We start from the raw sequence: 41,740 nt of genomic DNA, 5'->3' as shown, positions 1-41,740 counted from the left end.
GGGCATGGGGGTCTGGGGCGTGTTCACGCCACAACGATGCCCGGGCCCGATGTGAGTAGAGCTACAGAAATCCTGCGGATTTCCTGGCAAGCTCCACGCCGCGTCTCAGGTGTTTCTGACCTACGTGCAACGGATTTCCCGAGACGCGTCTCCACACAAAAAAACGTTGTCGAACGAATGCGCCTCCACGGTATAGTGATCCGCCGATCACCGGCACCAACGTAACTCGCGCGGGCAGGGACATTTTCATCGACTACGCAACCGCCGCGGATCTCGACGATGCGGCCCGCGCTCTCGCGGCGGCTTTCGACGCCTATCCCTGGACACGATGGTCCATCCCGGCCGACGGTTATGCGGATCGGCTGCAACGTCTTCAACGGATGTATCTGGGATTCGCCGTCGATCACGGAATCGTGCTGGTCACCCAGGATCTGTCCGGTGTGGTCGCGCTGCTGCCCCCGGATACGCCGGAGCCGGACGAACAGTTCCAGACAGAGGTGGCCGACCTGCACGGCGACCGATTGATCGCGGTAGCCCGGGCTCACACTCCCGCGCCTCCCGAGGGCGCCTGGAATCTTGCGACACTCGGCGTCCACCCGGACAACCAGGGTCGAGGTCTGGGGAGCGCGCTGGTGCGAGCCGGGTTGGCCGTCGTCGACGAGATGAATCCGCCGGGGGTGAGAGTTGCGCTCGAGACCTCCGACTCTCGCAACGTGATGATCTACGAACGGTCCGGATTCGTCGTCACCGCAACAACTCCGGTCGATGATGGGCTCGTCGTACATTCGATGCTCCGCGACCCCGGTGGTGGCGGGGTGCCCACGACCGGGTGAGGACGCTGCTACCGTTCGCCCGATGGCCGCGGACTTCGAGTTGACCGACGACGACCTGCGCGTCGTCGTGCGTTACGCCACCCAGTGGGCCACGGAAGTGCTGCCGGTCTTCGAGCGAGCGCAGCCCGGCGACGAGCGCCCGCGTGCGGCGATCGAGGCGGCGCGTCAATTCGTCGGCGGCGCTCCCAGGTCCGCCCGGCAGCGGACCGCGGCCTTCGAGGCGCACCGTGCCGCCAAGGCCGCGCCGTCGGAGGCCGCGCGACTGGCCGCACAATCCGCTGGTGACGCCGCTGCGGCCGCCTATCTGCATCCGATCGCGAAAGCGCATCAGGTCGGGCACATCCTTCGGGCCGCGGCGAACCGGGCCCTTGTCGCCGAACTCGAGAGCGGCGGCGACCCGGTTGTCGGAAGCGAGATGATCGAGGTCGTCTGCCGACGGACACCGCCCGAGCTCGTCGACGTGCTGTGCCGGTACCCCGAATCACGCGGCGGCGCGTCGCGGGGTTCGCGTTTGATGGCCGATCTCGACAGGCGATTGCGGGCGTCGAGACTACGACCCGACTTGGACGTCTGACTCAGACGAATGGCCGCTCGGTTTGCTCAAATACTCTGTGCGCGAGCGGATCTTGTCGCTCATTTGCGTGACAAACGAATCGCGGCATGGGATGGTGTTGCCTGGCCGGTGAGCGCAGTCGGGTTCACCGGTCGTCGGAGTTGTCTCATGTCGAAAGGTATCCAGTGTCCTCGTCTGAACTCGGTCTCACCGCATTGCTCGCCTTCATCGGTCCGCTCCTGGCGCTCTACGCCAACGGAAGCTAGCTCGACGAGGGCCTTTCGGGTCTGAATCATCGCTGACGGCCGCACGGCGCCCACCTGGCCCGTGCGGCCGTCGCGTCCGCGGCGTCACGTGTTCGCCGCAAAGTCGCCCATCGCCGGCGATCGTCCCCGATACTGCTGCGGTGAACGTTTCCCAGCGGACCGCGGTCTCGGCCCTCGTGCTGCTGTTCGCCATGGCGGGACTGCTCGTCCCGACGCCGGGCGGCAGCGATGCCGCCCCCACGGGCTGGCGGTACACGATGGTGGCCTTCAGCAACTCGAGCGCACGCGACATGGATGTGTACGAATCGACCGACGGGCTCGAGTACCGGATGGTGCGCAAGTCCGCCTACCGCCCGCCGACGGGGTACGTCCGCGATGCGAGCATCTTCCGGCACACCGACGGCTGGTACTACGTGACGTACACGACCGCCGACGGTGCGAACATCGGTTTCGCGCGCAGCCGCGACCGCATCACCTGGAACTTCCTCTACAACTGGCCGGTGCCGCTGTGCTGTGCGTTCCTGCCGGGCACGGGTGACGGCAGGGGATTCGGTTCGTCGAGCGGGCCCGGGTCCTCCGGGTCGGCGGGTTCGAGTGACGGTCCGTCGTTGTCGCCGTTCACGACCAAGGCCTGGGCCCCCGAATGGTTCGTCGAAGGCGGTCGGGTCAACGTCATCCTGTCGATGTCGACCGGTGGTGGCTTCGTTCCCTATGTGATGACGGCCCTCGATCCCGGGTTGCGGATGTGGAGCCCGCCCGTCCCGCTGCTGAGCATCGGCGCGGACCACATCGACACCACGGTCATCAAGGTGGGCCCGACCTACCACGCGTTCACCAAAAACGAGACGAAGAAGTTCATCCAGCACGCGGTCGCGGCGTCGTTGCTGGGGCCGTACCGGTTCGTGCCGCCGGGCAACTGGGGTCTGCTCGTGGAAGGTCCGGCCGTCGTCCAGCTTCCGAACGGCGCCTGGCGGATGTATCTCGATGCCTACCGGAACGGCCGATACCTGTACTCCGACAGCACCGACGGCATGCGCACCTGGACGCCGGTCAAACAGATCCCCGGCATCTCCGGAACGGTCCGCCACATCGGGGTCATGCGCGAAGCGGCCTGATCGACGCGCCCGAGCTCACCCGACGGTGATCGCGTCCAGGCGTTGTCTGATGAAGTCCCCAGAGACCACCGGGGGCAGTCCCGACCGTCGCCCGATCGGCGGGGACACCGGGACGACCGTGGCGTCGTGGTCGAGTTCGTAGAAGTAGATCAGCGACACCAGGTCCTCCGCGGGTGCGTCGGGCTGCGGGGGCAGCACGCGGTGTCGTCCCGCCGGCCATCGTCCTGCCGACCAGTACTCGAGGATGTCGCCGATGTTCACCGTCAGCGCCTCGGGGTCCCAGGGCGCGTCGGCCCAACCGCCGTCGTCGCTGTACACCTGCAGCCCACCAGCCCCCGGCTCGCGGTCGAGAATGGTGACGGTGCCGAAGTCGGTGTGCGGACCGATGCGGAACTGGCCCGGCTCGGGTGCGCCGACGTCGTGCAGGGGCGGGTAGTGATTGATGTTGGACGTCCACGTCGGGTTCGATGCCAAGCCGCGAAAAGGGTTGGCGTCGACCGCATCAGCGGAACCGCCGAGCCCCAGTGCCGCGGCCATCAGCTCCAGCAGGTCGTCGGAGAGCCGCTTCATCTGACTCGTCCACGCGGTGAACAACTCGCGGAGTTCGGGAACCTCCGTAGGCCAGACATCGGGAGCGAACCAGAAATCGTCGACCTCCGGGATCCCGACCGGCGTCTGCGCGCCCGAACTGAATGTCTCCTTCAGGTCGGGCGGGGTCTCGGTGCCCTCGGAGAAGCCGTTGGCCTCCTTGCCGGGCCCGATCCAACCGCGACCACCGACGCCGACGGAATACCGTTCCTTGACGTCGTACGGCAGGGCGAAGAACCGGCGGGCGGCGGCACGGAGGGCGCCGGGAAGGTCGGGATCGAGTCCATGCCCCGTGACGAGCAGGAAGCCGGCCTTCTGCAGGGACTCGTCGACCGCGGCGCACACGGATTCCGCTGCGGCCCCTCCCGAACGCCACGCGGTCAGATCGACCGTGTGTATCGGACTGCCGGTCATGACCGTCCCTCCGCGGCGTCCTCGTCGACGGTCCGACCGATGTCCTCGTTCCACACCGCCGGGTTGGCCTCGATGTAGGTCGACATCATGTCGATGCAGCGCTGGTCGTCGAGCACGATGACGTCAACTGCGTTGTCGCGCAACCAGTCCTCGCCGCCGTAGAACGAGGTGTGTTCGCCGATGACCACCGTGCCGATGCCGAACTGCTTGATCAGACCCGAGCAGTACCAGCACGGCGACAGCGTGGTCACCATGATCGTCGAACCGTAATCGCGCTGACGTCCGGCGGCCCGGAACGCATCCGTCTCGCCGTGGGCCGACGGGTCGTCGTCCTGCACCCGTCGGTTGTGTCCACGGCCGAGGAGAGTGCCGTCCGCGGCGAACAGGGCCGCGCCGATCGGGATGCCGCCTTCGGCGAGACCGGTGAGTGCCTCCTCGACGGCGACGTCGAGCAGTGCGGGGAGGTCGAGGTCGGCATGATCGTGGAGCGTGCGCGTCATGGTGTCGAGCGTGCCGTGCGCACCGCGTCGAGACAACTGACAAAACGTCGTGCTGCACCCGGTAGACGCCTTGCATAGTGTCGACCCATGATTTCCAGTCCCGAGCGCGGCGGCACGGTGTCGACGCCGACCCTGCGGCAGATCCTGCGAGACCAGCTCGCACCCGCGGATCCCAGAATCCTGTGCGGCCACGACCGGCTCGACGTTCCCGTGCGCTGGGTCCATTCCAGCGAGATCTATGAGATCGGGCCGCTGCTGACCGGCGGAGAGTTGCTGCTCACGACGGGGCTCGGCCTGCGCGGGCTCGACGGCGGTACTCGCAAGCACTACGTGCACGACCTGGCCGAGCGCGGGGTGGCCGCCGTCGCCTTCGAGGTCGGGCGGACCTTCGACGAGGTCCCGGACGAGATGGTGCGGGCGGGGTCGGCCGCGCGGCTGCCGATCATCGAACTCCGGTCGGTCGTCCCGTTCATCGACGTGTGCCGAGCCGTCAACACCTCGATCGCGGCACGTGAGGTCGACGAGCTACGGATGCGCGCACTTCTCGACGACGCCCTGCACGACGACCTCGCCGCCGGTGCCGGGGTCGCTCCCATGCTGGGGCATCTCGCCGACCTGCTCGACGCGCCGGTCGTTCTCGTGACCGCGGCCGGCGCGCTCGTGTCCGCTCACGGGGTCGACGACGACTCGGCCGCGTGGCGCGTCGTCGACCGTGCGGTGGCGGAGGTGCCCGTCCGCAGCAGGGGGCGGTCGCTGGCGCGTCTGGTCGTCGGTGAACGTGCCGGTGCACCGACGGTTCCGTATGCCGAGGCGCTCCTGAGAGCGGCCGCCGGACCGGTGTCGGTGGGGTTGACGCGCGCCGGCGTGCGTGGTTCGGCGCTGGCGGCGAGGCTCGTCGAGGACCTTGTCGACGGGCGTCCGCTGCGTCGGGCCGACCTCGAAACTCGGCTTGCCGGTGCGGGTGTCACCGTCGGCGGCCCGTCGGTGCTGGTGCCGCTCGCCGCGGAGGCGCCCGACCCGCGGATGGCCGATGCCGCGGTGGCGGCCGCCGCCTTCGATTCGATGGCCCGCAGCATTGTCGACGCGACGGTGTACGCGCTCGTCTCGGTACCGGTCGGCGGTCCCGGCGACGTCGATCCGGTCGAGCGGGTGGCGTCCGGCCTGGCCCGATCCACCGGGCTGGGACGCACGACGATCGTGGTCGGCGACCCCGTGGGCATCGACCGTTCGCGCCCGGGTGCGGACGCCTCGAGAACCCTGACCGACTCCCTGCGGAGGTGCGCGCGGCAGCTGGGTCTTGCCGCGTCCGCGGTGTCACCGGCCGGCGCAGGACGCCGGGTGCACACTGCGCGCGAGATGCTCGTCGACGAGGCGATCGGCACGTTGGAGCCCTCGGTACGCGCGGAGCTCAGCGCGCTGGCGGCGCCGCTGGCGGCTCACGACGAGCGTGCCTCGACCGAACTCGTGCGCACCTTGGCGGTGCATCTCGCGCACGGATGCAGTGCGACACGGTCGGCCGAGGTGCTGCACATCGGCAGGCAGAGTCTCTATCAGCGTCTGGAACGCATCAGGGTGGTGCTCGGGTTCGATCCGACCGAACCGTCGGTCTACGCCTCCATGATGGTGGCGCTGCGGTCTCTGGCCGCGGGGGCCTGACGTCGGGGGCGGGGCGTCACCAGTTGTAGTCGAGGAACTTGCCGTCGAACGTCACGACGACGCGGTCGCCGTTCGGATCGGCGCGGCGCTCGAACCCGATCTTGAAGTTGATCGCGCTCATGATCCCGTCGCCGAACTCCTCGTGGATGAGTTCTTTCAGCGCCGGTCCGTATACGTCGAGAGCCTCGTAGAGGCGGTAGATGGTGGGGTCGCTGGTGGCCGCCTCGTCAGGTGTCCGGGTGGGCTGCAACCGCAGGCTTTCCGCGACACCCTCCCCGAGGCCGAGGAGTTCGACCACCGTGGCGGCCTTCGCCGGGGGAACCGGGTGCTTGCCCAGCAGGGCCGCCACCGTCCACACGAGCGGCGCGTCGATCGTGTCGGCGATGCTCGCCCAGGTGAGCCCCTGGCGGATGCGCGCCGAGTTGATCAGTTCCGCGGCTTCGGATTTCGGCATGATCGGGGTGGTCATCGTGTTCTCCTCGCGGTGGTGGGACGTGAAACGGTGCCGGCTGGCGGTGACGTGCCGGGCGCGGAACGTCGTGCGGGCGCGGCGCCATCGGTCAGTATTCCCACGAATGGTGCTGCGGGCCACCGCTGGTGTGTGCCGGGCACACTTCACATGTCACGGTTCGGGAAGTGAGGCCGGTGTAACACGATGACTCGCCGATGACACCGTGCGGACATGTGGCCCCGCTTCCATGGGGCGACTACTGAGGAGTTCGAGGAGAACCACATGTCCTATGTGAAGCCGTCTGAATTCGCGGTGAAGATGATCGACGCCGGCGAGGCGAAGGTGTTCCTGTCGACCCGCGACACCCTGATCCGGGCGTTCATGGCGGGAGCGATCCTGGCCCTCGCCGCTGCGTTCGCCGTGACGGTGACCGTCCGGACGGGGGAGCCGCTGCTCGGCGCGCTACTGTTCCCCGTCGGATTCGTGTTGCTCTACCTGATGGGTTTCGACCTGCTGACCGGAGTGTTCACCCTCGTCCCGCTGGCGCTGATCGACAGACGCCGGGGCGTCACCGTCAAGTCCATGCTCCGCAACTTCGGTCTGGTGTTCATCGGCAACCTCCTCGGGGCGATCCTGGTCGCGGTGATGATGGCGGTGATCCTCACCTACGGGTTCAGCGTCGGTCCCGATGAGGTGGGACGCCAGCTCGGGGAGATCGGGCACAGCCGCACCGTCGGCTACGCCGAGCACGGAGCGGCCGGAATGCTGACGCTGTTCATCCGCGGGGTGCTGTGCAACTGGATGGTGTCGACCGGTGTGGTCGGGGCGATGATGTCGACGTCGTTGCCGGGCAAGGTGATCGCGATGTGGATGCCCGTCATGCTGTTCTTCTACATGGGCTTTGAGCATTCCATCGTCAACATGTTCCTCTTCCCGTCAGGACTCATGCTGGGTGGTGACTTCTCGATCGCCGACTATCTGGTGTGGAACGAGATCCCCACTGTGATCGGCAATCTCGTCGGCGGTCTGACGTTCGTCGGTCTGACGCTGTACCTGACGCACGCACGGACCGCACCCGATCGTCGCCCCGCCTCGCACGACGAGACGACCGAGGTCGACGTGGCGGTGCCGGTCCGCACGACCACGTAGCTCATCGACTCCGTATGACCCTGTGCCCGCAGCGCCGCGGATACAGGGTCATACGGATCGGCGAGTTCAGACTGTGGGTGCCGAACCCGTCTCCGGCGGATCGTCCTGCAGGGCGCGGGCATACCAGGCGCCGAGGCCGAGGAGGATGAGCCCGGTCACGATGAACACGACGACGCGGAAGATGCCGTCGAGGGTGGCCAGGTCGAAGAGGAACAGCTTGGCGATCGCCGCGGCGACGAGGACCAGCCCACCGGTGACAGCGGCGGTGCGGGCAGCGCCGCTGCGCCGCCGGGCATGGGCGAGCGCCGCGCCGGCAAGGGCCATCCAGCAGGTGGTCGCCACGACGTGCCCGGCCAGGAATCCGTCGGGGCCACCGATCAGGACGCCGGCGGTCACGCTGATCACGGTGAGCGAGAACACGACGACCATCCCGGCCGCGATGTGAGCTGCGCGCGAGAGGTTCTGGTCGGTGATCCGGGCCCAGCCCGCAGCCAGGACGAGCGCTCCGGAAGCCGCGAACACGCTGGCGACGACGATTCCGAGGTCGGCATCGCGTTGGATCAGATCGGCGTCGGCGAGAACGTACGGTGGCGCAGCGTCGAGAAGGGCCGCGACACCGATCGCCCAGATGACCGAGCTGCCGACGAGAAGCACCCGTGACATCGTCGACGACGTCCGGGCGACAAGACCGGTCACTGTGGCCAGCCCCAGCAGCACCGCCATCGCCACCGTCCCGTCGAAGCTCACGAGCACCGCGACGAACAGCAGGAGAAGTGCGGTGGCAGACCAGATCTGGGCGACCGAGTCGGGAACCCGTCGAGTGCCCCTGCGTGAGAGCGCCGCACCGATCAGCACGGTGCCGATGAACGCGAGGGCGACCGAGACCTGCAGGATGACCGCGCCCGGCAGGTGCATCGCCGACCCGGCGAACAGTGCGGGGACGGTCGTCGCACTCGCGAGCCCCGCTAGTACTTCGCGGAACCTGGTGGTGGGCATGGAGAGCAGCGCACCGCCGACACCGAGGACGACGACCACGGCGACCGCGGTTGCGAAGACCGGGTCGGAGCTCCCGGGCGCATTCCACCCGACCAGGCCGAGGAGGCCGACGAGGGTGAGCGGGATCGTGGGCGCGGCCAGGCGCACGGCGTGCAGCCAGATCCAGTCACGGCCCAGCTGGGCCCAGGCCGATGCGGCGCTGAGCACCACCATGAACGCGATGAGGGTCGTGTCCAGCCCGCCGGTGAGTACCGGGGCCAGGACGATCAGCGGGACCACCACCAGCAGCCCGAGATGTTCGCTGCGCCAACGGTGGGCGAGGACGAGGCCGCCGGCGGCGACGAGCCCGGCGGCACCGAGACCGGGGACGATCGGTAGCCATTCGTAGATCTTGGTCGCCGCCAGGACATCGAGGTACCCGGCGGCGATGCCGGTGGCGGTCAGGGCGATGGCGCCGATTCGGCCGTCGGTCCGCCCGCGCAGCCACATCCCGCCGGCGACGAGTCCGGCCGCGAGGACGGCCCCGCCGGCGACGCGGAACTCCGGGCGCAGGATTCCGGCCTGAGCGGCCAGCACAAGGAGCAAGGCGACACCGATGAGGGTCACACCGACGCCCGCGGTCGCGAGGATCTTGCCGATCAGCCCGCGTTCGGCCGCTGCGCCGATCCGCTCGGACATCGACGGTCCGGCCGGCCGCGGCGGCGGGATCACCGGCGACACCGGTGGTCGGTATGACGTGTTCGGCGGGCCGGGCATGGGCGCCGGACCGGCCATCGGGGGCACGACGGCGCCCGGCGGCAGCGGGGGAGCGGCCGGTGGTCGGTGGGGTGGTGAGAACGGTGGCGCCGACGGTGCCCATGGTCGGGATGGCGCCCCGTGCGGGTGGTTCGACGCGGGGGGAGGCGACGCCACCGTCGGCGGGGTGAAGCCGGGAGCCGCTGTCTGTGGCGTCGGTCGGGGCGGCTCGGCGGCGGTGTCGCGAGCCGGCCCGTCCGGTGAGGCGGCGAGGCGTCGAAGTTCCGCGAATTCGGCTGACACAGTGGACATCTGACGAGCGATGGCATCGAACTCGGTGGAGATCCGGGCAAGCGTGGCAGTACTCGGGTCGCCGCCGAACATGCTGCTGGGAGAGGTCATGGTCCGACGATGACCGACCGCGGCCCGAAGGGGATGAGTAGTCGTACGCAGACGGGGTGAGGATTTCGTGTGAGCGGGGTGTGCGGCTCGTGGACCGGCGACCGCCGACGGCTACTGTTGGGCCATGCCTGCGCAACGGGTGCGAATCGACAAGACCACACCGCAGGTCTACCGGAAGCTGATCGCGGTGTCGACCGAGGTCGCCGCGGCCGCCGAGTCGATCGGGTTGAGCCGGTCCCTCATCGAGTTGGTGAACCTGCGGTGCTCGCAGATCAACCGCTGCGCCTTCTGCATGGATCTTCATGCAGAACTCGGACGTTCCGCGGGCCTGACGACACAGCAGATCGACGTCATCGCCGGATGGCGCGATGCGCCGGACCTGTTCGACGACGTCGAACAGGCGGCCCTGGAGATCGCCGAGCTGGTCACCGAGCTGCCCGCGCACGACGCCGCCGACATGGCGTACGACCGGGCGACCGACATCCTCGACACCGAACAGACGGCGGTCCTGATCTGGGCTGCGGTGACCATCAACGCGTTCAACCGGATGTCCATCGTGAGCGGATACCGCCCCCGGCCCGGCGCATCGCCCCGGAAGTCGGCGGCTCCGTTCACGCGACGCGCGAACGGCTGACCGGTCGCCTTCCTCGACTCACCGTCCTTTTCGGGAGAAGGCACAAGCGGCCGCGGCCAGTGATGCCAAGGTGATCGCCGCGCACCAGGCGAGTCCGGTTACAGACTGCGACCCCAGGTCGTGCACAGGTGACCCGCCGGTGCCCACACCGACGAGCAGGGCCCGTATCGATTCGATGATCGGGGTGATCGGTTGCGTCTCGGCGAAGCCGCGCAGCCACGCCGGCATCGTCTCTGGTGGCACGAATGCGCTCGATACATAGGGCAGGAAGAGCATGACGAAGCCGAGACCGCCTGCCGCGGCGGGTGTTCGTACCGACACCCCGATGAATGCGGCGAGGCAGGTGACCGCCAGAACGTAGGCGAGGACGATCCCGGCAGCAGCGAGCCAGTCGGCAAGCGATGCCGAGGGCCGAAAGCCGATGGCCACCGCGACGATCAGGACGACCGCGGTGGACACGGAGTTCTTCACCACACTGGCCGCGACATGTCCGAACACCACGGTCGCTCCGACGATCGGCATCGACCGGAAGCGGTCGATGATTCCGCCGTTCATGTCGGTGGCCACGGCCAGGGCGGTGTTGGACGCGCCGTAACCCGCGCACAGCAGGATGACTCCCGGGGTTGCATAGGTGATGTAATCCGTGCCCACGGACATGGCGCCGCCGAACACGTAGACGAACATCAGCATGATGGCGATCGGCAGGATGAGGGCGAGGAGCAACTCGTCGGGATCGCGACTCATCATGCGCAACGACCGCGAGAACATCGTGGTCGCGTCGATACGGAGGTACCGAAGCCGTCTCGACGACGCGTCGTGGACTGCGGGGGCGTCGGCGCTCATGCCGCGACCTCCTCGCCGGTCGCCGGAACCGCCGGCCGGCCGGTCGACGCCAGGAACACGTCGTCCAGTGTGGGAGAACGTAATTCCCAGGTGTCGACGGTGACCGTGGAATGTTCTACGGCGTCGAGGACCGCCCGCGTGTGGGACAACGAACGGTCGGTCGGCACGCGAACGGTGGTCGCCTGGACCGAGGGCCCCAAGCCGTTGAGGTGGCGGGCCAGTGCCGTCGCATCGGCTGCGGTCGGCACGACGAACTCGAGTGCGGCCTCGCCGACCTGGTGTTTCAGGTCTTCCGGCGTGCCGGTGGTCCCGATCCGCCCGCCGCTGATCAGGGCCACGCGGTCGGCCAGGCGGTCTGCTTCCTCGAGGTACTGCGTGGTCAGCAACACTGCGGTTCCCTGGGCAACCACATCGTCGATGACCTGCCACAGCATCTGACGACTCCGCGGGTCCAGGCCGGTGGTCGGCTCGTCGAGGAAGAGCACCACCGGCCGATTGAGCAGTCCGGCAGCGAGATCGAGACGCCGGCGCATGCCCCCGGAGTAGGTCGTCACCAGCCGGTCGGCGGCGTCGCTGAGATCGAACGCTATCAGGAGTTCGTCGACCCGGTCATCGACGGTCCGCCGGCGATGGTGGGCCAGACGCCCCATCATTGTGAGGTTCTCGCGAGCGGTGAGCTTGTCGTCAACGGCAGCATACTGCCCTGTGAGACTTATGATCTCGCGCACACGCCGGCGCTGGGTGGCGACATCGAAGCCGCCGACGCGCGCGGTCCCGCCATCGGGTCGGGTGAGTGTGGACAGGATGCGGACCGTGGTGGTCTTGCCTGCCCCGTTGGGGCCGAGGAGGGCGACGACCTCGCCGGCGCCGACTTCGAGGTCGAGTCCACAGAGAACGGGCACTCGGCTGTCCCCGCTCCCCAGCGATTTGACAAGGCCGACGGCTTCGACGGAAGGAGCGGCGGTGCGGGCGCTGATGGGCATGGGAGATCCAATCTGTGTACTGGAAAAACTGTTTAGGCAAGTAACTGCGTACACTAAACGCAGTTCTGTGCTTAGGCAAGGTTCGGGAAAGGAGATGATGGTGCCGTGAGTTCCGAGGACACGCTGAAACGACTGTGGACGGGTGCACGGGAAGGCCGTCGTGGACCAAAGCCGGCGCTCAGTCTCGACCGCATCGTCGACGCCGCCATCGGGATCGCCGACGCCGAGGGCCTCGACGCGGTCTCGATGGCTCGCATCGGCGAGGCGCTCGGATGTTCGTCGATGGCGTTGTATCGCCATGTGTCGGGCAAGAATCAGTTGCTACTCCTGATGCTCGACACCGCGACCGGTGCCCTGATCCTCCCGCCGCGCACCGGCAGGTGGCGAGACGACCTGGTGGCGTGGACTCGTGCGCAGATCGACGGCATCGTGGAGCGCCCCTGGTACCTGGACCTTCCCCTCACCAGTGCGGTTCCCGGACCGAATCGGATGGCCTGGATCGAGGCGGCTTTCGAGATCCTCGATGAATTCAACCTGCCCGGCGACGACCGGTTCGAGATCGTCGGACTGCTTGCGCAGTACGCATTGTCGGCTAGCCGGGTGGAGATCGAGCATCGTCGCAGCGTCGAACTCCGAGACGATGGTGATGACCATGACGGTGAGAATGAGAACGGTGACGACCACACCGCGGCGTCGTACTTCGAGCAGATATTGACGAACCTCGCCGATCCCGCCCGGTTCCCTTGCACGGTCGCGGCTCTGGGCTCCCCTCGTTCTCAACCGGTCGACGAGGACTTCGGACTGCGGCTCATCCTGGACGGCATCGCCGCACACGTCGCCCGGTCCTCTTGAAGGCTTCTGGCTCCGAGCGCGAACGGATCTGGGCCGGCTCACCGGCACCGCGTCCGGCATGATGGCACCCATGTCGAGTCCGCCGTCGATATCGACTCCGCGCCCCGGCCGGCTCGTTGTCGGCACCCTGGTGCTGTTGACCGTCTTGTACTTCGCGCAGGGTCTGCCCTACGGGTTCTTCAGTCAGGCGATACCCGTCATCCTCCGCGAGGAGGGTTACTCGCTGACCCAGATCAGTGTCTACGGACTGCTGTTCGCGCCCTGGGGCCTGAAGTTCCTGTGGGCGCCCTACGTCGATGCCTACGGCACCCGACGCCGCTGGTTGCTCACGCTCCAGTTGTCGTCGGCAGCGGTGGCTCTCGTCCTGGCGTGCCTCGACCTGTCCGGGACCCTGGTCTGGTTGCTGGTGGGCATCGCGGTCATCAATCTGCTCTCGGCGACGCAGGACATCGCGACCGACGGGCTCGCCGTGTCGATGCTCGAGCCGCGGCAGCGTGGCCTGGGCAACGGAATCCAGGTCGGCGCGTACCGAATCGGCATTATCGCCGGGGGTGGCGGGCTTCTCTGGCTGTTCTCCCTCGCCGGGTGGCGTGCCCTGTTCGTCGTGATGTCGGTGTTGTTGTTCGCGGTCACCGCCGGGGTGTGGTTCCTCGCGCGGGAGGCGCGGCCGGCGCCGGCCGACGTGTCGTCGAAGCCGGTGGCGCCCGGGCTACTGCTCACCGGATGGGTCGCACGCCTGCGCCGGCCCGGCGTGCTGGTCTTCATCCTCGTCGTCGGTGCGTTCAAGTTCGGGAACTCGATGGCGTCGGCGCTGGTCGGCCCGTTCATGTCCGATATCGGGCTCACGCTGGGGCAGATCGCGCTCATCGAGGGCGCACTGTCATCGGTGGGGGCCCTCGGCGGGGCGGCCCTCGGCGGGTGGCTCGCCTACACCTACGGTCGTCGGCACGCGCTGCTCGTCGGCGGCGTCACCCAGACCCTGAGCCTCGGACTGTATCTGGTCGCATCGCTGGGCGTGGGCGGCTTCTGGCTGGTGGTCACCGCCAGCCTGGCCGAACACATCCTGGGCGGGGCGGCGACGGTGGCCGTGTTCACGCTGATGATGGATGCGTGCCAGAAGGATCATGAGGGCAGCGATTACACGTTGTTCGCGTGCGCGGTGGTCGGCGTGCAAGGTGCAGCCGGGTTTGCCGCGGGAGTCGTCGGCGATCTGTTCGGTTTTCCCGCGGTCTTCGCCACCGGGTTGGTTCTGTCGGGCCTCGGGTGCCTCGTGATGATCCGCGCCCTCGACCGGGGGATGGGTCCCGAACCGATCCGCGCGCTACGCAGGGTCGGCGCCCGGAATCCGTAGCAGCAGTGCGCATGTGGCGCACATTATCGCTACGAGATCCCGGCGGGGAGGAGGGTCGCGAGAGCCTCGTCGATGACGCGTTCGAGATCGTCGCCGAGGTCACCGGCGAGGTACTGGCGAGCCAGTTCGGCCATCGCCCCGGTGAAGATCGCGGCGCGGACCCGCCCGGTCAGCGGGTCGGCGTCGCGTGTGTCCGCCTCGGCGAAGGCCAGCTCGCGGAGCATGTCCTGGGTCGTTGCGCGGCGTTGTGCGAGAACGGGATTTGTGACGGCAGCGGTGAAGAGAATCCGTCCACGGCGAGGGTCTGCCGAGGCGTGGCCGAGCACCGCGCGGATGCCTGCTCTGGTACGTGCCCGCACCGAGGGGCCTGCGTCGATCAGGGCCGACTCGACCACGGAACCGAGGTCGGCTGCGGTGGCGTCGTAGAGCGCGCCGAGCAGCTCGTCGATGTCGGCGAAACTCTCGTAGAAGTACCGCGTGTTGAACCCGCAGTGCCGGCAGACCGACCGGACCGACAGGTCGGCCTCGGTGCCCTCGCCGCCGAAGATGTCGAAGGCCGCCGCGATCAGGTCGGCGCGTCGTTCGGCGCGGCGTACGGCGAGCGGGACGCCGGCCCATCGGGTCGGTACAGACATCGCTCCACCATAGTGCGGCCCGCCCCTCGACTCCAGGTCTGGTCACGCCCGTGTCCAGAGGTCTATTCTGGGTACGACCGTGACCACACGCCCGCTTCTCGGAAGGACCGTCGATGACCGTGTCCCTGGCCCCCGTACGACTCCCGTCCACCGAATGGGTTCCGCTGACCCTGCCGCATGAGTTCGTGGGTTCGTGGCTCAACGGCAAGTTCGACGAGAACGTCCGGGCGAAGTTCTTCCGCGGAATGGAATTCGAGAACCCGGAAGGCGACCCCGGTTGGTTCGGGCCGGACAGCGCCACCTGGTACGTTCATTCACACACTCCCGCTTTGATCTTCGGACTGCAGTGCGCGTCATACCTGGAGCGCCTGGATCCCAGCATCTTCTGGATGGGGGTCCAGCACTCTCGTCTGGTCCGGCGCCGCGAGGACGGCACCCCGACACTGTCCATCGACCCCGACGGGGCCATGACCCGCCTCGGCCACTCGCTCGCGTTCTTCATGGGCACTGCGTACGGCTCCACGGAGACGGCCGAGCGGCTCGCGCGCACCGTGCGCGTGATGCATCACACCATCAAGGGGGTACGGCCCGACGGCGCCGCCTACGACGCCGACGACCCGGCCTGGCTGCGGTGGAACTACGCGACAGTGGTCTGGGGTATCGCCACGGCTCACGAGATCTACCACCCGAGGCCACTGCGCGGTGCGGAACTCGACGGCTACTACGCGGAATTCGTCCGCGTCGGGCATGCACTCGGCGGCACCGACCTGCCGACGACCAAAGCGGATACCCTCGCCTGCCTAGAGGAGTACCTCCCGAAACTCGCTCTGACACATGGCAACGCGATGGCCACCGGTGGCAACGTGCAGAATCCGGCGCAGGGGGCGGTGGACTGGGCGATCCGAGACACCATGCCGCGCTGGGCGAAACAACTGATCATGTATCGGGCCCCGAACCCGGTCGAGCGTCGTGTCCGCCGGAGCATGGTGTGGAGCATCATCAACTCCGCGCATCTGACGATGGGGGAGGCGCCGGAGTTCGCGGCCGCGCGCCGCCGAGTGGCGCAGGGAACGGATGTGCCGCACACCCTTCCGCGATACGAGCTCGGTTCCGACCCCGAGCGGACGCGGGCCGAGATCGAGGCCTCGTTCGCCCACTAGCCCACCTCGGGCGGAGGTGTCAAGCGCACGTGTCTCAAACGTCAATGACGGCAACGGTATTCGTCCATGCGCCGGGGCTGAGAGTCTCCTGAAAGCGGAAACACCGATTTCATCTCTCGTCATGCCGGCGTAACAAAGTCACAATACGTTTACCCCCCATACGCAAGATCGCAAACATGTTGCGACGCGTATCTCATCGGGGGGTCGCGCGGCGTCGTGCCGCGTGCTCGTCGTGGCCCCACCAGAGTCGACCTGAGACGTAGTGAGAAAGGCTTCCGATGCCGTCTGTTTCGTTGCCGTCCGCCCCGCCCCCGGGGGACACAACTCCGCCTGCACCCTCGACCTCGCGCCGTAGGCGGTACGGCATCCTCATCCCCGCGGCGCTTTCCGCGGTCGCCCTGGTCATGACCGCGTGCGGCAGCTCGGCCGGCGACGAGTCGGCGTCGACCGCACAATCCTGTGTCGACACCTCGGGCAACACCGTGAAAGTCGGTTCGCTGAACTCCTTGTCGGGCACGATGGCCATCTCGGAGGTCACGGTGCGCGACTCCATCAAGCTCGCCGTGGACCAGATCAACGACGACGGCGGCGTGCTGGGCAAACAGATCACCCTCGTCGGTGAGGACGGTGCTTCCGAGCCGACGATCTTCGCCGAGAAGGCAGAGAAGCTCATCTCGAGCGACTGCGTCGCGGCCGTGTTCGGCGGCTGGACGTCCTCGAGCCGCAAGGCCATGCTGCCGGTCTTCGAGGACAACAATTCGTTGCTCTACTACCCGGTGCAGTACGAGGGTCTCGAATCCTCGCCGAACATCTTCTACACCGGCGCCACCACCAATCAGCAGATCGTCCCGGCCCTGGAGTACCTGAAGGAAAAGGGCGTCAAGTCCCTGTATCTCGTGGGCAGCGACTATGTGTTCCCGCAGACCGCGAACCGGGTGATCAAGGCGTACGCCGAGGCCAACGGCATCGAGATCAAGGGCGAGGATTACACCCCGCTCGGCTCGACCGACTTCTCGACCATCGTCAACAAGGTCCGGGCCGCTGACGCCGATGCCGTGTTCAGCACTCTCAACGGCGATTCCAACGTCGCATTCTTCCGCGAGTACAAGAACGTCGGCCTGACCCCGCAGGCGATGCCGGTGGTGTCGGTGTCGATCGCGGAGGAAGAGGTCGGTGGTATCGGCGTGGACAACATCGAGGGCCAGCTGGTCGCGTGGGACTACTACCAGACCATCGACAACCCGGCGAACGTGTCGTTCGTCCGTGACTACAAGGCCGCCTACGGCGCCAACAAGCCGACCTCCGACCCGATGGAGGCCGCCTACGTGTCGGTGTATCTGTGGAAGAACTCGGTCGAGAAGGCCAACTCGTTCGCCGTGGCCGACATCCAGAAGGCCGCCGGCGGAGTCACTTTCGACGCCCCCGAGGGTCTCGTGACCATCGATGGCGAGAACAACCACATCACCAAGACCGCCCGCATCGGTGAGATCCGCGGCGACGGACTCATCTACACGGTGTGGGATTCGGGTCAGCCGATCGAGCCGGACCCCTTCCTGAAGTCCTACCCGTGGGCCGAGGGTCTCAGCAGCTGACCCTGCGCACCTGATCCCGCGTGACGACCCGTCCCGCGTCCACGACGCGGGGCGGGTCGTACACGGACCACCCCCTGGCGAACGCGGCACCCGCCGCCGACGAACGGATAGTCACGTGGAAACCGTCATCGGACAGCTCTTCACCGGGCTCAGTCTCGGTTCGATTCTGCTGCTGGCAGCTCTCGGCCTGTCGTTGACCTTCGGTCAGATGGGCGTCATCAACATGGCCCACGGGTCGTTCATCATGGCCGGCTCATACACCGCCTACTCGGTGCAGGAGTACCTGGTCTCCAATGCTGGTGTGTCGCTGATCGTCTCGTTGGTGATCGGATTCCTCGTCGGCGGCCTGATGGGCGTGCTCCTCGAGGTGACACTGATCAAACGGATGTACGACCGGCCGTTGGACACCTTGCTGGTGACCTTCGGTGTCGGACTGATCCTGCAACAGCTCGCCCGTGACATCTTCGGTGCACCCGCAGTCGACGTGGTCGCGCCGTCATGGTTGTCCGGGGGCGTCGACATCCTCGGTGCGGTGGTCCCCAAGACACGACTGTTCATCATGCTGCTCGCGGTGGTCGCCGTCACCGCCATCGCGGTCATCATGAAGTACACGTCGATGGGCCGGCGCATCCGTGCGGTCGTCCAGCATCGAGATCTGGCCGAGACGAGCGGAATCTCCAGCCGCAGCACCGACATCACGACGTTCTTCATCGGTTCGGGCCTCGCCGGCGTGGCCGGGGTGGCTCTGACGCTGATCGGCTCGACCAGCTCCAACACCGGGATGACGTATCTGATCGATGCGTTCCTCGTGGTGGTCATCGGCGGTCTCGGCCAGATCAAGGGCGCGGTCATCGCGGCCATCGCCCTGGGCGTCCTGAACTCGTTCATCGAATACAACACGACGGCATCGGTGGCCAAGGTCGCCGTGTTCGTCATCATCGTGATCTTCCTGCAGATCCGGCCGCAGGGTCTGTTCACGGTCCAGTCGAGGAGTCTCGTGTGAAGGACTATTTCAGCGGTTCGTGGAGGGTCTGGGCGGGTTTCGCGGTTGCCGCGATCCTGCTGTTCGGGGTCGCCCCCGCGGTCCTCTCGGATTTCCGTCTCAATCTGCTCGGCAAGTTCCTCTGCTTCGGCATCGTGGCGGTCGGCATCGGCCTGGCGTGGGGTCGCGGCGGGATGCTCACCCTCGGGCAGGGCGTCTACTTCGGTCTCGGCGCCTACATCATGGCGATGCATCTGAAGATCTCCGACGCCGAGCTGCGCGGCGACGATGTGCCCGATTTCATGCAGATCGCCGGTATCCGGGAGTTGCCGGGATACTGGCAGCCATTCGCGTCGCCGCTGGTGACGATCCTCGGCATCGTTCTGGTGCCGACGCTGCTGGCGATCCTGCTCGGTCTCGGTGTGTTCAAGCGGCGGGTCAAGGGCGCGTACTTCGCGATCCTGTCGCAGGCGCTCGCCGCGGCCTTCGCCATTCTGCTGATCGGTCAGCAGACGACCGGAGGCAGCAACGGGCTCAACCGTTTCCGGAGCTTCTTCGGGCTGGCGCTCAACGATCCGGTGAACCGTCAGCTGCTGTTCTTCATCACCGCGGCCATCCTCCTCGCCGTCGTCGCGATCACCCGGCAATTGATGTACAGCCGGTACGGCGAGCTCCTCGTCGCCGTTCGCGATCAAGAGGAGCGGGTGCGCTTCCTCGGTTACGACCCGGCCAACGTCAAGGTCGTCGCGTATGCGATCGCCGCGCTCTTCGCGAGCATCGCGGGCGCGATGTTCGTCCCCATCGTCGGCATCATCTCTCCCGCCGATGTCGGGATCGTGCCCTCGATCGCCTTCCTCATCGGGGTGGCGATCGGCGGTCGCACGACCCTGCTCGGACCGGTTCTGGGTGCCATCGCGGTGGCGTGGGCGCAGACGAGCCTGTCCGAGAACTTCCCGTCCGGGTGGACGTATGCGCAGGGCATCCTGTTCATCGTCGTCGTCGGCTTCTTCCCGGCGGGACTGGCCGGCATCGGCGCGATCATCAAGTGGCGCAAGAAGAAACCCGCCGATCTGTCGCCGACCGGAGACATCGACGAGCACGCAGCGAGCAAGGTAGGGGTCTCATCATGAGCGAACACGGGTCGTCGACGATCATCGACCACTCACCGATCGCCGGCGGCAACGCCGGCATGGGCAGCGACTACCTCCAGGTGCGTGGACTCAGCGTCGAATTCGATGGCTTCAAGGCGGTGTCCGATGTCGATCTGACTCTGCTGCAGGGTGATCTGCGCTTCCTGATCGGACCCAACGGTGCCGGCAAGACCACCATCATCGACGCCATCACCGGTCTGGTGAAACCGACCGGTTCCATCCAGAAGTCGGGTGTGGAACTCGTCGGCAAGAAAGTGCACCAGATCGCGCGTCTGGGCGTCGGCCGAACCTTCCAGACCGCGAGCGTCTTCGAGGAACTGAGTGTCCTGCAGAACCTCGACATCGCGGCGGGTGCCGGGCGTTCGGTGTGGACGATGCTGCGGCGACGTCCCACCCAGGTGCCGGACTCGATCGCCGAGGCGCTCGAGACCATCGGCCTGCAGGATCTGCGGGACACGCCTGCCGGCGTGCTGGCCCACGGTCAGAAGCAGTGGCTGGAGATCGGGATGCTGCTGGTGCAGAACGCCTCCGTGCTGCTGCTCGACGAACCGGTCGCGGGTATGAGCCACGAGGAGCGGGAGGAGACCGGGAACCTGTTGCGGCGCATCGGCGGTGAGCGCACGGTGGTCGTCGTCGAACACGACATGGACTTCATGCGCTCGTTCGCGACCTCGGTGACGGTGCTCGCGCGCGGGCGGGTGCTGGCCGAGGGGACGGTCGCCGAGGTGCAGGCCAATCCAAAGGTTCAAGAGGTGTATCTGGGGACCGCCGCCGGTGGCGAGGAACTCGAGGAGATCGCGGGAGAGGCCGACGGTCCGCTCGACGGCGCGCCGGCGCCCACGACGCAGGAGAGGGGCCAGACATGCTGAAACTGTCCGGGATTCATGCCGGTTACGGGCGCACCGAAGTGATCCACGGCGTCGACATCGAGGTGCCCACCGACGGTGTCGTCGCCGTGATGGGGCACAACGGCGCGGGCAAGACCACGCTCCTGCGCGCGGCCGTCGGTCTGGTGAAGACCACCAACGGAACGATCACCTTCGACGACGTCGACATCACCCGGGCCCGGCCGAGTGCGCGCGTCGCCCACGGCATCGCCTATGTGCCGCAGGGCCAGCAGAGCTTCGGCCACCTGACCACCGCCGAGAACCTGCAGGTCGTCGCCGACGGCCGCAAACGCGGCAAGGAACTCATCGCCGAGATGCTGGACATGTTCCCGGCGCTGAAGGAACTGCTCGGGCGTCGGGCCGGGTTGTTGTCGGGTGGCCAGCGGCAGCAACTCGCCATCGCGCGGGCACTGATCACCGAGCCGCGGATGCTGATCCTCGACGAACCGACCGAAGGAATCCAGCCGTCGGTGGTCGCCGAGATCGAACAGACGATCACCACACTCACCCGGCGCGGCGGTCTGGGCGTCCTCCTCGTCGAACAGCACATCGGTTTCGCCCTCGAGGCCGCACAGCAGTACTACGTGCTCGAGAGTGGACGCGTCACGTCGTCGGGTGAGGGTGGGGCGGCCGCGGAAACGGCTGTGCGCGAGGCGATGACGATCTAGTTCCGGAATGCCCCGAAGCTCTCAGCCGGGAGCCATCCGGCTGAGGTGTTCCCACGTCCGGTAGTAGTCCTCACGTGCTCGGTTCATCTCGTGGACCTGGTCGAAGGACTGACTCCCGAGAATCAGGCGGCGCGGAGGGTCGGGGAGCGAGGCGAGCTCGAGCATCGCGGGTGCGGCGGTGGACGCCGCGGGCGATGTGGCGTCGCCCCACATCGCTGTCATCTCGGTGCGCAGGTCCTGATACTGCGGAAGCGGATCGGTCATCGTCGTCCCGGTCGTGAACAGGCTCGTGTCGTAGCCACCCATCTGAACAACGGTGACCTTGATGCCGAACTGTTCCACCTCCATGGCCAGGGCTTCGCTGACCGAATCGAGCGCGGCCTTGCCCGCTCCGTAGAAGCCGACCGTGGCCATACCCCCTCCGCTGCCCATCGACGTCACCTGCAGGAGGCGTCCGCCGCCGCCGGCGCGGAGGTGGGGGACCACCGCCTGCGCAACCCAGACCGCGCCGAAGAAGTTGAGGTCGAGGTGTGCCCGGACCTGTGATTCGGTGGCTTCCTCGACCATGCCGTACAGCATTCCGCCGGCATTGTTGACGACCACGTCCAGCCGGCCGAACTCCGACACCGCCCGGTCGACTGCGGCGAACACGGCGGCGCGGTCGGTGACGTCCAGCGCCAGAGGCACCAGCCGTCCCGGGTGCTGCTCCGCCAGTGGTCCGAGTGACTCGACGTCGCGCGCTGCGGCGATCACGCGCTCGCCCGTATCGAGGACTGCCTCGGTGAATGCGCGTCCCAGACCGCGCGTCGCTCCGGTGATGAACCAAGCTCGTGGGGTTGTCATCGTCATCCACCCTTCATAAACGGAACGTATCGTCTCGGTAGCAGGCTAGACGGGCATCGGCGGTCCGTCAATACGAACCGTCTCGTTTCGGGTAGTCTGTGGCGGTGTCAGACAACAGGGGGCCGGACCACTCGCGACGCAGGGCGCGATCCAGGGAGGCGATCCTCGAGGCCACCCGGGCACTCGTCGCCGACGAGCCCTACGGCAAGGTCACCATGGAGGCGATCGCCGCGCGTGCCGGCGTCGGCAAGCAGACGATCTATCGGCGCTGGTCGTCGAAGAGCGCCGTCGTGTTCGCTGCCGTGCTCGATCTGAGCGAGGGCGTCGACGGGCAGGCGGTCGAGCTGCCGGACACCGGGGACCTCGAGGCCGATCTCAAAACGGTTCTGCGGGCCACCGTGGACGAGTTCGCCGATCCGTCCTTCGACCGTCTCATCCGTGCGGTGAACGCCGAGGTCGTCAACGACGCCGAACTCGCGGCCGAGTATCGGGACAAACTCGCCCAGCCGCTGGACGAGGCGAAGAAGGCGCGGCTACGTAGTGCGCAGCGAGACGGCCAACTGGATCCGGACGCCGACCTGGACGTCGTCCTCGAATTCCTGTACGCCCCGCTCTTCCAGCGATGGTTGCACCGCAGTGGCCCGTTGACCGTCGATTACGCCGACCAGCTCGTGGATGCGACGCTGCGGGCATTCGGTCCGGGGCGGCGGTCTGGCTGACGCTGCCCACCGATCAGTCCAGGTGAACGGGGATCTCGGTGGTGAGGTCGTGCGGGGCCCGCAACGGGAGGCGGTCGCCGCTCCAGAATCGGCCCGGGTCGAACCAGTTGGAGTCCTTGGACGCATCGAGAATGCCCATGTCGCGGTACGTGATCGCGACGACCTCGGCGCAGTAGGCGGCTTCGAGTCCGACGGCTCCCTCGCTGTCCGATGTGCGGCGTTCGTGTCGTCGATCGCGGCGCTCTCGCACCTTGCGATCCACGTAGGGGATGCCGCGCACCAGGTCGGTGGAGTTGGGAACCCGGCCGCGGAACCAGCGGCCGGCGAGTCGCGCCGTGGTGGGGAACGGTGTTCCGTCGAGTCTGGCGACGACGCGGAGCAGCTCGTCTTCCTGGGCCTGGGTGACCTCGGGTGTCAGCTGCCGGAACCAGCAGGCCTGCTTGTAGCGAACCATCCACTGCTCGACGGCTTCTCGAGCATCGTGCAATTGGACGCCACGGTGGTTCGAGCCCGTCCAGACATCGGTCAGGCGGTCCCCGAGCTCGGCGTGCCAGAGCAGCGGCGGCAGATCGTCGATGCACACGGCCATCGCGACGTGGTTGACCGGTGCGTTGGTCAGGGTGCGGATCGCCCGGTCGGGACCGGAATGGCCACGGAAGAGCCAGATGTCGCCGGTACGCGTGGCGTCGAGCGCCGCGGACAACGGAATCCCGGTATCGGCCTGATCTCCGCGGATGAGGTTCCTGCTGGTGGGCACGGACAAAGGCTAGTGCGTTCCGGGCGACATATCCTGCCCGCATGAGGAATGTGTGGAAGTGGCTGGGTCTTGCCGGTGCCGTGGGGGTGGCCACGGGTGGGGTGATGGTCGCCCGCGATCAGCGGCAGCGACAGTCCTACTCGGCCGACGACGTGCGCGCCCGGTTGCACCAACGTCATCAGCAGTCGCAGGTGGGGAGTGGCGGCGCCGACGATTCCTGAGGACACTGGTGACGAGGTCGCCCGCCAGGGTTCGGCCAGAGAGGTGTCACCATGACCGACAACAACGGATTCGGCGGAGGGCCGTTCAACTTCGGGCCCGAGGACTTCGACCGCTTCGCACGCGAGGCCGGGGACGGGCTGCGGGACGTCTTCGGCAAGCTCTTCGAGGGACAGGCCGGACCCGCGGCCTTCTCGATGTTCTTCGACGAGGCGTCGCGTGGACGGACTCGGACGAAGCCTCGCGAGGAGACCACCGGCGAGGCCGGGTCGGGTGTCTGGGCGGTCTTCGTCGTCGATGACGACGGCGGTGCACGCGTCGAGCAGGTCTACGCCACCGAACTCGACGCGCTGCGCGCGAACAAGAACAACACCGATCCGCGTCGTAACGTGCGCTTCCTGCCGTATGGCATCGCGGTGAGCGCACTGGACACCGCGGTCACCGAGGCCGGGCCGGACGACTCGGCGTCGTAGCGAGCTCATGACGCACAAGGCCGGCGAGTCCATGAGGACCCGCCGGCCTTGTTCTGTCTCAGCCGTCACGGCACACGGGGTGCCGTCATCGGTGTCAGAGGTTCGCGCCGCAGACCGGCCACGCGCCGGGGCCCTGCGAGGCGAGGACGTTCTCGGCGACCCGGATCTGCTCCTCGCGAGAGGCGTCCGCCGGGTTGCCGGTACCGCCGTTGGCCTGCCAGGTGCTCATCGTGAACTGGAGCCCGCCGTAGTAGCCGTTTCCGGTGTTGATCGCCCAGTTGCCGCCGCTCTCGCACTGTGCGACGGCGTCCCAGTTGCCGCTGTCCGCGCTCGCGGTCGACGCCAGCATCCCGAACGGGGCGGCGGTCAGTGCGCCGACAACCGCGGCACGGGCGACGAGCTTGGTCATGTGGGTCTTGGTCATTCGCATGGTCTTCGTTCCTCCTCACCACCCCGGGGTTGGCAGGGCGGTTGATCTCGGACCGTGGGCGACCATACGTGCTTGGTAACGGGTAGGTCACGTCGTGTTCGTGACCTGCGGGTACCCGGTAACGCTCGGATAACGGTGTTAGCTTGCGGGCGAATGCCCAGCGCATCGCAGCTATTTGGGGGCGTCGGAGCGGCACCGGTGTTCGGACCTTTCGATGAGGAAGGTCACAGCAGAAGTGTGTGGCCCGTCACTTGTGCGGGCCACGAACGGCGAGTATCAGCGCCGCTTCACGGCGATCCGACCGCCCCGCAACGGGGCATACGCCACGCCGCGTGAGAACCAGCGTTCGGCGGGCGCTGTCGTCGTCAGGAGTTCGTGCTCGCGGAGCAGCGTCCGCAGGACCACGTCCATCTCCATGGTCGCGAACGCGGCGCCGATACAGCGGCGGGTGCCGCCACCGAACGGCAGCCAGGCGGGTGGGGGCGCGGTCCCGAGGAACCGGGTGGGGTCGAAGCGTTCCGGGTGCTCGAACTCGCGACTGTCGTCGTGGAGAAGTGCTATCGACACCAGGACGTTGTGACCGCGTGGAATGCGCCAGTCGCCCAGTTCGAGCTGGTCGGCGACGACATGTCGGCCGGCGAAGTCGATGACCGGACGGCTTCGCTGGGTCTCCAGGATCGTCGCATGCCGGTACTCGTGTCCGCCTTCGTCGACCTCGGCGACCAGGGCGGCGAGCACGTCGGGATGCCGCCGCAGCCGCTCGAACGCCCACGCGAGGGTGGTGGCGGTGGTCTCGTGGCCGGCCGCGAGCATCGCGAGCAACTCGTCGGCGATCTCGTCGTCGGTCATCGAACTGCCGTCGTCGTATCGGCTGCGCAGCATGAGGGCCAGGATGTCGTCGCGTTCGTCGAGTCGGGAGTCGTTGCGCGCCTTGGTGATCACGCGGTCGATACAGGACCGGTACTCGGTGTGCATGCGCGCGAAGCGGTGATTGGGGTCGACCGGCCGCAGGATTCGCGGGAGGACCGGAGTGGTCGCGGCACGCGAACCGACGGTGACCATCGGCGGGATCATGCGGCGGAGCTGATCGAGGTCGTCGCCCTCCGCACCGAACACCGCGCGCAGGATGACGTTGAGGGTGATCCGCATCATCGGTTCGAGCGAGGCGAACTCCACGCCGGGCCGCCAGGTGGCGGTCTCGGCGTGGACCTCGTCGACGACGATCTGTTCGTAGGCCTTCATCCGCTTGCCGTGCAGGGGCGGGGTCAACAACTTGCGGCGTGCGCGGTGCCGGTTGCCCTCGAGAGCGAACATCGACCCGGCGCCGAGTATGCGTCCCAGATTGGGTTGGACGTTGCTCACCTGGTCTCCGGCGGTGAACAACCGGCGGGCGAGGGTGGCGTCGGAGATGACGACCGCAGGACCGAAGACGGGCAGTCGCACGGTGAACGCGGGTCCGTGGCGTCGATGCAACCGGGCGAAGAAGTGTCGGCGGGACACGACTGCGGCCGCGCCCTGGAGTGCGGACGGCATCCTGGTGGCGGGTGGCAGATCGGCGTTGGTGCTCAGCATGGGCGTGCTCATGGCATCGACACTCCGGGTCGCTGGTACGTGGACGTACCAGCGACGGTACGCGTACGTACCACCCGGGACAAGGCCCTATGCTCGAACGTGTGAATGCTGGACTGGGCCCGCCCGATCCACTCCCGGCGCCGTGGGCGATCTCGGCGGCGGGTGCGTCGACGCGCGATCGGCTGCTCGCGGCGATGCTCGAGTGCATCGCCCAGGCGGGATACCGCGACACCACCGTCGCCGACATCGTGCGGGTCGCACGGACGTCGAGGCGGTCGTTCTACCAGGAGTTCGCCGACAAGCAGGCGTGCTTCTTCGCGCTGCTGACGGTCACCAACGAGTTCTTGATCGCCGAGATCGCGCGGCGCGTCGATGCGCAGGCGCCGATAGAGGAGCAGGTGCGACAGGCGGTGTCGTCGTACGTCACGGCGAGCGAGCGGTATCCGGGTCTCACCTTGAGTTGGATCCGCGAACTGCCCGCACTCGGCAGTGCGGCTCAGACGGTCAAAGACGAGGCATTGGAAGCGTGGATCGCACTCTTCGTCGGCCTCACCTCGACCCCGACGATGGCCGCCGCGGGGGTGGCCCCGATGGACCGCCAGCGTGCGATCTTCCTGTGGGGTGGGTTCCGGGAGCTGACCGCCGGTGCTGTGGAGTCCGGCGCCCCACTGACGTCGATCATCGAACCGGCGACCGCGGCGTCACTCGCTCTGGTGACACCGCGCACTGCGTGACGACACCTCAGCGGCTCAGTGCCACGAACCGCGCTGGTACTGCGGGGGATACGGCGCCTCGCGACGGTTGATGCCCAGTTCGTGCGCGGCACGCAGTGGCCAAGACGGTTCCCGCAGTGCGACGCGGCCGAAGAACACGGCCGTGATGTCGTCGTCGCCCGCGACCTTCTCGGCCTGATCGGGTTCGGTGATGAGGCCGACGGCTGCGGTCGGTACTCCGGACTCGCGGTGGATCGACCGCGCGAGGTCGACCTGGTAGCCGGGTCCGATCGGGATGTCGGCGAGCACGTTGCCGCCGGACGACACGTCGATCAGATCCACGCCACGCTCGGACAGGAGCTTCGCGAGCCGAGCCGACTCGGCGACATCCCAACCGCCGTCGGTCCACTCCGTGCCCGAGACGCGCACGAACAGCGGCTTGGACGCGGGCCACACCTCGCGGACCGCGTCGACGACCTCGACGGTGAGTCGGGTTCGGCCCTCGAAGTCGCCGCCGTAGGCATCGGTCCGGTGATTGGAGAAGGGCGACAGGAATTGATGCAGCAGGTAACCGTGCGCCGCGTGGATCTCGACCACGTCGAACCCCGCGTCGTCGGCGCGGCGCGCGGCCTGCACGAACGCGTCGACGACCTCGGCGATCTGGCCGGTGGTCATCGCGGTGGGGGCGGGCAACCCCTCGAACGGGACGTCGGACGGGCCGACCGTCGTCCACCCGCCGTCAGCGGGCGCGATGGCCCCGGAGCGGTCGTCGAACGGCGCGTAGGTGGAGGCCTTGCGGCCGGCGTGTGCGAGCTGGGTGCCGATGACCGAACCCTGGCCGTGCACGAAGTCGACGATGCGACGCCACGCTTCGGCCTGCTCGTCGTTCCACAGTCCGGCGTCCTGCGGGCTGATGCGACCCTCCGGGACGACGGCCGCGGCCTCGGTGAGTATGAGCCCGAATCCGCCCGCTGCTCGCGCGCCCAGGTGGGTCAGGTGCCAGTCGGTGGGCACGCCGTCACCGGCGAAACAGCTGTACTGACACATCGGCGCCAACCAGATGCGGTTGGGGATCTCGACGTCGCGGATGGCCATCGGTTCGAAAAGCGCGGTACTCGTCACGAGAAGACTCAACCAACCGCCGTGTGTCGTATTCCCCCGGTGACCTAACTCTCCGGGCATGATGAACGCCGGGCGACAAGGAAAGTGAGGCGGCGGTGAGCGATTCGGTGGCGGTCGGGGAAGCGGTGGCGGTCGAGGTCGACGGCCCGGTGGGCGTGATCACACTGGGCGCCGAGCGGCGTCGGAACCCGTTGTCCACCAGCACGATGCGCGCCATCACGGCCGGTCTCCGGGGCTTCGACGACGATGCCCGCGTGCGGGTGATCGTGATCCGAGCCCTGGGCCCGGCGTTCTCTGCGGGCCACGACCTGGGCGAGCTCGTCGACCGGACCCTAGACGACGAGCGAGCGGTGTTCGCGACCTGCACCGAACTCATGCGGACCGTTCACGAGGTGCGGCAACCGGTCATCGCCGAGGTCGCGGGAATGGCGTTCGCCGCGGGCTGTCAACTCGTCGCGACATGCGATCTCGCGGTCGCCGGCCGCAGCGCCCGATTCAGCACGCCCGGTGTGCGGATCGGGCTGTTCTGCTCCACCCCGATGGTCGCGCTGTCCCGCGCCGTCGGCCGCAAGCGGGCGATGCACATGTTGTTGACCGGGGAGGTCGTCGACGCCGAGACCGCCCTCGAGTGGGGGTTGTTGAGTGGGGTGGCCGACGACGCGGACCTGGCCGGCACGGTCCGAGAACTCGCCCTGCGGATCGCCGGGTCGAGCGCGCGAACGGTGTCGATCGGCAAGCAGGCCTTCTACCGTCAGATCGAACTCGACGAGGCGGCCGCGTACGACGAGATGGGCGAGACCATGGCCACCAACGCGATGACGTGTGACGCGCAGGAGGGGATCTCGGCCTTCCTCGAGAAGCGTGAACCGGTGTGGACCGACAGCTGAGGCCCGGTCGCAGAATCGCCACCGACCGGAACCGGGAGGTGGCGATTCTGCGATGGAGTCAGGCGTCGATCTGTGCGGTGGCCGCGGCGAAACGCGCCAGATGGGCGTCGGCAGTGCCGAATTCGTACTCGATCGCCGTGAGCCGTTTGAAGTAGTGGCCGATGGCCAGCTCTTCGGTCATGCCCATACCGCCGTGCAACTGCACCGCGTTCTGCCCGATGAAGCGGGCGGCGCGGCTGATGGTCGCCTTGGCGGCCGACACCGCGGCAGCCCGCTCGGCGGGCTCGGAGTCGAGGGACAGGATCGCGAAATACTGTGCGGCCACCGACTGTTCGAGCTGCAGGTGCATGTCGACCATCCGGTGCTGCAACACCTGGAAGCTCCCGATCGGAACGCCGAACTGCTCGCGCTGTTTGGAGTACTCGACGGTGTCGGTGAAGACCTTGCGCATCAGCCCGACCGCCTCCGACACGACCGCGGCGATCGCGGTGTCCCACGCCTTCTCGAGGATCTCGATCGCGCCGTCGTCGGCGATCAAGGCGTCGGCGGGCAGGCGCACGTCGGTGAATGTGATGTCGGCGGCCTGTCGGTCGTCGATGGTCCGCAGCTTGTGCAGCTCGAGCCCCTGCGGCAGACCGTCGGCGAGGTCGATGAGGAACAGCGACAGGCCCGCCGGATCATGCGGTTCACCGGCAGTGCGCGCCGTGACGATCAGGTAATCGGCGATGGGGGCGGTGGTCACGACTGCCTTGCTGCCGTTGAGAACCCATTCGTCGCCGTTGCGGTCGGCGCTGGTCTCGATGCGGGAGAGCACCCCACCGGAACCATCCTCGAGGGCGGCGAGTGCGCTGAGCGCCTCACCCTCGGCGATGCGCCCGGCGGCGGCGAGCGCGGCGGGGTTGCCGGTGGCGTGCAGCAGGCCGGCCCCCAGGACCACCGAGTCGACGAACGGCTCGACGACGAGCGCGTGGCCGAGGGCCTCGGTGACCACCATCAGTTCTTCTGCGCCGCCACCGAATCCGCCGATCTCCTCGGGCAGGCTCGCGCCGACGACGCCGAGGTCCTCGACGAATGCTTTCCAGATCTTCGGCTGCCAACCCTCGCCGACCTTGGCGGCGTCGCGGCTGGCCTGCAGGTCGTAGCGCGCGTCGAGGAACTTGTTGAGGCCGTCGGACAGCAACTGCTGTTCGGGTGTGAGTGTGAAGTCCATCAGTTCTCTCCTGTGACCGTCAGAGACCCAGAGCCGCTTTGGCGAGGATGTTTCGTTGAATTTCGTTGCTGCCGGCGTAGATCGATCCCGCACGGTCGTTGAAGTAGTGCAGCGGTGCGACGGCCTGCCACGGCTCGCCGCTGACGTAACCGTCGGTGGGCGGCGTGTACTGGAAGATCGGTCCGCCCGGCCGGGTGGCATGGGGCTGGAAGACGCGACCGTGCGGACCGGAGGCCTCCAGGCTCAGCGTGGTGATCTCTTGGCTCAGCTCGGTGCCCAGGATCTTCAGCATCGACGCGATCGACCCCGGGTCCTTGCCGGAACTCATCGCGGCCAGAGCGCGGTATTCGAGCACCTCGAGGATCTTCGCGCGTACCTGGATGTCGGTGAGCTTGGCGGCGAACGCGGGGTCCTCCGACAGCGGTCCGCCGTTCGGGGCGGTCACCGACGCCGCGTCGCGACCGAGTTGCTCGGCCATCACCTGCAGGGCCGGCGCCGCGGCGCCTCCACCACGCTCGAACACGAGGAGGTACTTGGCGACGGTCCATCCCTCGTCGATCTTGCCGAGGACGTTCTTCTTGGGGACGCGGACGCCGTCGAAGAAGACCTGGGCCTGCACCTGCTCGCCGGAGGCGAAGACCAGGTTCTGTACCTCGATACCCGGCGAGTTCATGTCGATGAGGACGAACGTGATGCCCTGCTGCTTGCGCTCCTGACGCGACGTCCGCACCAGGCAGAAGATCCAGTTCGCCTCCGAGGCGTGCGTGGTCCAGATCTTCGACCCGGTGACGACGAGGTCGTCCCCGTCGTCGACTGCCGCCATCGACAGCGACGCGAGGTCGGACCCGGACTCCGGCTCGGAATACCCCTGGCAGAAGAACACGCTGCCGTCGAGGATGCCCGGGAGGAAGAAGTTCTTCTGCTCATCGGTCCCGAACGCCATGATCGCGTGCGAGACCATCCGGATTCCCATGGGCGACAGCGACGGCGCCCCGGCGAGGATCGACTCACGGCTGAAGATGTAGTGCTGGGACTGCGACCAGTCGCAACCCCCGTACTCCACCGGCCATGCGGGTGCCGCCCAGCCGCGCTCGTGCAGGATCGCCTGCCACGTCATCGAGGCCTCGTGGTCGGAGTAGACGCTGGTGCGCAGCGTGCCCGCCGCGCGTAGGTCGGGGGTCAGTTTCTCGTCGAGGAACGCGCGGACCTCGTCGCGAAACGCGGCGTCGTCCGGAGACCAGTTCATGTCCATGAGCGGTGCGCAACCTATCTGTAAACGGTTGTGGTCAGATGGGGGTCGAAAGGGAATCTACCGAATGATCGGCGCGCAGCGTAGTCCGCCTCATGATTTGGGTTCGGGTGTGACGTCCGACGCCGATCCGGGGTCGGCGTCCGGTTCTGTTGTGTCCGGTTCTGTCGTGTTCGGCGTGTCCGCGACGACCGCGGTGTCCGTGGAAGCGCGGGAGCCGTCCTCGGGGGTCTCATTGCCGGGGGGCTCACTGCCGGGGGTCTTGTCGTCGGGAGCCTCAGCGCCGGGCCGGCCGCCGGAGGACAGCAGCACGTCCGCCCAGCGGGTCGCGGGGTCGATGTCGATGAGCAGGGCCTTGGCGAGCAGGGTGAGCGGGACCGCGAGGATCGCACCCAGCGGTCCGATCGCCCAGGCCCAGAAGAGCAGGGACAGGAACGTCAGCGTCGTCGACAGACCGACCGCGTCACCGACGAACTTCGGTTGGATGACCGACTGGATGATGACGTTGATGGCGCTGTAGACGACGATGACGACGAGCATCGTGGTCGGTCCGCCGTCGAGCAGTCCGAGCAACGCGGGTGGGACGAGACCGATGATGAAGCCGACGTTCGGGATGTAGTTGGTGATGAACGACAGCAATCCCCACAGGATGGGCAGTGGGATGGACAGCAATGCGAGGGCCACGCTGTCGAGGACGGCGACGATCAGGCCGAAGACGGTCGAGACCCACAGATAGCTACGCGTCCCCTGCGAGAACGAGCGGAACGCCGACGCGATGTCGGGGCGCATGCGGTCCAGAACGTTCATCCGGTCGTCGAAGCCGACCGAGTCCGCAGCCATGAACAGCAGCAGGGCGAGGACGAGTACGAGTGCCGAGGCGACACCGAATGTGCTGGCCAGTACGTCGGTCACCGCGCCGACGACCTTGCTGGTGTCGACGTGGGAGATCATGTCCTGCACCTTGTCGTGGCTGACGCCGTGACTGGTGAGGAAGTTCTGGAAGCTGGTGACCAGGTCGTCGAACTTGTCGTCGTACTGCGGCAGGATCGACGCCAGGCGCGCGACGGAGAACACCAGCGCCGCGAACAGTCCGATGAGGATCCCATAGACCAGTAGCACGGTCGTGACGAACGCCGCCCAACGCGGAAAACCCCTCTTGCGCAACCAGGTCGGGACCGGCTGCACGGCGACGGTGAGCATCAGTGCGAGAAAGACGGGGCCGGCCAGAGACGCCACCGACTTGATGCCCGCGATCGCGACGACGAGGCCGGCGATGGTGAGCAGGACGATGGTGCCCCGGGGCAGTGTCCAGTCGGGCGGGTCGACGCGGTAAGAGGTCTGTGGCGTGCGCTTCGGGGTCTTGGTGCTGCCTTCTCCACTGCGACCGGACATGGTGTGCCGCCTCTCTGGACACGACTGACTCGTCGGAACAGCGGCCCCCCGACACGCGAACGCGCGGAGTGGCCGCCGTCAAGTCTTCAGCATCCGGCGGCCATCCGCGCGATTTCGGCGAGCTTCAGTGACCCGTCCACTTCGGGGTTCGTTTCATCACGAACGCCATGATGCCCTCGAGGGTGTCACCGCTGATGATCAGCGAGTCGAGCACCGAGGCGCTGGCATGGACCGCGTCGACGGTGTCGGTGATGGCGTCGGATTGCTCCATGGTGGCGATCGATGCACGCACCGATGTGGGCGAGGCGGCCAGGATCTCCTCGGCCACCCCGCGGGCGGTCTCGAGGACCTTTCCGGCCGGGGCGATCCGGCTCACCAGCCCGGCGGCCACGGCTTCGGCGGCGGAGATGCGGCGGCCGGTCAGGATCATGTCGCGGGCCAGTGCCGGGGGCACCATGCGCGGCAGACGCACCAGACCGCCTGCGGCGGCGGCCAATCCGACCTTCACCTCGGGCAGGCCGAACGATGCGTCCTCGTCGGCCACGACGATGTGACACGCCATCGCGATCTCGCACCCGCCGCCGAGGGCGAACCCGTTGACCGCGGCGATGACCGGCTTGGGGAGGCTCCGTCGCGAGGTCAGCCCCGCGAATCCGTTCTTGGGCACCGAGAGTGCGGCCGGGCTCGCGGTGGCGGCGAGGTCGTTGCCTGCCGAGAAAGCCTTGTCGCCCTTGCCGGTCAAGATCGCGACCCACAGGTCCGGGTCGGCGAAATAGGCGTCGAAGATCGAATCGAGTTCGGCGTTCGCGGCCGGGTTGAGGGCGTTGCGGGCGTCGGGACGGTTGATCGTCACCTCGAGGAGGTGGCCGTCGCGTCGGATCTCGACGTGTTCATACGACTCGCGGAATGCGGGTGCGGTGACCGGGTACTTCGCGGACATGGCCGCGCCGGTGAGTTTCACCCGGTTGCCCTTGTCGAACGAGCGCACCACGATCGGCGTTCCGGCCGGATCGTCCGAGGTGAGGAGCAGGTCGAAGAACTCGTCGTCGTCGGAGTCGAGATTGGCGACGAAGCGCGCCCCCAGCCCGTCCTTCGCCCCCAGCCCGTCCTTCGTCGCCGAATCGACGAGTCGACCGATGACCACGCCGGTCCGGCGGCCGTTCTTCTGCGGGATGACGGTGTAGGTCTCGAGGACGGCGGCGCCGTCGGCGTCGGCCACGGTGGGGACGGTGGGCACGGCGTCGAGGGCGGCCTGGACCTCCGCGCTGGTGTCCGGGCGCCAGGGCGCGGGCGTCGTCGAATAGACCCCGGCCGCATGTTTGCTCAGGACTCCGCCGTTCGCGACGACGAGGCCGAAGTCGCCGGGGGATTGACGGACGCGCGTGACGATCTCGGCGATCGCGTGCATCGAGTAGTTGTTCCCGGGGCCGCCGAAGAAGGGAAGGCCGCCGGTGACGGTCAGGCCGCGCGGGTCATCAGGAGCGATGCCGAGACCGTCGAGGACGTTGAAGACGGCGATCGGGAAGCAGCTGTAGATGTCGAGGACGGAGATGTCGTCGAGTCCGATGCCGGCGACCTGCAGCGCGTGCCGGACCGCGGCCGGCGCGGCGGGTGCCGCACCGAGGTCGGGGCGCGCCAGGGCAGTGCGTTCGACCGTCGCGGCGTGGCCGTGCAGGAACACCCATCGTGAGGGGTCGATGCCGGCGGCCTGGGCCGCACGCACCGACATCACCACGACGGCCGCGGCCTGGTTGACCTGATCGCGAGCCACGATGTAGCGCGTGAACGGGTCGGCGACGATCCGGTTCTCCGGCGTGGGGGTGACGAGTTCGGCGGCACCGCGAGCGGTCGGCGCGGCCGAATGCGGGTTGGCCGCGGCGACGTCGGTGAACGGTGCGAACAGCTCGCCCATCGTGGCGATGTAGGCGTCGCGGCCGAGCCCGGACTCGTGCCGGCGGGCGTTCTCCAGCAGCGCGTACTGGGGGAGCACCGACGCCAGTCCGTGTCGCATCTCGGCGACGGAGATGATGCCCTTCAGACCGAACCCGCGGTCCTCGAGCTGGCCGCCGACCTCCTCGGCGAAGCTCGGCCGCGAATCCTCCGGCTGGGACATGAGATGCCGCACGGTCGACATGACCTCGACGCCGAAGATGAGTGCGGCCTCCGACTCGCCCGCCGCGATGGTGCCGGCGAGCTCGGTCAGCATCGTCTGCGGGCTCTGTCCACCGGTGACGGCCTGGATGGCACGGCGTGGATCGACGCCCACCCGGTTGCCGACGGCGCGCGGCATGTTGTCCGGGCGTCCGAGGGGCGAGGACGACAGCGGGCTGGAGATCTCGAAGGAGCGGATGGCGGCGATCGTGTCGATCGCCGTCGCGACCTCGGCTCCGGTGTCGCCGAATGCGGCGGTGACTGCGCGCGCCGCGAGATCGGCCTCACCGAGCGCCTCGTAGCCCGGATCGGTCAAGCGCTCCGACGCCTGGCCGACGCCGACGACGACGGGAGTGTTCGGATCGATATCAACGGGCGTTGTTGGCATACCCAATACAAATACACACCGGGGTGTCCGACGTCTCATCGGAGGTGGGTCGGGGCGCCCGCCAGTGTGCGGTGTCGCGCGCCCGACCGCGGGTGTTGTGTTCAGCCCGGTTCCAATCGTGGTCGTCGATCCGGTGGCCGAGCAGACTGTCGGCCGAGCAGCCCGCGATCGAAAGGACCATCGATGACGTCCACCCTGCCCGGCACCGCCACCACCGACGAGAAGCTCGACGAGGTGTTCGCGCCGATCTTCGCGCGCATCGCCGAGGGCGCCGTCCGACGAGAGGACGACCGGCGCCTGGCGCACGAGGAGGTGTCCTGGTTGCGTGATGCGGGCTTCGGCGCCCTGCGCGTACCGGTGGAACTCGGTGGGTACGGCGCGTCGATCCGCCAGCTGTTCCGGTTGCTGATCGACCTGGCCGCGGCCGAGTCCAACCTGCCGCAGGCCCTGCGCGTGCACTGGTCCTTCGTCGAGGATCAGCTCGCGGCTCTGCCGGACGAGGGGGCGCAGCGGTGGTTGCGCAAGGTCGGCGAGGGGACGCTGGTGGGCAACGCGATCACCGAGCCGGGTGTCGGCGCGATCGACCGCTACCAGACCCGCCTGACACCAGACGGCGAGCGAGCCGGTGCCTATCGGCTCGACGGCACGAAGTACTACAGCACGGGCAGCCTGTACGCCGATCACATCCTCGTCGCCGCGGACCGCGACGGTGAGCGTGTGTCGGTTCTCGTCGATGCGACGGCCGACGGCGTCACCCAGCACGACGACTGGGACGGCTTCGGGCAGCGGCTCACCGCCAGCGGCACCACGGAGTTCACCGGCGTGCGCGTGCCCGCCGACCGCGTACTCGGTCCGGGTTACGGCGGCGAGGGTCGTACCTATGCGACGTCGTACCTCCAGCTCGTGCAGTTGGCGGTGCTCGCGGGGATCGCGGCTCGCGCGACCGACGACGTGGTGGGCTGGGTGCGGGACCGGACCCGTACGTTCACCCATTCGACCGCCGACCTGCCCCGCCACGATCCGCTCGTGCAGCAGGTGATCGGGCGGTTGTCGGCGGCGGCGTACGCCGCGCGAACACTGGTCCTCGACATCGCAGACAAGCTCGACGAACTCGCATCGGCGGGCTGGGAGGACGAGCAACTGCTGGACCGGGTGGAGTTCGACGTGGCGCGGGCCCAGGCCGCGATCATCCCGAGCGTCCTGGACGCCACGACGCAGTTGTTCGAGGTGGGCGGCGCGTCGATCACGTCCGAACGCCTGCGGTTCGACCGGCACTGGCGCAATGCCCGGGTGATCTCGGTCCACAATCCACTGATTTTCAAGCTGCAGGCCGTCGGCGATCACGTTCTCAACGGCACCGACCTGCCCTACGCCTGGAGTGCCGGCCGAAAGTAGTCGAATGGTTCTGTTGCGCGCCAGTCGATGTCGGGAGTCGGGCGAGCAGGTCTGAGGAGCGCCGCTACCCTGGCGACCATGCACCGGATGGCCGCTGCCGACGCGGTGTCGTACTGGATGTCGCAGCGGATCCCGAGCGACCAGTTCCTGCTGTATTGCTTTGCGATGCCGACCGGTTCGATCCAGGACTGCGCGGCGCGCCTGCGGCTCCGGGCCGCGTCCGTCGACGATCTGTGCCTCCGGATCCGAGATGTCCCGTGGACGTGCGACCGCCCGTACTGGGAATCCGCTCTGCCCGCCGACGATCAGGTCCGCGTGGATCCTGAAGGCCGGACGTGGTCGTCGTGTCTGGCTGAGGTCGCCGGGCTCATCACTCGGCCGCTCGACCCCACGCGGGCGGCGTGGCGGGCGCATCTGTTCGGTCCCGTCGTCGACGCGCCGGGCGCTGCGGGTCCGGTCCACGTCGTCGTCCTGCAGGTCTGCCACGCGCTGGGCGATGGGCGGCGGGTGTCGCAGATCGCGCGCGAATGGTTCACCGCGCCCGTCACGCCCCGGCGGCCGGGGCCCGGTGCTCGTTTGACCGGTCGCGAGGTGATGGTCGACGCGGGGACGGCCCTTGGTGGGGTTCTCCGATTTCCGCGCGAGTTCGTCACGACAGCAGGGCGGGGGCTGCGTGCGGCGCGTCTCGCCTCGGCCGCCGCGCCCCCGGCGCCGGGGTACGCACCCACTCGGCTGAACACGCCACCCGGGCCTCGGCGAATTCTGCGCGTGCTGGTGTGCGATCGAGATCGCCTCACCCGCGGCGGGCAACCGGTCACGGTCGCGGCACTCACCGCGATCTCGGTGGCGCTGCCGGAGTATCTGGGTGGGCCCGCGCGGCGGCTGGGGGTGGAACTGACGATCGGGAGATCGGGAGAACCCCGGGCTCGCAACCACTTCCGAAATGGGGGAGTGGACCTGCACGTCGACGCCGACGATCTGGACGAGCGCGCCCGACTGATCGGCGCCGAGATCGCCGCAGCCCGTGCGGCCGAGGACGATCCGCTGCGGGTCGCGCAGCGTCGGGCGTCGGAGTCGACGCCCGCGATCCTGACCCGTGCGGGGATCACGACACTCGATCTGGACACCCCGCCCGCGACGGTCACCGGTGTCACGGTGGTGTCGTCGGTGAACCGCGGGACCGCCGACATCGCCCTCGACGGCGGCGAGATCCGCTTCACCACCGGCTTTCCCGCGTTGTCACCCGCGCAGGGGCTGACACATGGTGTGCACGGGATCGGCGATCGGATCGCGATCTCGGTGACCACGAGCCCTGACGTCATGGCCGATGTGGACCGCTACGTCGAGCTGCTGGCTCGGGCGGTGGGTGGTTGAGGGGGGCAGGCTGTTTCGATGTTGTCACCCAACCCGGCTTGAACGAACTCTTCAATCGACATGCCTGAGCGGGATGTGGCTGCACGCGAGCCCGCGAAGCGAGACCGGGGACTGGTAACCCGTACGCCCGTGCCGCATCTGCGGACATGTCGACCAGGGGTGAGGTTCTCAATCGCGTCTAAGGTCAACTGGTGAGCAGACGACGCGTGATCCTGGTCTCCGCGTTGACGACTGTGGTTGTACTGGCCGTAGGTGTCACCGCTGTGTTCATGTCGCGAGTCAGAGACGACGACCGGGAACCTGCTTCGTGGCCGCCTCCTGACCTCGGCAGTGTCCCGTCGCAAGTGTGGTCACTTCATGCTGAGCGTGTGCCGGGCCACGACGGCGAAGCGTTGCTGGCGCTGCCCAACACGCTGGATGCCTATCACGGCTATGTGTCGGTGCTGGACGCGCCGACCGTGATCGTGGGCGCTCTCGGCCGCCTCTCCTCGGAGAACGACAACGACGTCGATGAGGGCAGGCGAGTCGAATCGGTGAGGCTCGTCGGACTCAACCGTGTCGACGGATCGGTGCAGTGGGAGCGCCCGATCGGCCGCGTGCGGGAATGTACCGATCGGGTCGAGTCCGGTGTGATCGCCTGCTGGAACGACGAACGCGTGCTGTTCGTCGATACCGCCGACGGACGCCTCCTGTCGGAGATCAGCCCAGAGATGGCCAACGTCGATGTGGTGATGGCCGGCGATCGTGCCTACGTCACCGGCGTCGAGTCTCAGGGTTCGAGGCACAACCTCGTGGTGTCCGCTGGGCCGCCATCGGCGCCGGGATCAACGTTCAGGCGTTCAGTGCCGGTGGCTGGGCCACTGTCAGGTATCGCCGACATTTTGTTCTCGGGAGAGGGCGTGGTTGTGACGAATATCGGAAATGCAGGGATGTTTCGGTTCACCGTGCGTGACTTCTATACCGGTCGAGCGCGGTTCAGCCTTGACTCGAATCAACTGCTTGTCGTGGGTGATGGACTGTTCCTCAACAGTCCGGTGATGGTGGATGGCGGCAGTCGACAGCAGATTCTCGATGGGCAGGGCACGCTGGTTTCCGCGGCCGCGGTGCCGGCCTACACACATTCCGGAATGGCCGAAGCCACCGACGAGCAGCCGCCGGTGTTGATGGCCGACGGCGCCTACGACCCACAAAGCGGGCGCTTGCTGTGGCGCAACCCGCTGCTGCTGCGTCGCGACAACACCGGCGCTGTTCAAGCCTTGGCCGGTCGAACAGTGATCGTGGCAGCTCAAGAATCCGGCGAACTCATCGGGTTCAACTCCGCGACGGGTGAACAGCGCTGGCGCACACCGTGGAGAGACGCCTACTGGGTGTACGGCGGAATGACTGATGGGCGGCACTACATCTTCACTGACTACGGCGGAATTCACGCACTACGCATCACCGATGGTGAGGTTGTCTGGTCCAGGCCCTTACCTGAAGGTGCCGATCCTCGTCAGACAGCGATCGTCAACGCGGGCGGCAACATCCTCATCACCGCAAACGCCACCATCTCGATGTGGCGTGGACAAGCATCCTCTCCCTAGAACGAAGCCGTGCAGACCGCCGGGGCGGAGAGCGGCTGAGGCAACGGCTTGGCGCCACAGGATTCTTGTCGGTGGTCGGGTCTATCTTGGTAGGTGAACAGTCGGACCGGCCAACAGTGCCGGACTGCAACGACTTTGGAGTCACCGTGGGGGCATGGGTCGATCTACCGGGCGAGTTTCTCGCCGGGGTCGATGCTGCCTGCCCGTCGGATGCCGACACCGTGTCACACATGAGGCGGCTGGGGTCGATCCGGGCGGGGGAGTCGTACCTGGCGTGGTGCCGGTATCAGACGATCCTGGTCCTGTGCGATCGGCTGCTGACTCCTACCGGATCCAGTTATGTCTCCGACGGTTTCGGCGACATCGTCGCGAGGGTGGCCCGCGAGGCCGGGATCACCCGCTACCGCGCGTCGGTGATGGTCGATGACGCACTGTGTCTGCGTAGTCGGCTGCCGCGTGTGCTGGAGACACTGCGCGACGGCATCATCGCGCCGCACCAGGTCCGTGACATCATCAGTCGCACCAATCTGGTCCACGACGATCACCGCCTCGATCCCGTCGACCCCGACAGTCCGCGAATCATCGAGGTGCTCGACGCGTCGATCGCCGAGGTTCTGCGCAACCGGGTCGGGTCGTGGTCGACGGCGGGTCTGCGCGACATGATCGACCGCCTGGTCTTCGGACACGACGCCGACGCCGTGCGCGAACGGCGCCGCGAAGCCCTCGACAAACGCGGGGTGTGGACCGAGAACCACGGTGACGGTACCGCCGAGATCACCGCGGTCATGGCCGCGGAGAACGTCCGGGCCTGCGACGGCGCGGTGCGCGCGCTCGCCGCGACCGTGTGCGACCGCGATGGACGCACTCTCGGTCAACGCAGATCCGATGCCATGCTCGCGCTGCTCACCCGATCGGTGTTCACGTGCCGGTGTGGAGAAAACGATTGCACTGCAACAGCTCCCGACGGTTCGGCAGGTGCGGCGGCGAGCACCCAGATCGTGATCCATGTCGTGACCGACGCCGACACGCTGGCCGGCGGGGCCGGACCCGGCTGGGTCGACGGGCACGGCGTGATCTCCGACGAGCACGTGCACGACCTGGCCGCCCGGCCCGACGCCATCCTGGTTCCGGTCACCCCGGTTCGCACTCCGCCCGCGCGTGTCGCCGCCGACGGTTCGGTGCCGACTCCGGGTCGTCGAGAAGAGGACGAGACCACGATGGGCGCCAATGTCCGGGCACCGCAACAGGACACGAGCAGTACCGGCCGGAGTGGCCCGGTGGGCGATTCGACAATGCGCGACGCGGCGTCGTCGAAGGTTGTGGTGATCTTTCCGGGAGCTCAGGCGGCAGACCCCTATCGACCGACCACGGCATGTGCGGAGTTCGTGCGTGTGCGCGACGGATACTGCACCGAACCCGGCTGCACGCGTTCGGCATTCACCGCTGATGTGGATCACGTCGCCGAGTTCGACCATGCCCGTCCCGCCCGGGGCGGTGCGACCTCGAGTGAGAACCTCAACGTCAAATGCCGCGCCGGTCATCTCCACAAGACCCACGGTGACTGGACCGACACGCAGTACCGCGACCACGAGGGTCGACTGGTCACCGAATATGTGACCCCTGAAGGCTTCGTCATCCCCGGCGAGGCCGAAACCCTCGAAGATATCTTTCCCAACCTGCGTCGCATCCGTTTCGAACAAGCCGCCAAGGCGCCACCGACCCCACGCCTCATCGTGCCGGAACATCACCCCCGGCCGCCGCGCACCATCAGTGAACGAACCGCAGCGAAACACGCCAAGCGGCGAGCCGAACGTGCCCGGAACACCGCACGACGCGAAGCGAACCGACGGGCGCGGGCGGAGGCACC

At 67.6% G+C, this 41,740-nt stretch carries 39 protein-coding genes (1 of these 39 only partly in view); 23 read left to right on the top strand and 16 right to left on the bottom strand.

Annotated elements, in window-relative coordinates:
• The first annotated feature begins 380 nt into the window (after positions 1–380).
• From MAY35_RS06975 to MAY35_RS06965, 3 genes are all read left to right on the top strand, one after another.
• Complete coding sequence (locus MAY35_RS06975; protein ID WP_238420158.1) at positions 381–833, top strand: GNAT family N-acetyltransferase; 453 nt, start codon at positions 381–383, stop codon at positions 831–833.
• A gap of 22 nt (positions 834–855) precedes the next feature.
• Positions 856–1,407, top strand: coding sequence for a putative immunity protein (locus MAY35_RS06970; protein WP_238420157.1), 552 nt, complete (start codon positions 856–858; stop codon positions 1,405–1,407).
• Between the two features lie 436 nt (positions 1,408–1,843).
• The gene (locus MAY35_RS06965) at positions 1,844–2,767 is read left to right on the top strand and encodes an arabinofuranosidase (protein ID WP_238420185.1); all 924 of its coding nucleotides are present in this window, start codon (positions 1,844–1,846) and stop codon (positions 2,765–2,767) included.
• A 15-nt stretch (positions 2,768–2,782) separates the two neighbouring features.
• Here MAY35_RS06965 and MAY35_RS06960 read toward each other — a convergent pair whose 3' ends face one another.
• Together MAY35_RS06960 and MAY35_RS06955 are read right to left on the bottom strand one after the other, a co-directional pair.
• Positions 2,783–3,769, bottom strand: coding sequence for an isopenicillin N synthase family oxygenase (locus MAY35_RS06960; protein WP_238420156.1), 987 nt, complete (start codon positions 3,767–3,769; stop codon positions 2,783–2,785).
• Positions 3,766–4,269 carry a nucleoside deaminase gene (locus MAY35_RS06955; RefSeq protein WP_238420155.1) on the bottom strand — a complete coding sequence of 168 codons (504 nt, stop codon included), beginning with the start codon at positions 4,267–4,269 and terminating at the stop codon, positions 3,766–3,768. Before MAY35_RS06955 ends, MAY35_RS06960 begins: the two co-directional genes overlap by 4 nt.
• A gap of 87 nt (positions 4,270–4,356) precedes the next feature.
• On the opposite strand from MAY35_RS06955, the gene MAY35_RS06950 reads away from it, so the two are divergent.
• Positions 4,357–5,925, top strand: a complete 1,569-nt coding sequence (locus tag MAY35_RS06950) for a PucR family transcriptional regulator (protein WP_238420154.1) — start codon at positions 4,357–4,359, stop codon at positions 5,923–5,925.
• Positions 5,926–5,941: 16 nt separating this feature from the next.
• On the opposite strand, the gene cynS is transcribed toward MAY35_RS06950, so the two are convergent.
• Positions 5,942–6,394 carry a cyanase gene (gene cynS, locus MAY35_RS06945; protein WP_238420153.1) on the bottom strand — a complete coding sequence of 151 codons (453 nt, stop codon included), beginning with the start codon at positions 6,392–6,394 and terminating at the stop codon, positions 5,942–5,944.
• 264 nt (positions 6,395–6,658) lie between these two features.
• Between cynS and MAY35_RS06940 the strand changes: the two genes are divergently transcribed.
• The gene (locus tag MAY35_RS06940) at positions 6,659–7,525 is read left to right on the top strand and encodes a formate/nitrite transporter family protein (protein WP_238420152.1); all 867 of its coding nucleotides are present in this window, start codon (positions 6,659–6,661) and stop codon (positions 7,523–7,525) included.
• Between the two features lie 66 nt (positions 7,526–7,591).
• On the opposite strand, the gene MAY35_RS06935 is transcribed toward MAY35_RS06940, so the two are convergent.
• On the bottom strand, positions 7,592–9,658 hold the full coding sequence (locus tag MAY35_RS06935) for a DUF2339 domain-containing protein (RefSeq protein ID WP_238420151.1): 2,067 nt from the start codon (positions 9,656–9,658) through the stop codon (positions 7,592–7,594).
• Positions 9,659–9,782: 124 nt separating this feature from the next.
• Between MAY35_RS06935 and MAY35_RS06930 the strand changes: the two genes are divergently transcribed.
• A complete protein-coding gene (locus MAY35_RS06930; protein ID WP_238420150.1) occupies positions 9,783–10,292 on the top strand; it encodes a carboxymuconolactone decarboxylase family protein in 510 nt (169 codons plus the stop codon).
• 18 nt (positions 10,293–10,310) lie between these two features.
• Here the strand turns inward: MAY35_RS06930 and MAY35_RS06925 are convergent, their stop codons facing one another.
• Both MAY35_RS06925 and MAY35_RS06920 read right to left on the bottom strand, forming a co-directional pair.
• Positions 10,311–11,135, bottom strand: coding sequence for an ABC transporter permease (locus tag MAY35_RS06925; protein WP_238420148.1), 825 nt, complete (start codon positions 11,133–11,135; stop codon positions 10,311–10,313).
• The gene (locus tag MAY35_RS06920; protein ID WP_238420147.1) at positions 11,132–12,118 is read right to left on the bottom strand and encodes an ATP-binding cassette domain-containing protein; all 987 of its coding nucleotides are present in this window, start codon (positions 12,116–12,118) and stop codon (positions 11,132–11,134) included. The genes MAY35_RS06925 and MAY35_RS06920 overlap by 4 nt, the downstream gene beginning before the upstream one ends.
• 105 nt (positions 12,119–12,223) lie before the next feature.
• Between MAY35_RS06920 and MAY35_RS06915 the strand changes: the two genes are divergently transcribed.
• Both MAY35_RS06915 and MAY35_RS06910 read left to right on the top strand, forming a co-directional pair.
• A complete protein-coding gene (locus MAY35_RS06915) occupies positions 12,224–12,970 on the top strand; it encodes a TetR/AcrR family transcriptional regulator (protein ID WP_238420146.1) in 747 nt (248 codons plus the stop codon).
• A gap of 70 nt (positions 12,971–13,040) precedes the next feature.
• Complete coding sequence (locus tag MAY35_RS06910; protein WP_238420145.1) at positions 13,041–14,321, top strand: MFS transporter; 1,281 nt, start codon at positions 13,041–13,043, stop codon at positions 14,319–14,321.
• 29 nt (positions 14,322–14,350) lie between these two features.
• Here the strand turns inward: MAY35_RS06910 and MAY35_RS06905 are convergent, their stop codons facing one another.
• Positions 14,351–14,956 carry a TetR/AcrR family transcriptional regulator gene (locus MAY35_RS06905; RefSeq protein WP_238420144.1) on the bottom strand — a complete coding sequence of 202 codons (606 nt, stop codon included), beginning with the start codon at positions 14,954–14,956 and terminating at the stop codon, positions 14,351–14,353.
• A 113-nt stretch (positions 14,957–15,069) separates the two neighbouring features.
• On the opposite strand from MAY35_RS06905, the gene MAY35_RS06900 reads away from it, so the two are divergent.
• The 6 genes from MAY35_RS06900 (at position 15,070) to urtE (ending at position 21,396) form a co-directional block, all read left to right on the top strand.
• Positions 15,070–16,116 carry an oxygenase MpaB family protein gene (locus MAY35_RS06900; RefSeq protein ID WP_238420143.1) on the top strand — a complete coding sequence of 349 codons (1,047 nt, stop codon included), beginning with the start codon at positions 15,070–15,072 and terminating at the stop codon, positions 16,114–16,116.
• 278 nt (positions 16,117–16,394) lie between these two features.
• Entirely contained in the window at positions 16,395–17,708 is a 1,314-nt protein-coding gene (gene urtA / locus MAY35_RS06895; protein ID WP_238420142.1) for an urea ABC transporter substrate-binding protein, read from the top strand.
• Positions 17,709–17,823: 115 nt separating this feature from the next.
• A complete protein-coding gene (urtB, locus tag MAY35_RS06890) occupies positions 17,824–18,711 on the top strand; it encodes an urea ABC transporter permease subunit UrtB (RefSeq protein WP_238420141.1) in 888 nt (295 codons plus the stop codon).
• Positions 18,708–19,820 carry an urea ABC transporter permease subunit UrtC gene (gene urtC / locus MAY35_RS06885; protein WP_238420140.1) on the top strand — a complete coding sequence of 371 codons (1,113 nt, stop codon included), beginning with the start codon at positions 18,708–18,710 and terminating at the stop codon, positions 19,818–19,820. The genes urtB and urtC overlap by 4 nt, the downstream gene beginning before the upstream one ends.
• On the top strand, positions 19,817–20,710 hold the full coding sequence (gene urtD / locus MAY35_RS06880) for an urea ABC transporter ATP-binding protein UrtD (RefSeq protein WP_238420138.1): 894 nt from the start codon (positions 19,817–19,819) through the stop codon (positions 20,708–20,710). The genes urtC and urtD overlap by 4 nt, the downstream gene beginning before the upstream one ends.
• A complete protein-coding gene (urtE, locus tag MAY35_RS06875; RefSeq protein ID WP_238420136.1) occupies positions 20,704–21,396 on the top strand; it encodes an urea ABC transporter ATP-binding subunit UrtE in 693 nt (230 codons plus the stop codon). Before urtD ends, urtE begins: the two co-directional genes overlap by 7 nt.
• A gap of 21 nt (positions 21,397–21,417) precedes the next feature.
• Here urtE and MAY35_RS06870 read toward each other — a convergent pair whose 3' ends face one another.
• Positions 21,418–22,239, bottom strand: coding sequence for an SDR family NAD(P)-dependent oxidoreductase (locus MAY35_RS06870; protein ID WP_238420135.1), 822 nt, complete (start codon positions 22,237–22,239; stop codon positions 21,418–21,420).
• Between the two features lie 104 nt (positions 22,240–22,343).
• Between MAY35_RS06870 and MAY35_RS06865 the strand changes: the two genes are divergently transcribed.
• Positions 22,344–22,958, top strand: coding sequence for a TetR/AcrR family transcriptional regulator (locus MAY35_RS06865; RefSeq protein ID WP_238420134.1), 615 nt, complete (start codon positions 22,344–22,346; stop codon positions 22,956–22,958).
• Positions 22,959–22,971: 13 nt separating this feature from the next.
• Here MAY35_RS06865 and MAY35_RS06860 read toward each other — a convergent pair whose 3' ends face one another.
• Positions 22,972–23,715, bottom strand: a complete 744-nt coding sequence (locus MAY35_RS06860) for a guanylate cyclase (RefSeq protein WP_238420133.1) — start codon at positions 23,713–23,715, stop codon at positions 22,972–22,974.
• Between the two features lie 41 nt (positions 23,716–23,756).
• Between MAY35_RS06860 and MAY35_RS06855 the strand changes: the two genes are divergently transcribed.
• Together MAY35_RS06855 and MAY35_RS06850 are read left to right on the top strand one after the other, a co-directional pair.
• A complete protein-coding gene (locus MAY35_RS06855) occupies positions 23,757–23,936 on the top strand; it encodes a hypothetical protein (protein ID WP_238420132.1) in 180 nt (59 codons plus the stop codon).
• 51 nt (positions 23,937–23,987) lie between these two features.
• Positions 23,988–24,407, top strand: a complete 420-nt coding sequence (locus tag MAY35_RS06850; protein ID WP_238420131.1) for a hypothetical protein — start codon at positions 23,988–23,990, stop codon at positions 24,405–24,407.
• Positions 24,408–24,501: 94 nt separating this feature from the next.
• Here the strand turns inward: MAY35_RS06850 and MAY35_RS06845 are convergent, their stop codons facing one another.
• Together MAY35_RS06845 and MAY35_RS06840 are read right to left on the bottom strand one after the other, a co-directional pair.
• Complete coding sequence (locus tag MAY35_RS06845; RefSeq protein ID WP_281063093.1) at positions 24,502–24,837, bottom strand: transglycosylase family protein; 336 nt, start codon at positions 24,835–24,837, stop codon at positions 24,502–24,504.
• Positions 24,838–25,113: 276 nt separating this feature from the next.
• On the bottom strand, positions 25,114–26,421 hold the full coding sequence (locus MAY35_RS06840; protein WP_238420130.1) for a cytochrome P450: 1,308 nt from the start codon (positions 26,419–26,421) through the stop codon (positions 25,114–25,116).
• A 77-nt stretch (positions 26,422–26,498) separates the two neighbouring features.
• Here MAY35_RS06840 and MAY35_RS06835 point away from each other — a divergent pair, with 77 nt between their 5' ends.
• Complete coding sequence (locus MAY35_RS06835) at positions 26,499–27,143, top strand: TetR/AcrR family transcriptional regulator (RefSeq protein ID WP_238420129.1); 645 nt, start codon at positions 26,499–26,501, stop codon at positions 27,141–27,143.
• Positions 27,144–27,158: 15 nt separating this feature from the next.
• Here the strand turns inward: MAY35_RS06835 and MAY35_RS06830 are convergent, their stop codons facing one another.
• Positions 27,159–28,244 carry an NADH:flavin oxidoreductase/NADH oxidase gene (locus tag MAY35_RS06830; protein ID WP_238420128.1) on the bottom strand — a complete coding sequence of 362 codons (1,086 nt, stop codon included), beginning with the start codon at positions 28,242–28,244 and terminating at the stop codon, positions 27,159–27,161.
• Positions 28,245–28,339: 95 nt separating this feature from the next.
• On the opposite strand from MAY35_RS06830, the gene MAY35_RS06825 reads away from it, so the two are divergent.
• Positions 28,340–29,131 carry an enoyl-CoA hydratase gene (locus tag MAY35_RS06825; protein WP_238420127.1) on the top strand — a complete coding sequence of 264 codons (792 nt, stop codon included), beginning with the start codon at positions 28,340–28,342 and terminating at the stop codon, positions 29,129–29,131.
• Positions 29,132–29,189: 58 nt separating this feature from the next.
• Here the strand turns inward: MAY35_RS06825 and MAY35_RS06820 are convergent, their stop codons facing one another.
• From MAY35_RS06820 to MAY35_RS06805, 4 genes are all read right to left on the bottom strand, one after another.
• Positions 29,190–30,341, bottom strand: a complete 1,152-nt coding sequence (locus MAY35_RS06820) for an acyl-CoA dehydrogenase family protein (RefSeq protein ID WP_238420126.1) — start codon at positions 30,339–30,341, stop codon at positions 29,190–29,192.
• Between the two features lie 19 nt (positions 30,342–30,360).
• A complete protein-coding gene (locus MAY35_RS06815; RefSeq protein WP_238420125.1) occupies positions 30,361–31,593 on the bottom strand; it encodes an acyl-CoA dehydrogenase family protein in 1,233 nt (410 codons plus the stop codon).
• 90 nt (positions 31,594–31,683) lie between these two features.
• A complete protein-coding gene (locus MAY35_RS06810) occupies positions 31,684–32,982 on the bottom strand; it encodes an AI-2E family transporter (protein ID WP_238420124.1) in 1,299 nt (432 codons plus the stop codon).
• A 124-nt stretch (positions 32,983–33,106) separates the two neighbouring features.
• Positions 33,107–35,521, bottom strand: a complete 2,415-nt coding sequence (locus MAY35_RS06805; RefSeq protein ID WP_238420123.1) for an acetyl-CoA acetyltransferase — start codon at positions 35,519–35,521, stop codon at positions 33,107–33,109.
• Between the two features lie 183 nt (positions 35,522–35,704).
• Between MAY35_RS06805 and MAY35_RS06800 the strand changes: the two genes are divergently transcribed.
• The 4 genes from MAY35_RS06800 to MAY35_RS06785 all read left to right on the top strand — a co-directional run.
• A complete protein-coding gene (locus tag MAY35_RS06800) occupies positions 35,705–36,916 on the top strand; it encodes an acyl-CoA dehydrogenase family protein (RefSeq protein WP_238420122.1) in 1,212 nt (403 codons plus the stop codon).
• A gap of 78 nt (positions 36,917–36,994) precedes the next feature.
• Positions 36,995–38,290, top strand: coding sequence for a WS/DGAT domain-containing protein (locus MAY35_RS06795; RefSeq protein ID WP_238420121.1), 1,296 nt, complete (start codon positions 36,995–36,997; stop codon positions 38,288–38,290).
• A 368-nt stretch (positions 38,291–38,658) separates the two neighbouring features.
• Entirely contained in the window at positions 38,659–39,873 is a 1,215-nt protein-coding gene (locus MAY35_RS23355) for a PQQ-binding-like beta-propeller repeat protein (protein WP_238420119.1), read from the top strand.
• A 146-nt stretch (positions 39,874–40,019) separates the two neighbouring features.
• Positions 40,020–41,740: the 5' portion of an HNH endonuclease signature motif containing protein gene (locus MAY35_RS06785; protein ID WP_238420117.1), read on the top strand. 49 nt of this gene lie beyond the right edge of the window; the window shows 1,721 of its 1,770 coding nt (coding positions 1–1,721); the start codon lies at positions 40,020–40,022; its stop codon lies beyond the right edge, outside the window.

This window comes from Gordonia sp. 'Campus', from assembly GCF_022206305.1.
GTDB lineage: Bacteria > Actinomycetota > Actinomycetes > Mycobacteriales > Mycobacteriaceae > Gordonia.
The sequence above is the reverse complement of the archived record's forward strand: the minus strand, read 5'-3'. Positions and strand labels throughout refer to the sequence as shown.

Bases quoted from the DNA above. Each gene is read 5' to 3' on its own strand.
- MAY35_RS06920 (WP_238420147.1), bottom strand. From the start codon at position 12,118: ATGCCCATCAGCGCCCGCACCGCCGCTCCTTCCGTCGAAGCCGTCGGC.
- MAY35_RS06820 (WP_238420126.1), bottom strand. From the start codon at position 30,341: ATGGACTTCACACTCACACCCGAACAGCAGTTGCTGTCCGACGGCCTC.
- MAY35_RS06835 (WP_238420129.1), top strand. From the start codon at position 26,499: ATGCTCGAACGTGTGAATGCTGGACTGGGCCCGCCCGATCCACTCCCG.
- MAY35_RS06930 (WP_238420150.1), top strand. From the start codon at position 9,783: ATGCCTGCGCAACGGGTGCGAATCGACAAGACCACACCGCAGGTCTAC.
- urtD (WP_238420138.1), top strand. From the start codon at position 19,817: ATGAGCGAACACGGGTCGTCGACGATCATCGACCACTCACCGATCGCC.
- urtA (WP_238420142.1), top strand. From the start codon at position 16,395: ATGCCGTCTGTTTCGTTGCCGTCCGCCCCGCCCCCGGGGGACACAACT.
- MAY35_RS06815 (WP_238420125.1), bottom strand. From the start codon at position 31,593: ATGGACATGAACTGGTCTCCGGACGACGCCGCGTTTCGCGACGAGGTC.
- MAY35_RS06935 (WP_238420151.1), bottom strand. From the start codon at position 9,658: ATGACCTCTCCCAGCAGCATGTTCGGCGGCGACCCGAGTACTGCCACG.
- MAY35_RS06905 (WP_238420144.1), bottom strand. From the start codon at position 14,956: ATGTCTGTACCGACCCGATGGGCCGGCGTCCCGCTCGCCGTACGCCGC.
- MAY35_RS06910 (WP_238420145.1), top strand. From the start codon at position 13,041: ATGTCGAGTCCGCCGTCGATATCGACTCCGCGCCCCGGCCGGCTCGTT.
- MAY35_RS06795 (WP_238420121.1), top strand. From the start codon at position 36,995: ATGCACCGGATGGCCGCTGCCGACGCGGTGTCGTACTGGATGTCGCAG.
- MAY35_RS06810 (WP_238420124.1), bottom strand. From the start codon at position 32,982: ATGTCCGGTCGCAGTGGAGAAGGCAGCACCAAGACCCCGAAGCGCACG.
- urtE (WP_238420136.1), top strand. From the start codon at position 20,704: ATGCTGAAACTGTCCGGGATTCATGCCGGTTACGGGCGCACCGAAGTG.
- MAY35_RS06870 (WP_238420135.1), bottom strand. From the start codon at position 22,239: ATGACAACCCCACGAGCTTGGTTCATCACCGGAGCGACGCGCGGTCTG.
- cynS (WP_238420153.1), bottom strand. From the start codon at position 6,394: ATGACCACCCCGATCATGCCGAAATCCGAAGCCGCGGAACTGATCAAC.
- MAY35_RS06900 (WP_238420143.1), top strand. From the start codon at position 15,070: ATGACCGTGTCCCTGGCCCCCGTACGACTCCCGTCCACCGAATGGGTT.
- MAY35_RS06850 (WP_238420131.1), top strand. From the start codon at position 23,988: ATGACCGACAACAACGGATTCGGCGGAGGGCCGTTCAACTTCGGGCCC.
- MAY35_RS06840 (WP_238420130.1), bottom strand. From the start codon at position 26,421: ATGAGCACGCCCATGCTGAGCACCAACGCCGATCTGCCACCCGCCACC.
- MAY35_RS06975 (WP_238420158.1), top strand. From the start codon at position 381: ATGTATCTGGGATTCGCCGTCGATCACGGAATCGTGCTGGTCACCCAG.
- MAY35_RS06940 (WP_238420152.1), top strand. From the start codon at position 6,659: ATGTCCTATGTGAAGCCGTCTGAATTCGCGGTGAAGATGATCGACGCC.
- MAY35_RS06970 (WP_238420157.1), top strand. From the start codon at position 856: ATGGCCGCGGACTTCGAGTTGACCGACGACGACCTGCGCGTCGTCGTG.
- MAY35_RS06955 (WP_238420155.1), bottom strand. From the start codon at position 4,269: ATGACGCGCACGCTCCACGATCATGCCGACCTCGACCTCCCCGCACTG.
- MAY35_RS06845 (WP_281063093.1), bottom strand. From the start codon at position 24,837: ATGCGAATGACCAAGACCCACATGACCAAGCTCGTCGCCCGTGCCGCG.
- MAY35_RS06950 (WP_238420154.1), top strand. From the start codon at position 4,357: ATGATTTCCAGTCCCGAGCGCGGCGGCACGGTGTCGACGCCGACCCTG.
- MAY35_RS06960 (WP_238420156.1), bottom strand. From the start codon at position 3,769: ATGACCGGCAGTCCGATACACACGGTCGATCTGACCGCGTGGCGTTCG.
- MAY35_RS06800 (WP_238420122.1), top strand. From the start codon at position 35,705: ATGACGTCCACCCTGCCCGGCACCGCCACCACCGACGAGAAGCTCGAC.
- MAY35_RS06805 (WP_238420123.1), bottom strand. From the start codon at position 35,521: ATGCCAACAACGCCCGTTGATATCGATCCGAACACTCCCGTCGTCGTC.
- MAY35_RS06925 (WP_238420148.1), bottom strand. From the start codon at position 11,135: ATGAGCGCCGACGCCCCCGCAGTCCACGACGCGTCGTCGAGACGGCTT.
- MAY35_RS06965 (WP_238420185.1), top strand. From the start codon at position 1,844: ATGGCGGGACTGCTCGTCCCGACGCCGGGCGGCAGCGATGCCGCCCCC.
- MAY35_RS06855 (WP_238420132.1), top strand. From the start codon at position 23,757: ATGAGGAATGTGTGGAAGTGGCTGGGTCTTGCCGGTGCCGTGGGGGTG.